General features: G+C 70.7%; 52 protein-coding genes (2 of these 52 running past the window's edge). 30 read left to right on the top strand and 22 right to left on the bottom strand.

Annotated features, from left to right (window positions below; all coding sequences use genetic code 11):
* Together HNR07_RS10015 and HNR07_RS10010 are read right to left on the bottom strand one after the other, a co-directional pair.
* On the bottom strand, positions 1 to 401 hold the 5' end (the start) of the coding sequence (locus HNR07_RS10015) for an SAM-dependent methyltransferase (protein WP_246420225.1). Its footprint begins 412 nt before the window's first position; 401 of the gene's 813 nt are visible here — the first part of the coding sequence; the start codon lies at positions 399 to 401; the stop codon falls past the left edge of the window.
* A gap of 38 nt (positions 402 to 439) precedes the next feature.
* Positions 440 to 946, bottom strand: a complete 507-nt coding sequence (locus HNR07_RS10010; protein ID WP_184364534.1) for an SgcJ/EcaC family oxidoreductase — start codon at positions 944 to 946, stop codon at positions 440 to 442.
* 227 nt (positions 947 to 1,173) lie between these two features.
* Here HNR07_RS10010 and HNR07_RS10005 point away from each other — a divergent pair, with 227 nt between their 5' ends.
* The 5 genes from HNR07_RS10005 to HNR07_RS09985 all read left to right on the top strand — a co-directional run bounded on the left by HNR07_RS10005 (position 1,174) and on the right by HNR07_RS09985 (position 6,676).
* On the top strand, positions 1,174 to 2,556 hold the full coding sequence (locus HNR07_RS10005) for an FAD-dependent oxidoreductase (RefSeq protein WP_184364533.1): 1,383 nt from the start codon (positions 1,174 to 1,176) through the stop codon (positions 2,554 to 2,556).
* Between the two features lie 77 nt (positions 2,557 to 2,633).
* Entirely contained in the window at positions 2,634 to 4,538 is a 1,905-nt protein-coding gene (locus HNR07_RS10000; protein WP_184364532.1) for an FG-GAP repeat domain-containing protein, read from the top strand.
* Positions 4,535 to 5,599 (top strand): enediyne biosynthesis protein UnbU, encoded by a 1,065-nt coding sequence (locus HNR07_RS09995; RefSeq protein WP_246420223.1) that lies wholly within the window; start codon positions 4,535 to 4,537, stop codon positions 5,597 to 5,599. The genes HNR07_RS10000 and HNR07_RS09995 overlap by 4 nt, the downstream gene beginning before the upstream one ends.
* Entirely contained in the window at positions 5,592 to 6,239 is a 648-nt protein-coding gene (locus HNR07_RS09990) for a hypothetical protein (protein WP_246420220.1), read from the top strand. Before HNR07_RS09995 ends, HNR07_RS09990 begins: the two co-directional genes overlap by 8 nt.
* The gene (locus HNR07_RS09985; protein ID WP_184364531.1) at positions 6,236 to 6,676 is read left to right on the top strand and encodes a hypothetical protein; all 441 of its coding nucleotides are present in this window, start codon (positions 6,236 to 6,238) and stop codon (positions 6,674 to 6,676) included. Before HNR07_RS09990 ends, HNR07_RS09985 begins: the two co-directional genes overlap by 4 nt.
* A 351-nt stretch (positions 6,677 to 7,027) precedes the next feature.
* Here the strand turns inward: HNR07_RS09985 and HNR07_RS09980 are convergent, their stop codons facing one another.
* Positions 7,028 to 8,599, bottom strand: coding sequence for a hypothetical protein (locus tag HNR07_RS09980; protein WP_184364530.1), 1,572 nt, complete (start codon positions 8,597 to 8,599; stop codon positions 7,028 to 7,030).
* A gap of 154 nt (positions 8,600 to 8,753) precedes the next feature.
* On the opposite strand from HNR07_RS09980, the gene HNR07_RS09975 reads away from it, so the two are divergent.
* From HNR07_RS09975 to HNR07_RS09965, 3 genes are all read left to right on the top strand, one after another.
* Complete coding sequence (locus tag HNR07_RS09975; protein ID WP_184364529.1) at positions 8,754 to 10,142, top strand: GH1 family beta-glucosidase; 1,389 nt, start codon at positions 8,754 to 8,756, stop codon at positions 10,140 to 10,142.
* Positions 10,143 to 10,337: 195 nt separating this feature from the next.
* Positions 10,338 to 11,162 (top strand): peptidoglycan recognition protein family protein, encoded by an 825-nt coding sequence (locus tag HNR07_RS09970; RefSeq protein ID WP_184364528.1) that lies wholly within the window; start codon positions 10,338 to 10,340, stop codon positions 11,160 to 11,162.
* A gap of 472 nt (positions 11,163 to 11,634) precedes the next feature.
* The gene (locus tag HNR07_RS09965) at positions 11,635 to 12,711 is read left to right on the top strand and encodes a pirin family protein (RefSeq protein ID WP_184364527.1); all 1,077 of its coding nucleotides are present in this window, start codon (positions 11,635 to 11,637) and stop codon (positions 12,709 to 12,711) included.
* A 33-nt stretch (positions 12,712 to 12,744) separates the two neighbouring features.
* Here HNR07_RS09965 and HNR07_RS09960 read toward each other — a convergent pair whose 3' ends face one another.
* Together HNR07_RS09960 and HNR07_RS09955 are read right to left on the bottom strand one after the other, a co-directional pair.
* Entirely contained in the window at positions 12,745 to 14,559 is a 1,815-nt protein-coding gene (locus HNR07_RS09960) for a helix-hairpin-helix domain-containing protein (RefSeq protein WP_184364526.1), read from the bottom strand.
* Positions 14,560 to 14,599: 40 nt separating this feature from the next.
* A complete protein-coding gene (locus tag HNR07_RS09955) occupies positions 14,600 to 15,229 on the bottom strand; it encodes a MarR family winged helix-turn-helix transcriptional regulator (protein ID WP_246420218.1) in 630 nt (209 codons plus the stop codon).
* Positions 15,230 to 15,320: 91 nt separating this feature from the next.
* On the opposite strand from HNR07_RS09955, the gene HNR07_RS09950 reads away from it, so the two are divergent.
* Positions 15,321 to 17,591, top strand: coding sequence for an LLM class flavin-dependent oxidoreductase (locus HNR07_RS09950; protein WP_184364525.1), 2,271 nt, complete (start codon positions 15,321 to 15,323; stop codon positions 17,589 to 17,591).
* A 23-nt stretch (positions 17,592 to 17,614) separates the two neighbouring features.
* Here HNR07_RS09950 and HNR07_RS09945 read toward each other — a convergent pair whose 3' ends face one another.
* A complete protein-coding gene (locus tag HNR07_RS09945; RefSeq protein ID WP_184364524.1) occupies positions 17,615 to 18,568 on the bottom strand; it encodes an aldo/keto reductase in 954 nt (317 codons plus the stop codon).
* Between the two features lie 181 nt (positions 18,569 to 18,749).
* On the opposite strand from HNR07_RS09945, the gene HNR07_RS09940 reads away from it, so the two are divergent.
* The 6 genes from HNR07_RS09940 to HNR07_RS09915 all read left to right on the top strand — a co-directional run bounded on the left by HNR07_RS09940 (position 18,750) and on the right by HNR07_RS09915 (position 23,371).
* Positions 18,750 to 19,589, top strand: coding sequence for an undecaprenyl-diphosphate phosphatase (locus tag HNR07_RS09940; RefSeq protein WP_184364523.1), 840 nt, complete (start codon positions 18,750 to 18,752; stop codon positions 19,587 to 19,589).
* 103 nt (positions 19,590 to 19,692) lie between these two features.
* A complete protein-coding gene (locus HNR07_RS09935) occupies positions 19,693 to 20,502 on the top strand; it encodes an MSMEG_4193 family putative phosphomutase (protein WP_184364521.1) in 810 nt (269 codons plus the stop codon).
* A gap of 157 nt (positions 20,503 to 20,659) precedes the next feature.
* Positions 20,660 to 21,031 (top strand): hypothetical protein, encoded by a 372-nt coding sequence (locus tag HNR07_RS09930; RefSeq protein WP_184364520.1) that lies wholly within the window; start codon positions 20,660 to 20,662, stop codon positions 21,029 to 21,031.
* Positions 21,032 to 21,069: 38 nt separating this feature from the next.
* Positions 21,070 to 21,651, top strand: coding sequence for a DUF3090 domain-containing protein (locus HNR07_RS09925; RefSeq protein ID WP_017581205.1), 582 nt, complete (start codon positions 21,070 to 21,072; stop codon positions 21,649 to 21,651).
* A gap of 11 nt (positions 21,652 to 21,662) precedes the next feature.
* Positions 21,663 to 22,466, top strand: coding sequence for an SCO1664 family protein (locus HNR07_RS09920; protein WP_376769913.1), 804 nt, complete (start codon positions 21,663 to 21,665; stop codon positions 22,464 to 22,466).
* A 101-nt stretch (positions 22,467 to 22,567) separates the two neighbouring features.
* Positions 22,568 to 23,371: an HAD-IIA family hydrolase gene (locus tag HNR07_RS09915; RefSeq protein WP_184364519.1), complete on the top strand. Its 804-nt coding sequence runs from the start codon at positions 22,568 to 22,570 to the stop codon at positions 23,369 to 23,371.
* A gap of 90 nt (positions 23,372 to 23,461) precedes the next feature.
* Here HNR07_RS09915 and HNR07_RS09910 read toward each other — a convergent pair whose 3' ends face one another.
* Positions 23,462 to 23,845 carry an RNA polymerase-binding protein RbpA gene (locus HNR07_RS09910; protein WP_017535724.1) on the bottom strand — a complete coding sequence of 128 codons (384 nt, stop codon included), beginning with the start codon at positions 23,843 to 23,845 and terminating at the stop codon, positions 23,462 to 23,464.
* 600 nt (positions 23,846 to 24,445) lie between these two features.
* Between HNR07_RS09910 and HNR07_RS09905 the strand changes: the two genes are divergently transcribed.
* The 12 genes from HNR07_RS09905 to HNR07_RS09850 all read left to right on the top strand — a co-directional run bounded on the left by HNR07_RS09905 (position 24,446) and on the right by HNR07_RS09850 (position 36,378).
* Positions 24,446 to 25,843 carry an ATP-binding protein gene (locus tag HNR07_RS09905; protein WP_184364518.1) on the top strand — a complete coding sequence of 466 codons (1,398 nt, stop codon included), beginning with the start codon at positions 24,446 to 24,448 and terminating at the stop codon, positions 25,841 to 25,843.
* Complete coding sequence (locus HNR07_RS09900; protein ID WP_184364517.1) at positions 25,843 to 26,247, top strand: roadblock/LC7 domain-containing protein; 405 nt, start codon at positions 25,843 to 25,845, stop codon at positions 26,245 to 26,247. The genes HNR07_RS09905 and HNR07_RS09900 overlap by 1 nt, the downstream gene beginning before the upstream one ends.
* A complete protein-coding gene (locus HNR07_RS09895; protein WP_017581210.1) occupies positions 26,244 to 26,600 on the top strand; it encodes a DUF742 domain-containing protein in 357 nt (118 codons plus the stop codon). The genes HNR07_RS09900 and HNR07_RS09895 overlap by 4 nt, the downstream gene beginning before the upstream one ends.
* Complete coding sequence (locus HNR07_RS09890) at positions 26,581 to 27,195, top strand: GTP-binding protein (RefSeq protein ID WP_184364515.1); 615 nt, start codon at positions 26,581 to 26,583, stop codon at positions 27,193 to 27,195. The genes HNR07_RS09895 and HNR07_RS09890 overlap by 20 nt, the downstream gene beginning before the upstream one ends.
* Entirely contained in the window at positions 27,192 to 28,406 is a 1,215-nt protein-coding gene (locus HNR07_RS09885) for a cytochrome P450 (RefSeq protein ID WP_184364514.1), read from the top strand. Before HNR07_RS09890 ends, HNR07_RS09885 begins: the two co-directional genes overlap by 4 nt.
* Before the next feature lie 105 nt (positions 28,407 to 28,511).
* On the top strand, positions 28,512 to 29,756 hold the full coding sequence (locus tag HNR07_RS09880) for a cytochrome P450 family protein (RefSeq protein ID WP_184364513.1): 1,245 nt from the start codon (positions 28,512 to 28,514) through the stop codon (positions 29,754 to 29,756).
* A 125-nt stretch (positions 29,757 to 29,881) separates the two neighbouring features.
* Positions 29,882 to 31,099 carry a cytochrome P450 gene (locus HNR07_RS09875; RefSeq protein WP_184364512.1) on the top strand — a complete coding sequence of 406 codons (1,218 nt, stop codon included), beginning with the start codon at positions 29,882 to 29,884 and terminating at the stop codon, positions 31,097 to 31,099.
* Positions 31,099 to 32,349: a cytochrome P450 family protein gene (locus tag HNR07_RS09870; RefSeq protein WP_184364511.1), complete on the top strand. Its 1,251-nt coding sequence runs from the start codon at positions 31,099 to 31,101 to the stop codon at positions 32,347 to 32,349. The genes HNR07_RS09875 and HNR07_RS09870 overlap by 1 nt, the downstream gene beginning before the upstream one ends.
* 83 nt (positions 32,350 to 32,432) lie before the next feature.
* Positions 32,433 to 33,653: a cytochrome P450 gene (locus HNR07_RS09865; protein ID WP_184364510.1), complete on the top strand. Its 1,221-nt coding sequence runs from the start codon at positions 32,433 to 32,435 to the stop codon at positions 33,651 to 33,653.
* Complete coding sequence (locus HNR07_RS09860) at positions 33,653 to 34,903, top strand: cytochrome P450 family protein (RefSeq protein WP_184364508.1); 1,251 nt, start codon at positions 33,653 to 33,655, stop codon at positions 34,901 to 34,903. Before HNR07_RS09865 ends, HNR07_RS09860 begins: the two co-directional genes overlap by 1 nt.
* Positions 34,904 to 35,083: 180 nt before the next feature.
* Positions 35,084 to 36,001 (top strand): hypothetical protein, encoded by a 918-nt coding sequence (locus HNR07_RS09855; RefSeq protein ID WP_221318767.1) that lies wholly within the window; start codon positions 35,084 to 35,086, stop codon positions 35,999 to 36,001.
* Positions 36,002 to 36,159: 158 nt separating this feature from the next.
* Positions 36,160 to 36,378, top strand: coding sequence for a hypothetical protein (locus HNR07_RS09850; protein ID WP_184364507.1), 219 nt, complete (start codon positions 36,160 to 36,162; stop codon positions 36,376 to 36,378).
* A 516-nt stretch (positions 36,379 to 36,894) separates the two neighbouring features.
* Here HNR07_RS09850 and HNR07_RS09845 read toward each other — a convergent pair.
* The 12 genes from HNR07_RS09845 to HNR07_RS09790 all read right to left on the bottom strand — a co-directional run bounded on the left by HNR07_RS09845 (position 36,895) and on the right by HNR07_RS09790 (position 48,351).
* Positions 36,895 to 38,568, bottom strand: a complete 1,674-nt coding sequence (locus HNR07_RS09845; protein WP_184364506.1) for a glycoside hydrolase family 13 protein — start codon at positions 38,566 to 38,568, stop codon at positions 36,895 to 36,897.
* A 154-nt stretch (positions 38,569 to 38,722) separates the two neighbouring features.
* Entirely contained in the window at positions 38,723 to 39,961 is a 1,239-nt protein-coding gene (locus tag HNR07_RS09840) for a Dyp-type peroxidase (protein WP_184364505.1), read from the bottom strand.
* On the bottom strand, positions 39,961 to 40,512 hold the full coding sequence (locus tag HNR07_RS09835; RefSeq protein WP_184364504.1) for a copper chaperone PCu(A)C: 552 nt from the start codon (positions 40,510 to 40,512) through the stop codon (positions 39,961 to 39,963). Before HNR07_RS09835 ends, HNR07_RS09840 begins: the two co-directional genes overlap by 1 nt.
* Positions 40,512 to 41,135 (bottom strand): copper resistance CopC family protein, encoded by a 624-nt coding sequence (locus HNR07_RS09830; RefSeq protein WP_184364502.1) that lies wholly within the window; start codon positions 41,133 to 41,135, stop codon positions 40,512 to 40,514. Before HNR07_RS09830 ends, HNR07_RS09835 begins: the two co-directional genes overlap by 1 nt.
* A gap of 144 nt (positions 41,136 to 41,279) precedes the next feature.
* Entirely contained in the window at positions 41,280 to 42,053 is a 774-nt protein-coding gene (locus HNR07_RS09825) for an anti-sigma factor family protein (protein ID WP_184364501.1), read from the bottom strand.
* A complete protein-coding gene (locus HNR07_RS09820) occupies positions 42,050 to 42,586 on the bottom strand; it encodes a sigma-70 family RNA polymerase sigma factor (RefSeq protein ID WP_184364500.1) in 537 nt (178 codons plus the stop codon). The genes HNR07_RS09825 and HNR07_RS09820 overlap by 4 nt, the downstream gene beginning before the upstream one ends.
* Positions 42,583 to 43,263, bottom strand: coding sequence for a YceI family protein (locus HNR07_RS09815; RefSeq protein ID WP_184364498.1), 681 nt, complete (start codon positions 43,261 to 43,263; stop codon positions 42,583 to 42,585). The genes HNR07_RS09820 and HNR07_RS09815 overlap by 4 nt, the downstream gene beginning before the upstream one ends.
* 164 nt (positions 43,264 to 43,427) lie before the next feature.
* Positions 43,428 to 44,828, bottom strand: a complete 1,401-nt coding sequence (locus HNR07_RS09810; RefSeq protein WP_184364497.1) for a nucleobase:cation symporter-2 family protein — start codon at positions 44,826 to 44,828, stop codon at positions 43,428 to 43,430.
* Positions 44,829 to 45,135: 307 nt separating this feature from the next.
* Positions 45,136 to 46,329 (bottom strand): hypothetical protein, encoded by a 1,194-nt coding sequence (locus tag HNR07_RS09805; protein ID WP_184364496.1) that lies wholly within the window; start codon positions 46,327 to 46,329, stop codon positions 45,136 to 45,138.
* A gap of 2 nt (positions 46,330 to 46,331) precedes the next feature.
* Positions 46,332 to 47,639 (bottom strand): hypothetical protein, encoded by a 1,308-nt coding sequence (locus tag HNR07_RS09800; RefSeq protein WP_184364495.1) that lies wholly within the window; start codon positions 47,637 to 47,639, stop codon positions 46,332 to 46,334.
* Positions 47,636 to 47,998 carry a hypothetical protein gene (locus tag HNR07_RS09795; protein ID WP_184364494.1) on the bottom strand — a complete coding sequence of 121 codons (363 nt, stop codon included), beginning with the start codon at positions 47,996 to 47,998 and terminating at the stop codon, positions 47,636 to 47,638. The genes HNR07_RS09800 and HNR07_RS09795 overlap by 4 nt, the downstream gene beginning before the upstream one ends.
* A complete protein-coding gene (locus tag HNR07_RS09790) occupies positions 47,995 to 48,351 on the bottom strand; it encodes a hypothetical protein (protein ID WP_184364493.1) in 357 nt (118 codons plus the stop codon). The genes HNR07_RS09795 and HNR07_RS09790 overlap by 4 nt, the downstream gene beginning before the upstream one ends.
* A gap of 292 nt (positions 48,352 to 48,643) precedes the next feature.
* Here HNR07_RS09790 and HNR07_RS09785 point away from each other — a divergent pair, with 292 nt between their 5' ends.
* Positions 48,644 to 49,447 (top strand): hypothetical protein, encoded by an 804-nt coding sequence (locus tag HNR07_RS09785; RefSeq protein WP_184364492.1) that lies wholly within the window; start codon positions 48,644 to 48,646, stop codon positions 49,445 to 49,447.
* A gap of 24 nt (positions 49,448 to 49,471) precedes the next feature.
* Here the strand turns inward: HNR07_RS09785 and HNR07_RS09780 are convergent, their stop codons facing one another.
* The gene (locus tag HNR07_RS09780) at positions 49,472 to 51,157 is read right to left on the bottom strand and encodes an ABC-F family ATP-binding cassette domain-containing protein (protein ID WP_184364491.1); all 1,686 of its coding nucleotides are present in this window, start codon (positions 51,155 to 51,157) and stop codon (positions 49,472 to 49,474) included.
* A 277-nt stretch (positions 51,158 to 51,434) separates the two neighbouring features.
* Between HNR07_RS09780 and HNR07_RS09775 the strand changes: the two genes are divergently transcribed.
* Entirely contained in the window at positions 51,435 to 53,261 is a 1,827-nt protein-coding gene (locus HNR07_RS09775; RefSeq protein WP_312893713.1) for a glycoside hydrolase family 15 protein, read from the top strand.
* A gap of 541 nt (positions 53,262 to 53,802) precedes the next feature.
* Here the strand turns inward: HNR07_RS09775 and HNR07_RS09770 are convergent.
* A complete protein-coding gene (locus tag HNR07_RS09770; protein ID WP_184364490.1) occupies positions 53,803 to 55,170 on the bottom strand; it encodes a sensor histidine kinase in 1,368 nt (455 codons plus the stop codon).
* Positions 55,167 to 55,862, bottom strand: coding sequence for a response regulator transcription factor (locus HNR07_RS09765; protein ID WP_184364489.1), 696 nt, complete (start codon positions 55,860 to 55,862; stop codon positions 55,167 to 55,169). Before HNR07_RS09765 ends, HNR07_RS09770 begins: the two co-directional genes overlap by 4 nt.
* Positions 55,863 to 56,183: 321 nt before the next feature.
* On the opposite strand from HNR07_RS09765, the gene HNR07_RS09760 reads away from it, so the two are divergent.
* Positions 56,184 to 56,950, top strand: the 5' portion of a protein-coding gene (locus HNR07_RS09760; protein WP_184364488.1) for an ABC transporter ATP-binding protein. 436 nt of this gene lie beyond the right edge of the window; only the first 767 of its 1,203 coding nucleotides appear in the window; the start codon lies at positions 56,184 to 56,186; its stop codon lies off the right edge, out of view.

The raw sequence follows: 56,950 nt of genomic DNA, 5'->3' as shown, positions 1-56,950 counted from the left end.
GCGGTGAGAATCTTGGCCCTGCCCTCAGAACCCTCCAGGAGCCGCTCACCGTGGGCGGCCACGATCGGATCGTTGTCCACGTAGAGGACACGGGCCTTCGGGTCGACCGAATGTGCTGCCTGGTGGGTGTTGTCGACACTGGGCAGTCCCGCACCGACGTCGATGAACTGGCGGATACCGTGCTCGGCGGCCAGGTGGCGGACCACACGGACCAGGAAGTTCCGGTTCTCCCAGACCACCGAGCGGGTCAGGGTGGATCCCAGCTTCTCGATCACCTGGTCGGCCGCGGCCCGGTCGACGGGGAAGTTGTTGGTGCCGTGGAGGAAGTAGTCGTACATGCGGGCCGGGGACGGCCGTTCTGGGGAGAACACACCGTCCTCGGTCGGGCTGTTCATCGTCATCCTGTTTCCCTTCAGCTGATCGGTGTCGGCTCCGGGGCTCATCCCCGGATCGGGCTGCTCTGGTGGGACATCAGGCGCCAGCGCCCCGACCGGCGCACGATCACCCACACCGCCCGGATCTCCCGCTCGGGAGCCACGTCCTCCTCACCGTTGCGGACGATTCCGCCCTGGGTGACGACCAGGGCCGTGTCGGGGCCGAGGAATCGCATTGCGAGCGGCCAGCCCGACACGTGCGCGCCGCGCAGGGGGCCGGCGAAACCGGACGCCATGAACGCGCGGATCTCCTCCCGGTCCGCCAGCTCCTCGTCCTGGATGAGCAGGCTCCCGTCCGGAGTGAAGACGGAGGCGAAGAAGTCCGCGTCGTTCTCCAGCCACGCGCCCTGGATCAACTGCGGGACGGTCAGTACCTCCCGCTCCTCGTCGCTGGGAAAGTCGCGGAAGTACTTCGGGTCCTCCCGGACTCCTGCCTCGGCCAGGATCCGGGCGGACACCGCCTCCCCGTCTCCGGGAAGCTCCCGGTGCCGAGCCGTCGTTTCTCGGGGCATGGTTGTATTCCTCCTGAACCTCGGGCAGAAACCCGAATGTTGATGCGTGCTCATCGTCACTGCCCAGATGTTTGTATTACGTCTTCTCGATTGCCCCGCCCGGATAATTCCCGATCACATCGGTGACCGCAATTTCGAAGATGCGGGATCCGCTGACCGGGTGCGAGATTCGATTGAGCAGAGAAGCGGGGAATACCTGTTCTTCGTTAAAGAAACCTCCTGGGGGGATGGACAAGATGCACGGAACAAGGCAGGGGACCGCGGTGGTGCTCGGCGCGAGCATCGCCGGGCTCTTCGCCGCTCACGTTCTCGCCCGCTCCTATCCGCGGGTCGTCCTGGTGGACCGGGACGAGGTGATCGGAACGAACCTTCCCCGACGCGGGGTTCCCCAGGGGCACCACGTGCACGGACTCCTCGCGAGCGGCCAGCTCATGGCCGAGGACCTGATCCCCGGCCTCACCCAGGACATGCTCGACGCCGGCGTCCCCATGGGGGACCTCGGAGGACAGTTGCGCTGGTTCTTCAACGGGCGTCGGCTGGCGCCGACGCGTACCGGCCTGATGGTGGTCGGCGGTGACCGGGCCGTCCTGGAGAGCCATGTGCGCTCGCGGGTGGAGCGCCTGCCCAACACGGAGTTCCGTCAGGACACCGACATCGTGTCCCTGGAGCACGACGACGCGGGCGCCAGGATCACCGGGGTCCGCGTCCAGTCCAGAGGGGGCGGCCCCGAAGAGGTCCTGCCCGCGGACCTCGTCGTCGACGCCACGGGCCGGGGCTCACGCACCCCCGTGTGGCTGGAGTCGATGGGCTATGGACGGGTCCCCGTGGACAGCGTCAAGATCGGTCTGACCTACACCACCCGCCGGTTCCGGCTGCGCACCGACGCCTTCGGCACGGACGTGTCCGTCAACCCCGTCGCCACGCCCAAGCACCCCCGGGGCGCCTTCCTGACCACTTTGGGAGGTGACCTGTGCGGCGTGTCCTTGACCGGGGTGCTGGGCGAGACCCCGCCCGCGGACCTGTCGGGTTTCCTGGAGTACACCCGTTCCCTGCCCGTGCCGGATGTCCACGAGGCCATCAGGAACGCCGAACCCCTGGGAGAAGCTGTCACCTTCCGCTTCCCGGCCAGCGTCCGACGCAGGTACGAACGGTTGCGGCGCCTGCCCGCTGGACTGGCCGTGGTGGGCGACGCCCTGTGCACCTTCAATCCCGTCTACGGCCAGGGCATGACCATGGCGGCGGTCCAGGCGCGGGTCCTGGGGGAGCAGCTCGCCGGAGGAAACGCGTTCTCGCCCCGCTCCTATTTCCGGGCCGCCTCCCGCGCCTTGGAACCCGCCTGGTCGATCGCGGTCGGCGGGGACCTCGCCTTTCCCGAGGTGCCAGGGCGACGCACACCCCTGGTCCGGTTCGTCAACGCCTATTTGGACCGCCTGCGCTACGCGGCGCACCACGACCCGAGACTCGCCGAGGCCTTCTTGAGAGTGATCGGCCTGGTCGATCCCCCTGAGCGGCTCCTCACCCCCGGGGTCGCCCTACGCGTGATCCGAGGCGCCTACGGCAGCACCGGGGAACGCGCCCCGATCCGGACCGACACCTCAAGGGCCGGATGAACGAGACGGGAAGTGGCCCTGACCCGCTCTCCCCGAAACCGCCGCAAGCAGAACTCCTCCACTCCTATGGGAGAAGCATGGGCTCCATGTACCGCATAGCGACACTGGCGCTGGCACTCGCCCTCATGGGTGCGGTCGGTGTCATGACCATCCGCCCCTCACTGAGCGAGTCAGAACACACCGATCGGGCGGCACCCTTCGCCTTCGAGGCGCTCGACCTCAACTCAGAACCCGACGACGCCCGCTCCGAACGGGACGTGGCGCCCGACCTGGAACACTTCAGGGGATGGATCTCCGCCGTGGGCGCGGGCGGCACCCTTCTCGACCTGCGCGGTCTGGGCAAGTCCGCGGACGTCTGCCTGGTCGACCCCCGGGACGACAGCGTGACCCTGCGCAACGCCCCCGGAAGCGGTGAGGACGACTACCCGGTCGTGGAGCTGCTGCCCGAGGGCCTGCCCTACGACCACACCATGGCCCCCATGGGCTGTGTCCCCGCCGACCTGGACGAGGACGGCGACCTCGACATCATCGTCTACTACTGGGGCCGTTCCCCGGTCCTGTTCATGAACACCGCCGGGCCGGAGGCCGTGCCGGCCTCGGAGAACTTCACCGCGCACGAGCTGGTCGAACCGATGCAGGTCTGGAACACGACCTCGCTGAACGTCGCGGACGTGGACGGCTCCGGCAGCCTCGACATCCTGGTCGGCAACTACTTCCCCGACGGTGCGCGCGTCCTGGACCCCGACGCCCACGACGAGACGCGCATGCAGATGCAGCAGAGCATGGGCCTGGCCACCAACGCCGGACGCAACCGCCTCCTGCTCACCGAGCCGACCGGTGAGGCGGACACGCCTCCCGTTGTCTCCGACGCGAGCACGGCCATCCCGGAGCGGGCCACGACCGCCTGGACACTGGCGATCGGCTTCCAGGACCTGACCGGCACCGGGGTCCCCGACATCTACCTGGGCAACGACTTCGGCAACGACAGCCTCCTGGTCAACCACTCCACCCCGGGCGACGTCCGGCTGGAACTGCTGAAGGGCGACCGGGACATGGCTACACCCAAGTCACAGGTCATGGGAAACGGGTCCTTCAAGGGCATGGGCGTCGCCTTCACCTACGCGGACGGCGCCGAACTGCCGATGATCGTGGTCAGCAACATCACCAGCCCCTACGCACTGCACGAGAGCAACTTCGCCTTCGTCCCCGACGGCGAGGCCTCCGACCTCCTCGACGGAGCCGTCCCCTACAGCGAGAGCAGCGAACAGCTGGGGCTCGCGCGCAGCGGATGGTCCTGGGACGTCAAGGCGGGCGACTTCGACAACAGCGGCACCGACGAGCTGTTCCAGGCCACCGGCTTCCTCAAGGGGGAGACCACGCGCTGGCCGGAGCTCCAGGAGATCGCCATGGGCAACGACCAGTTGCTCCACCACCCCGGTGTGTGGCCCAACTTCGCTGAGGGCGACGACATTTCCGGACACGAGACCAACCCCTTCTGGGTCCGCGGCGACGACGGTTCCTACGCCGACCTCGCCGAAGCGGTGGGGATCGCCGAGTACGACGTCACACGGGCCTTCGCCTTCGGCGACGTCAACGGCAACGGACTGCTGGACGTGGTGGTCGCCAACCAGTGGGAGGACTCCCGGCTCCTGCTGAACAGGGCCCCCGACGCCGCGCCCGGCGTGGTGCTGCGCCTGGTCCGGCCGGGGGCCGCGGGCGGCGACGCCCTCACTCCGGCGATCGGAGCGTCCGTCCGCGTGGACGGTGAGGGGCACCCGCCGCAGACCAGGGAGCTCTTCCACGCCAACGGGCACGTGGGGGTCTCCGACTCCATCGTCCACCTGGCCGCCCCTTCGGGAGACCTGCCGATCACCGTCTCCTGGCGGGACGGCACGGGCGAACGGCACAGCACCGAGATGGTTGTGGAACCGGGTACTCACACGGTCCTCCTCGACGACGACGGAACGGCGGTAGTCCGATGACGGTGACCAGATCCGACAGCGGTGCGGCCCCGGGACCGGGGCCGAGTACCCACGAGGCCCCCGTGGTCCAACCCCCGCAGAGCGCCGCGCCACCCAAGGCGGACCACCGTCTGAAGGCGCTGCGCATGTTCGCCACCTCCATCACCGTGTTCACACTCCTCGGGCACCTGTTCCTCGGCTTCGAGCAGTCACCGATCACGCCCATCGCGGCGATCCTCTTCGGTTACGCGCTCGACCTCGTCCTGGAGACCCTGGACGCGCGGGCCGAGGGCCGCGAACCCGGCTACGTCGGCGGCATCGGGAAGATGGTCGACTACCTGCTGCCCACCCACATCGCAGGCCTGGCCTGTGCGCTGCTCCTGTGGGGCAACGCCTCGCTGTGGCCGTACCTGTTCGCGGTGGCCGTGGCGGTGAGTAGCAAGTACCTGTTCCGGTTGCCGGTCAGGGGCCGCAAGAAGCACTTCCTCAACCCCTCGAACTTCGGGATCGCGGTGACGCTGCTGATCTTCCCGTGGGTGGGGATCGCACCGCCCTACCACTTCACGAACAACACCTTCGGCACCGTGGACTGGCTGATTCCGCTGGGGATCCTCATGGCCGGGACCATGCTCAACGTCAACCTCACCAAACGCTGGCCGCTGATCCTCGCCTGGGTGGGCGGGTTCGCGCTCCAAGCCGTGCTGCGCTGGCTCTTCCTGGACCACATGCTCCTGGCGGCACTGATGCCGATGACCGGTGTCGCGTTCATCCTGTTCACGAACTACATGATCACGGACCCGGGGACCACGCCCTCCAAACCGCGCAACCAGATGGTGTTCGGCTTCACGACGGCGATGGTGTACGGGCTCCTGGTCAGCTTCAACATCGTCTTCGGTCTCTTCTTCGCGCTGGTTATCACCTGTGTGCTCCGCGGCCTCGTCTTGGTCGGCGCCCCCTTCGTGCCTGGAGCGGCGGCCACCGCACCGCCCCCGGTCACCACACCGCCCGGTTCCGGCCGAACGCCGGCCTCCGAGGAACCCTCCACCCCGAACACCCGCGAACCCAGGGAGTCCCATGAGTGACGATTCGCCCACGACCGCATCCGTGAAGGCCTCCGAATCCCCCGAGGCAACCGAAACCGACGCCCCCGCCCGGCGTCCGAACCTGGCGGACCGGTACCACCGGGGTATGGACGTGCTGAACGTCGACCGGCACCGGCTGTGCCTGCAGTTGTACCTGGTCATCGTGATCGCGCACTGGGCCGAGCACATCGCCCAGGCCGTTCAGATCTACGTGTTCGACTGGCCGCTGGCGGAGGCCCGGGGCGTCCTCGGCATCCCGTTCCCGTGGCTGGTCACCTCCGAGTGGATGCACTACGGATACGCCCTGATCATGCTCATCGGGCTCCTGCTCCTGCTGCCCGGGTTCACCGGCAGGGCCAGGACGTGGTGGACGGTCTCGCTCCTGATCCAGGTCTGGCACCACTTCGAGCACCTGATCCTGCTCGTCCAGGTCAGCAACGGGGTCCACCTCGGTGGCGGGGACGCCCCCAGCAGCCTGATCCAGCTGCTGATACCGCGGGTCGAACTGCACCTGTTCTACAACACGCTCGTGTTCGTCCCGATGGCCGTGGCGATGTACCTGCACTCGCGGCCGAACCCGGCGGAACGCGAGGCGATGCGGTGCTCGTGCGCCGGTGATCCGCCCCGGTCGGGCCGGTGAACAGCGGGCGGCGCCGGATCCCGGCGTTCAACGTGGTCCTGTTACTGATCGCCGCCCTCATCGTCTCCATGGGGGCCGCCAACGTCGAGCGGAGTCTGCGCGCGGCCCGCGCGGACGGGACCCCCGGTACCTTCAGCGCCACGATGCTGGACTGCGTCCAGCATCCGGGCCACGAGTCCTGCACCTGTTACGGAACCTACGCACCCGAGTCCGGCGGCCCCGAACGCGCGGACATCTACCTCTACGGCGGGAATCGGCAGACCTGCCGGGTGGGTGAGGAGACCGCCGCTGTGGACGTGGGCTCGGCGAACCGGGTGTACGGGCCGGAGGGCTCGAACGAGTGGGTCATGACCGCCGGACTGATCCTCTTCGGCCTGGGGCTGGGCGGCTGGACCATCCGATCGTGGTGGGTCGGCCGTTCCGGACCCGTGGGCTGAGCACGGCCGGGACACCGGCCCTGGAGGCCGACTGCGGCACACGCCCCCGGGGGGCGTGTGCCCGGGGGCGGGGGCCGCGGTCGGCGTGTTCGCGGGCGGGCGCCGCCCCGCCCGCCGATGCCCCGCCGGGAGTCGCAGCGTAGCCGTTTCAGATCCCGGCCCAGGTAACTGGGGTTGGTCACCTGTCGCACCTGGCCGTCGGGTCAGTGGCCACCGCCAGCGACGTGATGCCCGGGTCCACCCCGGCCACCGCCTCCGGGCGCCGCGGTGTACGCCTCTTCGGAGTCCTCGGATCACCGGTCCAGGCCAAGGGCGGCCTCCCCCCGGTGCGGTTGGCAGGAGGTCAGCTTCTCAGGGATTGAGCAGCTTGTGGACCTCGGCCAGGTCGCTCCGGGCGGCGGCCGCGTGCTCCTCGGCCTCGCTCCGGACCTTGCGCCAGTCCTGCACGGCCTGGTCGACCTGCTGGTCGAGCTTGCGGCTCTGGTTCCGGATCATGGCCTCGATGTCGTCGCGCTCCCGTTCGGCGGCGAAGAAGGTGAAACCGGCGGCCACCGCGGCGCCCAGGGTCAGGAACCACAGGACGCCGTTCATGGTCAGCAGGGACAGCAGGAAGAGCCCCGCCCCGACGGCCACGCATCCCCAGAAGGCGCTCCGCTCGCCCCGGTCGGGGGCGGAGCGGTCGCGCAGGCGCTGGCGGGAGCGCTCGACGTCCCGGCGGTCGGGGCCGGAGGCGGTGATGTTCACCTTCACCCCGTGGAAGTTCGCCTCCGCCTTCTCGGGGAGCGGCGCGCTGGCCCGCCTCATGAGGTCCTCGGCGGTCTCCAGGACGGCGGTGCGCTGGAGTACGAGCGAGAAGGTGCGGCGGTGCGGGGGTGCGCTCTCGCTGATCAGATCCCTGCGCAGGAGGGCGCCGACGCTGTCGACGGTGTCGGTCCAGGCGGGGAGGGCACCCTCCTGGCCGCTGTTCTCGATGACTGCGCGCAGCCGGTTGGCCTGGGCCAGCAGGGGAGCCTCCTCCTGGCTGCCCTCCTCCACGAGCAGGCGCAGGGTGTCCCGGAGGAAGTCGGAGCTGGCCTCGTCGGGGCTCAGCGTCTCCATCGGGGTGTCCTCACCGCCCAGGGCGGTGACCTTGGCGACCCGTTCGCGCAGGTGGGAGAGAGCGGCGGCGGCCTCCCGCTGGGGTGTGGCGTCGGTGCTGAGTTTGCCGGTGCCGAGCGAGGGCTTGCGACCGCCCGAACGGCCGGAGGCGGGGCCGGGGGAGGCGGACCACTCGTCGACCGGGGGGACCCGGACGCTCTCGGCGGACCACAGCCGCAGGGTGGACAGCAGCAGGTGTTCGCGGGCGTCGTCGCCGAAGGAGCCGTCGGCGGTCAGGATCCACAGCGCGCGCTGACCGCGGTTCAGCTGGACCCCGGGCTCGGGCAGATGGGGGAGCAGGTCCGCGGACACGCTCTCGCCCAGGGTGCGCGCGTACTCGGAGCGGGTGAGCGCGCAGGCCAGAGCGGCGAAGTAGCGGGCCCGCTCCAGGTCGATCCCGGCCGCCTCGTCGAAGCGCAGCCGGGCCTGGTTGAGGTCATCGCGCAGCAGGGCGTGCAGGCCGCGGGCGGCGGGCACCAGCCAGTACCCGTGCACGTCCTCCAGGTCCAGGGAGGGCAGGGCGGCACCGTCCAGCATCTGGAGGGTGCGGTGCCGGGCTATCGCGGCGTTGTCGAACATCGCCAGGGTGGCGCGTACGTCACTGAGTTCGATGAAGGCGTCCAGGGTGGCCGAGACCCGGTCCAGCCGCTGCTCCATTGTGCCCCGGATCCGGCCCAGTTCCGAGCGCATGCGGCTGCGGTCACGGGCCATCTGCGAGTATGCGCCGCTCAGGTCCTCCTGGAGTTCCCTGATGCGCACGTTCTGCGAGTAGTCGGTCCAACTCATGCCTGGTTACCCTTCCCTGCGCGCCCGGGGGTGGGACGGGGTGCCGGGGGACGCGCTGGGGATTGGGACGGTCACGGGGACGATCTGGTTCGGGGGGTTGCCTGTCCTGTGCTTTTCGACCATTCTGGGAGCGCTCCCAATCTGAAAGGTCCCCATGCAAGAGCCCCTACTGCCACCCGGCCTGCTGTTCGGCACCGCCACCGCCGCCTACCAGGTCGAGGGTGCGGCCACCGAGGGCGGCCGAGGGCCGTCGATCTGGGACACCTACTGCCGCACCCCCGGCCGCGTGGCCCGCGGCGAGAGCGGCGACGTGGCCTGCGACCACTACCACCGCTACGCCGAGGACGTCGCCCTGCTCGCCGACCTCGGCGTGGACCTGTACCGCTTCTCCGTCTCCTGGCCGCGCGTGCAGCCCGAGGGGAGGGGCAAGGTCAACCCCGAGGGCCTGGCCTTCTACGACCGCTTGGTCGACGCCCTCCTCGGCGCGGGGATCGAACCGGTCCTGACCCTCTACCACTGGGACCTGCCCCAGGCCCTGGAGGACGAGGGAGGCTGGCGGGTGCGCGAGACCGCGCACCGCTTCGGCGACTACACGCGGATCGTCGCCGACCGCCTCGGGGACCGGGTGAACCGCTGGATCACCTTGAACGAACCCTTCTGCTCCGCCTTCGTCGGGCATGCGGTCGGCCGCCACGCCCCCGGAACCCGCGAGGGCACCCCGGCCCTGGCCGCCGCCCACCACCTGCTGCTGGCACACGGCACGGCCGTCGAGGAACTGCGCGCCTGCGGGGCCGGAGAGGTCGGCATCACGCTCAACCCCGACCACCTGCTGCCTGCCACGAACTCCGAGGCCGACCGCGCCGCGGTGGAACGCGCCCGCACCCTGCACAACCGCACCTGGTTCGATCCGCTGTTCACCGGCGCCTACCCGGACAACGAGAAGGAGACCTGGGGCGGGCTGGCCGACGGTTCCTACCGGCGCGAGGGCGACCTGGAGACCATCGGCCGGCCCCTGGACTTCCTCGGCGTCAACTTCTACCGGCCGATCATGCTCCGGGACGCTCCGCACACCGAGCCTGACCCGGCCCTGCGCACGGCCGTGGACATCGGTGCCGAACAGGTCTCCTTCGACGGGGTCCGGCACACCACCATGGGCTGGCCAGTGGTCCCGCGGAGCTTCGAGGATCTGCTGGTGGACCTGGACCGCCGCTACCCGGGGCTGCCGCCGATCCTGATCACCGAGAACGGCTCGGCCGAACCGGACGAGCCCGACCCCGCCGGCCGGGTGCACGACCGGGACCGTGTCGACTACCTGCGCGACCACCTGTCCGCTCTGGCCGGCGCGATCGAAGCCGGAGTGGACGTGCGGGGCTACTTCGTGTGGTCGCTGCTGGACAACTTCGAGTGGGCCTACGGCTACGAGCGCAGGTTCGGCCTGGTCCGGGTGGACTACCGGACCCTGGAACGCCACCCCAAGGACAGCTACCACTGGTATCGGGACCACCTGAAAGTCCACCGGTCCCGCCGGGCCCAGGAGGGATGACCGGAACGGGAGGGCGGTTGATTCAGGCCTGGACCGACTCGCTACATCATTGTGTGGATTTTAGCCAGGATTCCTTTTTGTAATTCTCCGGCCGCATCCGGACAGAGAAAATAACGATTGGCCCCTTTGACGGTGGTGGAATCCGGGGTGATTCTGTCTACTGGCAAGTAACCATCCTGGTGATGAAGGACTTCCATGGCTGAAATCCCCCGTTTCGACCTGGACCGGAGAACTCTTCTGCGCGGCGCCGCCCTCACCTCGGGTGCGGCGCTGCTCGGGGGCTCCCTCGGTGCTTCGCCGGTCTCGGCGGCGACGGACCCCGGCACCGAAACCGGCGCCCAGGCCGCCCCCCAGCTGTACTGGCGGGGCGCCTGGAACGCCCGTCCGCCGAGTGGCGCCATCCAGGTGCTGCCGCATGCGCCGAGCTACGTCGTCGTCCACCACACCGCCACCGCCAACAGCACCAACTACACGCTCGACCACGCCCTCAACCTGTCCAAGTCGATCCAGAACCACCACATGGACAGCAACGGCTGGATCGACACCGGGCAGCAGCTCACCATCAGCCGCGGCGGCTACCTGATGGAGGGCCGGGACCACACCCCCGAATCCATCGCCGCAGGCCGCCACGTGGTCGGCGCGCACGTGGCCAATAACAACAGCACCTGTATCGGGATCGAGAACGAGGGCACCTACATGACCCAGGGCCCGACCCAGGCCCTGACCGACTCGCTGGTGGGCACCCTGGCCTGGCTGTGCGGGGCCTACCGGCTCAACCCCAGCGCCATTGTGGGGCACCGGGACTTCAACGCCACCGCCTGTCCGGGTGACGTGCTGTATGCGATGCTCCCCGAACTCCGCAACCGGGTCGCCCAGACCATGCTGTCCCACGGCATACCCGTCGCCGAAGCCGTCGCGCACGGCGAGGACGGGCCCACCTACCCGCCGGTTCCCGACGACGAGCCCGAGCGCGAGTTCTACCACGGCCCGGCCCGGGGGCCGGACGACATCAGCCGCTGAGAACTGGAGAGGACATCACCCCGCTCGGTGTTCTCTTTCCCCTGTTCACGGTGCCCGCCCCCTTCGGGGCGGGCACCCGCCCGGACCGATCGATTCAATGTTTGGCAAGCCCCTGGGTCAACATCCGGAGAACCAGGGCATAACTCATCCAGTGTCGGATTAACTCATCCAGGGTCGGATTGCAGGGAGTCGTGTGATGTATTCTCGGCTCTCCGTTCCTCGTTCCTCAGGAGGGAACTCAGGGCAGAACCGGGCCATGTCCACGAGGTGAGCTCTGTCGGAACCCTTTTCGGGGACCGGGCCGTGGGGCATGTGCGGGGGCGTGCCCTCGCTGTGGGGGTGCGCCTGGGTACGGTGGTTCCTCCGGGGCGGCCCGAGCATGTATCCCAGGTTTCGAGGACATGGTGGAGCCGCGCTCGCCGTGGGAGGTGCTCCTCCGTGTTCACGCCCCAGGGACGGAAGGGAGCGCGCGATGACCAACCCAGAGGCCGATCCGGACACCCATGTGTGCGTGGATGGCGGACTTCCCGGTCCGCGAGCCGAGTGCGCGGACGGGGTTCCGGTCGAGATCATCACCGCTCGGGCAGTCCCCCTGGGCGGGCCGTGCGCGATGAACGTGCGCCGCACCCTGCCACAGCGGCAGCGTTCGCTGATCGGCGCGTGGTGCTTCGTCGACCACTACGGACCCGACGACGTGGCGGCCACCGGCGGCATGGACGTGGCACCGCATCCGCACACGGGGCTGCAGACGGTGAGTTGGCTGTTCGAAGGGGCCATCGCCCACATCGACTCCGGGGGCAACAGCGCGGACGTCCTGCCCGGCGAGATGAACCTCATGACGGCCGGTGCGGGCATCTGCCACTCCGAGACCTCCTCCGCGGACACCGGCCGACTCCACGGTGTACAGCTCTGGGTCGCTCTGCCGGAGGAGGCCCGGCACAGCCCGGAGCGCGGGTTCGAGCACTTCGTTCCCGAACCCGTCGGGTTCGCGGGCGGCTCCGCGCTGGTCTTCCTCGGTTCGCTGCTGGGTTCGCGGTCGCCGGTGAGCATGTACACGCCGCTGGTGGGGGCCGAGCTCAGGCTCGATCCCGGCGCCGAACTCGCCCTCCCGGTCGATCCCGGATTCGAACACGGCCTCCTGGTGGACACCGGCGGGAGTGTCGCGCTCGAGGGCGTACCTGTGCCCGAGGATGCCATGGGATACACGGGTGTCGGGGCCCGGACGCTGCGGATCACGAACGAAGGCGTCGAACCGGCCAGGCTCGTTCTCCTGGGCGGCGCCCCCTTCGGTGAGGAGGTCGTCATGTGGTGGAACTTCCTGGCCCGCTCCACGGAGGAGATCAGCCGCTACCGCGAGGAGTGGCAGCGGCACGGCGAACGGTTCGGGCGGGTCGAAGGCTACGTGGGACACGGCGGACCGGGCAGGAACCGTGAAGGGATGGCGAGGATCCCCGCCCCGGAACTGCCACGGGTCCGGATGCGGCCGAGGAAGAACCCGCCACCACTCGCGCGGGGACAGATCCGGGATGAGCCGACCACCCGTGGCTGAAGCCCGTCTCCTTGCGGCCGGGCACGCCGGGGGTCAGCCCTCGCGGAGGACGAGGGCCAGCCGGGTGGTGCGGTCCGGGGCGAGGGTCTCGCGTACCCCGGTCTCCAGAGCGCCCTCGGTGGCATCGACCACGGAGACGTGGCGGGTGGTTCTGGTCAGGGCCGTGTAAACCTGGGGGCGGGACACCGGGACCCGGGGCGGGAAGACCGCCACCACGGCGGGCCAGCGGCTGCCGTGGGCCACGGCCACGCTGACCGCCCAGCCGGGGCGCAGCGCGGACGGATCGGTGACGGTCACCCGGGCGCCGCCGGTCAGTTCGATCACCGCCCCCTCGGACACCTCGCGCAGGTAACCGGTGTCGCCCGGGCCGTAGCCGGTGCCCTCGGCGCTCAGGACCACGCGGTCGCCCACGTCGAAACCGCCGTGCGCACCGGGGCCGGGGTTGAGCTTCTCCTTGCAGGCGGTGTTGAGCGAGCGGGCCCCGGCCGGGCCGTCCTCGCGGGCGGTGACGATCTGCACCTGGTCGGCGTCGATCCCCAGCGCTCGGGGGATGGAGTCGGTGACCAGTTGCACCACGCGGTGCGCTGCCTCCTCGGCGGAGGCAGCCGGGACCTGGACGACCTCGCGGCCCGGCGCCTCGACCTGCGGCCAACCGCCCTCGGCGACCGCACCGGCCAGCACGGAAACAGGGGAGGGGGCGGCATCATCGGCCAGGGCCGCCACGTGCGCGGTGCGGGAGGTGGCCACGTCCGCCACGACACGGCCCGGGGTCGCCGACGGGGCCTGGTCCGGATCGGCCAGCAGGACCAGGTGGGCGTCGTCGGCGCAGGAGGACACCAGGTCGGCCGTGCGGGCCACACCCAGGGACATCGACTCGCACAGCACCACGATCCCCGCCGGAGCTGGCTCAGCGGCCAGGAAAGCGGGCAGGGAGACTGCGCGCAGCGGGGAGTGGCGTGCGTCCGGCTCGGCCCCGCCCGCTGACTCCGTCTCACCCGCTTCGCTCTCCTGGCCGGCGCCCCCGCCCGAACCCAGCAGTCGGTCCAGGTCGGCGTTGACGGCGGCGGCCGTCTGCGCGGTGGGGGCGACCACCGCGATGCCCACCTGGCTCTCCGTGGCGATCGCGGCCAGGCACAGCAGCGCTCGGGCGGTCTCGGTCTGGTCGCCGGGGCCGTGGTGCACCACCGTGACCGGGCGCATGGTCGCGGTGAGCAGCGCCTCCCGGGTGGTTTCGGAGATCTCGAAGCCGCCCCCGGAGGTGGCGGCCTCCAAGGTCTCGGCGGCGGTCACCGGGTCCATGATCGGTTCGCTGCCGCCCATCAGCCGGAGCAGCTGTTCGCCCAGGCGCTGTTCGGCGTGGCCGACATCATGGGGGGCGTAGAAGCGTTCGGGGTCGGGCAGGTCCGGTACCTCGGGGGCGCCGCCCTCCTCGAAGTCGAAGTCGTCGTCGGGTTCGTCCGTGCTCTCGAACAGCGCCACCTCCTCGGCGGCGACCGCGGCCTCGATCGCCGCTCCTGGGTCGTTGACCCCGAGCTGGCCGACCACCGTGGCCAGCCGTTTCTCCTCGATCGCGGTGTGCCCGCGGCGGGCGGCGGTGCGCATGGCGTGCCCGACCATCGAACCCAGGCGGCGGGGGTCGTCGGGGCGCGCGGCATCGCCCAGGTGTTTGCGGGCGCAGTAGTCGGCCTGATCCATGGTCACGCCCGGCAGGCGCAGCAGCAGCCAGGGATTGGCGTCCAGTTCGGCAGCGGGTTGGGGGCCCAGCGCGGACACCAGACGCGGCGCGAGGGCGCGCGGGGCGCCCATCCGGTCAAGGACGGCACTGACCTTCTCGACAGCCTCGGACACCGGTTCCCCTCGTCAGGTGGTACGTGCACTCGCTGGGAGCCTATCGACTCCCGGTGACATCCCGACCGTTGTCCACAGGCCCGCTTCCCCGGGGCCCGCGTGGCTGCCCGGCTGCCCGGTGCGGCCGTGCGCCGCTCTTGCCGCTCACCTGGATGACGGCGGCGCAGGGGTCGGTGTCGGGGGAGGACTCCTGGACGGCGGTGGCGGCCCGTGCCGCGGCGGCGTGGAAGAGGGCTCGGGTGGCCGGGTCCAAACCGCCCAGAACGCGCTCCTCGATGTGCTCGACCAGGGTGTTCGCCCTGGCCAGGACCTCGTTGCCGTGCTCGGTGGGGCAGACCCTGCGCACCCGCCGGTCGCCCGGGTCGGGTCGGCGCCGGACCAGGTCGGCCGACTCCAGGTCGTCGATCAGGTAGGTCATCACGCTGCGGTCGATGAGCAGCCGCTCGGCCAGCGCCGCCTGGGTGGGCGCGTCCCCTCTGGCGGCCGCCGCGAGCACGTGGTAGCCGCGGCTGCCGTGCGGGAGGTCGGCCAGGGCCGCCTCGGTGTGCTCGTGCCAGCGGCGGAGCAGTACGGCCAGGGACCAGCCCAGGTTGCTGTCCCCGGTGCCGCCCCCGCCGCCCCTGCCGAGGGTTTCGCCCGGCCCCGGCCGCTCCGGCGTGGTGGGTGTCATGGCCCGAGATTAGCAGGAATAGGTGTTCAGCAAGATAAGTTGTGCAGAACATCATTTGTCTCACAAACGACCTACTCCGGGAGAGCCAGCCATGCCCGACTACGGACACCCCCTGGAGTTCGGCACCTTCCTCACACCGAGCGCCCAGCACCCCGACCGAGTGGTCGGGCTCGCCGAACTCACCGAGGCCGCCGGACTGGACCTGGCCACCTTCCAGGACCACCCCTACAACCCCGACTTCCTCGACACGTGGACCCTGCTGAGCTGGGTCGCCTCCCGCACCGAGCGCCTACGCGTCTCGGGCAACGTGATCAACCTGCCGCTGCGCCCGCCCGCGGTCCTGGCCCGCGCCGCCGCCAGCCTCGACCGACTCTCCAAGGGCCGCTTCGAACTCGGGCTCGGCGCCGGGGGCTTCTGGGACGCCATCAACGCCATGGGCGGCGGCCGCCGCACCCCCGGAGAGTCCGTGACCGCCCTCTCCGAGGCCATCGACGTCATCCGAGCCGCCTGGGACACCGACGCCCGCGGCGGGGTGCGCCTCCAGGGTGAGCACTACTCCGTGAACGGCATGAAACGCGGCCCCGAACCCGCCCACGACATCGGCATCTGGCTGGGCGCCTACAAGCCCCGCATGCTCCGCCTGACCGGCGCCAAGGCCGACGGCTGGCTGCCCAGCCTGGGCTACGCCAAGGCCGAGGACCTGCCCGAGCTCAACGGCATCATCGACGACTCCGCGCTGGAGCACGGCCGCGACCCCCGGCAGATCCGCCGCCTGGTCAACCTCATGGGCGCGTCCTTCTCCCCGGCCGGCGGCGGTTTCCTCCAGGGCCCGCCCGAGCAGTGGGTCGAACAGCTGCTGCCGCTGACCCTGGAACACGGGATCGGTACGTTCATCCTGCCCACCGACGACCCCCGCACCATCCAGACCTTCGGCCAGGAGGTCGCCCCGGCCCTGCGGGAGGCCGTCGAACGCGAACGCGCCAGCTCGGGCACCCCGACCGGGCCGGTCCGCCCCGCCGCCGCCCTGGCCGCTCGCCGCCCTGGCATCGACTACGACGCCGTCCCCCAAGCCCTGCGCGAGGGCGTGGTCGAACCCGGCGACAAGGGCTACGCCAAGGTCCGGCACGGCTACATGCAGCAGGGCCGCCCCGGCCTGGTCCTGCGCCCCGCCGCCCCCGACCAGGTCGCCGAGGCCCTCGCCTACGCCCTCGGGCAGGACGCGCCGCTCAACGTGCGCAGCGGCGGTCACGGCATCAGCGGCCGCTCCACCAACGACGGCGGGATCGTCCTCGACCTCGGCCGGATGAACGGGATCGAGGTCCTGGACGCCCGGACCGGCCTCGTCCGCCTCGGCGCGGGCGCCCGCTGGGGTGACGTCGGCGCCGCCCTGCACCAGCACGGCCTGGCGATCAGCTCGGGCGACCACGGGGGAGTGGGCGTGGGCGGGATCGCCACCACCGGCGGCCTGGGCTACATGTCGCGAGCCCACGGGCTGGCCATCGACCGTCTGACCGCGGTCGAACTGGTCACCGCCGACGGCGCCGTGCGGCGCGTCGACGCCGAGAACGACCCCGACCTGTTCTGGGCGGTGCGCGGCGCGGGAGCCAACTTCGGCGTGGTCACCTCGGTGGAGGCCACGGCCTCCCCGGTGGGCGACATCGTCCTGGGCCGGTTCGTCTACGACGCCTCCGACACCGAGGCCTTCCTCCAGGCCTGGGGGAGCACCGCCGAGGCCGCCCCGCGGGAGGTCACCGCGTTCCTGACCACGGGACCCGGCCGCGGCGGCCAGGGGCCCGTCGCCCAGGCGATGGTGGTCTACGCGGGCGACGACACCGACGCCGCGGTCCAGGCCCTGGAGCCCTTCCTCCAGGTGGGGCCGGTTCTGGACCAGCGCGCCCAGGTCGCCCCCTACCCGGCGATCCTGGTCGGTCACGACGGTCCGCACGGCGGGAACCCGACCCCGGCCGCGCGTTCGGCGCTGCTGGAGCACATCGATCCGGCCTCCGCCAAGGCCATGGCCCGGATGCTCGCCACCGGTGACGCGTACTTCATGCAGCTGCGCCAGGTGGGCGGAACGGTCAACGACGTCGCCGCCGACGCCACCGCCTACGCCCACCGTTCGGCCAACTTCTCCCTGGCCGCCATGGGCAGCCGAGCCGCTCTCCTGGACCGCCGCTGGGCGGAGCTGGGCGACGCGGCGCGGGGGCTCTACCTGAGCTTCGACACCCGCACCGGACCCGAGGTCCTGGCCCAGGCCTTCCCCGAACCCGCGTTGGGTCGCCTGCGCGAGCTCAAGGCCAAGTACGACCCGGACCACGTCTTCGACCAGAACTTCCCGATCGACCCCGCGGCCGGAGCCTGACGGTCAGCTCCCGGGTCCGACGCTCAGCGCTCGGGGCCGGCCGTGGCGTCGTCCAGGGCGTCCCGGATCTTGGGCGGAAGCTCCACACTCTCCACGGACAGGATCTCCTCCAGCTGGGAGAGCGTGCGCGGCCCCACCACGGCGGCCGCCACGCCCTCCTGGTCCCGGGCCCAGCTCAGCGCGACCGCCAGCGGTGACACGCCCAGTCCCTCCGCCGCCGTGCACACCGACTCCACCACCCGGCGGCTGCGCTCGTCCAGGTAGGGCTCCACGTAGGGCGCCATGTGCGCGAAGGCGGCGCGGGAGTCCGCCGGTACCCCGTTGCGGTACTTGGCGCTGAGCACGCCCCGACCCAGCGGCGACCAGGCGATCACGTGCGCGTCGTTGGCCGCCGCGGCGGGCCGCAGCGCGTGGTCGGCGCCCCGGTTGAGCAGCGAGTACTCACTGCCCGCGCTCACCAGCGGTACCCGCCCGGGCTGGGCGCGCTGCCAGGTCGCCAACGTGGCGAACTGCCAGGCCTTGAGGTCCCCGGTCCCCACGTAGCGGGCCTTGCCCGAGCCGATCGCCGCCTCCATCGCGGACAGCACCTCCTCCGGCGGTGTGTGCGGGTCGTACGCGTGCAGCTGCCACAGGTCCACGTAGTCCGTCTGCAGGCGCCGCAGGGACGCGTCCAGCGAGGCCAGCAGGTGGCGCCGGGACCCGTCCACCGGCCGGTAGCCCTCGGGGGTGTGCCCGCTCTTGGTGCCCACCACCACGTCCTCGCGGCGCACCGTCCCGCGCAGCAGCCGCCCCAGGATCCGCTCGCTCTGTCCGCCCGTGTAGATGTCCGCGGTGTCCACGAAAGTGCCGCCGGCGTCCACGAACGCGGTGAGCTGCTGTCCGGCCTCCTCCTCGGAGGTGTCGTTTCCCCAGCTCATCGTGCCGAGGGCGGTACGAGACACCCAGAGCCCTGATCTGCCCACCTGTCGCTGTTCCATGCCGCGGAGATTACCGTGTTCACCGGAAACAGGCCTGGGGTACATCTTCGCCGCGTACAGTCATTGCAGTCCGGACCTGGGCCGACACGCGGTATTCGTCACGCGGGCCTTTCCGTGACCTCACCCCGAATGGTCCATGTCCGTGCCCCTGGCGCGGACCCGTCACGAAAGCCCGTACCGAGTGTCCATCTTCGAGGCGGTCGTTCTCGGCCTCATCCAAGGGCTCACCGAGTTCCTGCCGGTATCCTCCAGCGCCCACCTGCGCGTCTTCGCGGCCTTCTTCGGCTGGCGCGACCCGGGAGCGGCCTTCACCGCCGTCACCCAGATCGGCACCGAACTCGCGGTGGTGATCTACTTCCGCAAACGGATCTGGGCGATCGTCTCCCTGTGGTGCCGTTCCCTCGTGGACCGGGACCTGCGCGGCGACATCAACGCCCGCCTGGGCTGGTACATCATCCTGGCCACCATCCCCATCGGTGTCCTGGGCCTGCTCTTCGAGGACCAGATCGACGGAGCCTTCCGCGACCTGCGGCTCATCGCCATGACGCTCATCGTCTTCGGCATCATCCTCGGCGTGGTCGACTACCTCGCCCGTAAGGAGAGGGAGATCGAGGACCTCACCCTCAGCCGGGGCATGACCTTCGGTCTCTTCCAGACCCTCGCGCTGATCCCCGGCGTCTCCCGCTCGGGCGCCACCATCACCGGTGGCCGCCTGCTCGGTTTCTCCCGACCGGCCGCGGCCGAGTTCGCGTTCCTGCTGGCCATGCCCGCGGTCTTCGCCTCCGGCCTGTACAAGATGCTCGACATCGGCGGCAACGAGTACGCGGGCTGGGGCGCCACCGTCGTCGGCACCCTGGTCGCCTTCGTGGTCGGCTACGTCGTCATCGCCTGGCTGATGAAGTTCATCACCACGCACAGCTTCATGCCGTTCGTGTACTACCGCATCGCCCTGGGCGTCCTCATCATCGTGCTGGTCTCCACCGGCGTCCTCGCCCCGGAGGGCGGAGCCGGGATCGGATAGCCGCACCGACCCGCCTCCCCGCACTCCCTTCCCTGTCCCTCCCCTCCCCGAGTCCGTTCCGAGGCGGCCCGCCTCCACCTCGGCGGCGGCCTACCCTGGTGTCATGGCGACACCTGCTGACATCCCCGCTGACGCTGACGCCCCGGTCGAGTCCCCGGCTGACCCCCCGTCCCCGCCCGAGGCCGTCACGCTCCTGCTGGTCCGGCACGGCATGACCGACGCCACCGGGCCCCGACTGGCCGGTCGCGCGCCCAACGTGCACCTCAACGACAACGGCCGGGGCCAGGCCGCCGACCTGGCCAGCCGGTTGGAGGGCATCGTCCCCGCCGCGCTCGTGTCCAGCCCGCTCGAACGCTGCCAGGAAACCGCCGAGGCGATCTCCGAACGGCTCGGCACGCCCGTGACCACCGACGAACGCTTCGTCGAGTGCGACTACGGTAGCTGGACCGGGCGCTCCCTCACCGACCTCGCCGCCGAACCCCTGTGGCGGGTCGTCCAGGACCACCCCAGCGCCGCCCGGTTCCCCGGCGGCGAGGCACTGGCCGCCACCTCGGCCCGGGCCGTGGAGGCGGTACGGGACTGGAACGGGCGGCTCCTCCAACAGGCCTCCGCCGGCGACCCCCCGCCGCTGTACGTGGTGTGCAGCCACGGAGACGTGATCAAGGCGATCATCGCCGACGCCCTGGGCCTGCACCTGGACCTCTTCCAGCGCCTGCGCGTGGACCCCTGTTCGGTCACCTCCATCACCTACACGCGGACCCGGCCCTTCCTGAACAAGCTCAACGACACCGGCGAGCCCCTCTCCGGTGCCCTGCCCACCGCGGCCGAGGCCAAGGGCGACGCGGCGGTCGGCGGCGGCGCGGGCCAGGGGGACCGAACCGAACGGGCACCGGGTACATCCCACCTTCCGTAACCCGCAGAGCCCCTGCCCGCACCCCATCATCCTTTTTGGCGGGAAAAGCCCCAGTGTCCCCCGCCCATCCGGTTCCGAGTCTGTCCCGCACCAACGCTTCGCCCCCGTCCCCGTGCCCCAGAGCCCGTTCGAAGGCCGACCGAGCGGACGCCGTCGGGTGCCGCGCGGACTCGTCGTGGTCCTGCCCGCGGGCGCCGGGGGCTGGCGTCGGCTGACCGCGAAGGCGGCCTGTCACGACGTGGAGGAACCGCAGCGCAGGGTCGCCATCGTGCTGGGGGAGGAGCTCCTGTCCGCTCCGGCCGTGAACCCCGACGCGGTCTGCGGGGTGTGGGCCAACGGGGACACCACCAGCATCGCCGGGCCCGCCGGGAGCTTCGACCCGCAGGGCACGCGCGGGACGGCGGGCCGGACCCTGCTGGGCGAGCTGCACCTGCCGGTCGAGGCGGTCGAGTCGAGGCGGTCGAGATCTCCCGAACCCGGGCGCTCCCGCACCCCGTGCGCGCCGGTGCGGGTACCGCGGCGCGGGTGAATCGCACCGTGTCACCCACATCCCTTAAGGTTCTAGGCATGCCCGTTTTTCAGTTCAATCCGCCGGAGCGGTTCGTCGCCGGAACCGTGGGCCAGCCTGGGGACCGTACCTTCTTCCTCCAGGCCGTCGGCGAGGGCCGCATCACCAGTGTCGTACTGGAGAAGGCCCAGGTGGAGGCTCTGGCCGCCCGTATCGAGGAGTTGCTGGAAGAGGTGCACCGCCGTTTCGGGGCGCCGCCGGACGACGTGGCCCCGCCCGAGGACGACGGGCCTCTGGAACAGCCCATCGAACAGGACTTCCGTGTGGGCACCCTGGCCCTGGCGTGGGACGCCGAGGCGGCTCGCGTGATCATCGAGGCCCAGGAGATCGACGAGACCGCCACCGAGGAACTGGTCGAGGACGACGAGGAGGAGCTGGAGGTCTTCGCCGAGGAGGCCCCCGCCCACCGCGACGTCCTGCGCGTCTACCTCACCCCCGGTGAGGCGCGCGCCTTCGCGGGGCGCGCCCTGAAGGTCGTCTCCGCGGGCCGCCCCGACTGTCCGCTGTGCGGCCGCCCGCTCGACCCGAACGGCCACATCTGCGCGCGTCAGAACGGCTACCGCCCGGACCGTCTCGTTTGAGGCCCCTTCCCGTGGACGAAGACACCACCAGCCACCCGGGCCCGACCGCCGCGGACCCGCTGCCGTCGGGCACCACGGGCGCCTTCGGCGGGCTCACCCCCGCGGAGGGCCTGGACCTGCTGCGCCGGGGCGAGATCACCGTGGAGGGCCGCTTGACCGCGGCCTCCAACGCCACCCTGTACTGCACGGTCTCCGACGGCGTCCGCTCGGCCGTGTGCGTGTACAAGCCGGTGGCGGGGGAGCGGCCCCTGTGGGACTTCCCCGACGGAACCCTGGCCGGGCGCGAGGTGTCGGCCTACGCCGTCTCCGAGGCGCTGGGCTGGTCCGTGGTACCGCCCACGGTCCACCGCGACGGCCCCTACGGCGAGGGCATGGTCCAGCTGTGGGTGCACGGCGACACCACGGTGGACCTGGTGGCCCTCTCCCGGGAGACCGAGCACCGGGGGCTGCGCCGGATGGCGGTCCTGGACGCGGTCATCAACAACTCCGACCGCAAGATCGGCCACCTGCTCCCCACCCCCGAGGGGCACCTGTACGGCTGCGACCACGGGGTGTCCTTCGCCGAGGACTACAAACTGCGCACGGTCCTGTGGCAGTGGCAGGGCCAGCCCCTCACCGAGGAGGCCCTGACCGCGCTGACCGAGGTACGCACGCGCCTGCGCCGGCCCGAGGACCCGCTCTCCGCGGAACTGACCGCCCACCTGACCGGCCCCGAGGTCTACGCGGTGCGGGCCCGGGTGGATCTGCTCATCCACCACGGCATCCACCCCTACCCGGCCCCCGACTGGCCCTCCGTCCCCTGGCCTCCGGTGTAGACCCCCTGACGGCCGCACCTGGCAGGTGTGAGCAGCGTCAACCCCGCAACACGCGGCTACCGGCTGGTAGGAATAGCGCCCGTGTCCCGAATACCTGCACAATGGGGCATGTGAGCAACGAGTGGAACTACCTTTTCGACATGGACGGCGTGCTCGTACGCGAGGAGCACCTGATCCCCGGAGCGGACACGCTCATCGCGGAGCTGCGCGAGCAGGGGACCCCGTTCATGGTGTTGACGAACAACTCCATCTACACCCCGCGTGACCTGCGAGCGCGGCTGCTCAACACGGGACTGGACATCCCCGAGGAGGCGATCTGGACCTCCGCGCTGGCCACCGCCCAGTTCCTCCAGACCCAGCGCCCCGGCGGCTCGGCCTACGTGGTGGGTGAGTCGGGCCTGACCACCGCCCTGCACAACGTGGGCTACGTGATGACCGAGCGCAATCCGGACTACGTGGTGCTGGGGGAGACCCGCACCTACAGCTTCGAGGCCATCACCCGCGCGATCCGGCTGGTGCGCAACGGTGCCCGGTTCATCGCCACCAACCCCGACGAGACCGGGCCCAGCGCCGAGGGACCGCTGCCCGCGACCGGTGCCGTCGCCGCGCTGATCGAGAAGGCCACCGGCCGCCGCCCCTACTTCGTGGGCAAGCCGAACCCGCTCATGATGCGCTCGGCGCTGCGCCGGATCGGCGCCCACTCGGAGAACACCATCATGGTCGGCGACCGGATGGACACCGACGTGCTCAGCGGCCTGGAGGCCGGTCTGCAGACCCTGCTCGTACTGTCGGGGATCTCCGATCGCCACACCGCCGAGCAGTTCCCCTACCGGCCCACCCGGGTCATCGAGTCGGTCAAGGAACTGGTGGGCAACACCCAGAACCCCTTCGGTGACCAGGACTGAACAGGGCTTGCCCAGGTCCGTCGGGCATGACGACGGGGGCGGTGGACCATGTCCACCGCCCCCGTATCCGTCGTCGGCCGGGTGCCTGAGTCAGGCGCTCTGCCGTTGCTTGGCGATCTCCTCGACCTTCGCCGCCTCCTCGCGGCGGCGGGCGCGGAGCAGCTCCAGCCGTTCGGCCAGGACCTCCTCGAGGTCCTCCATGCTTCGGCGTTCCAGCAGCATGTCCCAGTGGGTGCGCACCGGTTTGGTGTTCTTGGGCTCCTCGCCGCCGCCGTCACGGCGCAGCGCCCGGTCGCCGCAGAATCGGCATTCCCATTCTGCGGGGATCTCGGCCTCGGTCGCGAAGGTGACCGAGAAGCGGTGCCCCCGGGTGCAGTCGTAGGTGACTTCCTGCCGGGGAGCCAGGTCGGTGTTGCGGTCGTTTTCGTAGCTCGTCGCCCCGAGCCGTGTGCCGCGAAGTGCTCGCTCGGCCATCGTGTGGGTGCCTCCAGGCGCTTGTGCGGTCTCGCGGGGTGTAACGCGTCGGTCCACGTCAAGATTCCCCGCTGACCTGAGGTCGAACCACTCCGGCGGGCGCGGGACCCCGGCTGTCCCACGAGAGCCTGCATCACCGAGCCCCCCGGTGCTTGTGACCTGCACCACTCTAGGGGGCCGTCCCCGAAAGTCCCGGCATCGCCCCCGACACACCGGTCCCACGCTGCCTCTCGCGCCTTCGAGGGGATTTTCGGGTTGCGCGACTTTTCTGCGTCGGTGCAGTTCACGATATGAATCCGAGGATTCGGACAAAGTCCTTCACCGCCATTGCGGCTGCTCCTGGCCTTGGTCGGTGCGGCGCCGGATCGCCTGTCCCCGAGGTCCTGCGGTGCAGTCTCGGCGAAGAATCGATTGTTCATTGTTCGGACATGGGCGACAGGTGTACTTGATGGTATGTTGATTCGCTGTGTGAAGAAAAAGGCTGGTTGAGGATAATTTGACCGCCTATTCGACACGCCCTCGCACGTGGATTGCCGGTGCCCGTTCGGCGCGCCCTTCAGCGTGTACAAGGAGTGACGACGTGGCCGGACATGGAGCACCATGACTGACGAAACCCCCCGCCCCCGCGGAGCGCTGCCGCCGGGATCGACCACCTCACGATGGCTGCTCCTTCTGGTTCCGCTCCTTCCGGTCTGGGGCTGGGCGCTCTGGGCCACCTATCCCGACGGGCTGGCGCCGGTCCTGGTCACCGGAGGCGTCGCCCTCCTGCTGATCCTGGTCGCGGCCCTCCTCCTCGGACGCCGGGACCGCCTGCTCGCCGAACACCGGGTCCGGGCCGAGGGGGCCCGGGCCGCCACCGAGGCCTTCGCCGAGGAACACCTGCCCCGCCTGGTCGAACAGCTGCGCGCGGGTGACTCCGCGGACACCGTCCTGCACCGGATGTCCTCCGTGGACGACCCGGCCAACGCCGCCGTCCTGCGCGCCGTCGCCGAGGAGATCTCCGCCGCCGAACGCCGCCGCGCCGCCGCCATGGCCGCCTGCGCCACCGCCGCGGGCCGGGTCCAGGCGCTGACCACCACCATGCTCGCCGACCTGCGCCAGATGCAGGAGCGCTACGGCGACGGCAGCGCCGGATCCGACATCCTCGGCGACCTCATGCAGCTGGACCACACCACCGCCCAGACCGGCCGGATCGCCGACAGCATCGCCATCCTCACCGGGGCCCGTTCGGGCCGCCGCTGGGGCCGCGCCATCCCCATGGAGAGCATCCTGCGCGGGGCCATGAGCCGGATCGGCGCCTACCAGCGGGTGCGCACCCACAACGTCTCCAGCCTCGCAGTCGCCGGTTTCGCGGCCGAGGGCGTCATCCACGCGCTGGCCGAGATCCTCGACAACGCGGCCAAGTTCTCCCCGCCCACCGCCGAGGTCCACGTCCACGTGGAGGAGGTCCAGGCCGGGATCGCCGTCATGGTCGAGGACGGCGGTCTCGTCATGGGCGAGGAGGCGCTGCGCCGGGCCCGCCTCGCGGTGCGCAGCGGTCTCGACATCACCACCATCTCCGGGACGCGCCTGGGTCTGTCGGTCGTCGGTCAGCTCGCCCGCCGCTACGGTCTCGAAGTCTCCTTCCGCTCCTCCTCCAGGGGCGGTACGGCTGTGGTCCTGCTCCTGCCGCAGCGCATCATCAAACCGCTGCCCGCACCCACCGCGCCCCGGCCGACCACCGTCCCCGACAGCTCCGCTCCGGTCCCGGCGGCCTCCCCCAACGGTCCGGCCCCCACCGCTGCGTCCGCCAACACTGTCTCTCCCACCGGCACGGCACCCCTGCCCAGGTCGGAGAACGGCCTGCCGATGCGGCGCCGGGGGCGGACCCTGGCCGCGGCGGAGCGAACCCGGCCCGTCCCCGAGAACACCAGTCCCCCCACCTCGGCGAAGGGGTTCGGCGCGTTCCGCTCCGCGGTGCGCGGCGAGGGGCCCACCGACTCACCGAAGGAAACATGATGGACCTCAAGACGCTGACCTGGCTGCTCGAAGGCCTCCTGGAACGCACACCGGGCACCCGGCACGCGCTGGTGCTCTCCCGCGACGGCCTCAAACTGTGCCACAGCTCGGGACTGGGCGCCGACAGCGCCGACCACCTCGCGGCCATCGCGGCAGGAGTGCAGAGTCTGGCCCACAGCGCGTCGGTGGAGTTCGGGGACGGCCGGGGCGGGGTCCGCCAGGCGATGGCCGAGTTCTACGGCGGTCTGCTGTTCATCGTCGAAGCCGGTCACGGCACCCACCTGGCGGTCATCACCAGCGCGGAGGCCGAGCCGGGGCTGGTCGGCCACAACATGAACGAACTGGTCGAGCAGATGGGTGAGTACCTGACCACGCCGCCCCGAGCCGGGTCCGAGACGGTATGAGCCCACACCGCAGGGAGAGCCCGGACCGGCTCTACGTCATCACCTCGGGCCGCAGCAGCGGAGCCGACGACTCCCTGGACGCCGTGACACTCATCGTCGCGGAGAGCGCGCCCGCCCCCGGGATGCAGTCCGAGCACGCCGACATCCTGCGCCTGTGCGTGAGCCCCATGGCGGTGGTGGAGATCGCCGCCCACCTGCGTCTGCCGGTGACGGTCGTGCGCATCCTGCTCACCGACCTCATCGACACCGGTCGGGTGACCGCGCGTCATCCGGCCCCCGCGCCCTCGCCGGCGCATCCGCTCGCCTCACCGGACGTGTTGGAGAAGGTGCTCGTTGCACTCCACAAGCTCTGAACCCGCTCAAGCCCCCGCGCCGGTCACCCCGCTGGCCGCCAGCACCGAACAGGCCCTGAAGATCGCCGTCGTCGGCGGTTTCGGGGTCGGCAAGACCACCATGGTCCGCTCGGTCAGCGAGATCCGCCCGCTGAACACCGAGGAGACCATGACCCGGGCCGGTGCGGGCGTCGACGACCTCCACGGGGTCGAGGGAAAGCGCACCACCACCGTCGCCTTCGACTTCGGCCGCATCACCCTGGACGAGAGCTCCGTGCTCTACCTCTTCGGGGCACCGGGCCAGGAACGCTTCTGGTTCCTGTGGGACCGGCTGTTCACCGGGGCCCTGGGCGCCGTCGTGCTCGTCGACACCCGCCGCCTGGAGGACTCCTTCTACGCCATCGACCGCCTGGAGGCACAGGGGACCCCCTTCGTGGTGGCGCACAACGACTTCGGCGAGACCACGCACTCACTGGACGAGGTGCGCGCCGCCCTCGACCTGGACCCGGCCATCCCGCTGCAGCGCTGCGACGCCCGCGAGCGCGGCTCCGCCAAACAGGTCCTCATCGCGCTCGTCCACCACGTCCGTTCCCTGATCACGAAAGGCGCCCGATGAGCGGTTGCCCGGTCCGGCTGCACGGCCCGGACTTCCAAGCCGATCCAGGGAGCCTCTACGAGAAGATGCGGGCCGAGCACGGTCCGGTCGTCCCGGTCACCATGGAGGGCGACGTCCCCGCGTGGCTGGTGATCGGTTACCGGGAACTGCACCACGTCCTGAACACCCCCGGCGTGTTCGCGCGCAGCTCCAGCCGCTGGAACGCCTGGCACCTGGTCCCCCAGGACTGGCCGATGCTGCCCATGGTCATCCAGCTGCCCACGGTGCTCTACTCCGAGGGAGCCGACCACCGCCGCCGCGCCGGTGCGGTGAGCGACGCCCTGTCCGGGACCGACCTCCACGAGCTGCGCACGACCACCGCGCGGATGGCCGACCGGCTCATCGACTCCTTCTGCGCCACCACCGGCACGGACCTGCGCACCTCCTACACCGCACGGCTCCCCGCCCTCGTGCTCAGCTGGCTGTACGGATTGGACGACGTGCGCGGCGACCACCTCGCCGACAACATGAACACGATGATCGACGGCGGCCCCGACGCCATGGCGGCCCAGCAGGCCCTGATGGCCGCCATGGCCGAGCTCGTCGCCGAACGCCGCCTCAGACCCGGACCCGACGTCGTCTCCCGCCTGCTCGGCCACCCGGCCGGGTACACCGACGAGGAGGCGGTGCCCGAACTCATCGTGCTGCTGGGCGGCGGGAACCAGCCGACCGCCGAGTGGCTGGGCAACGCGCTGCGGCTGATGTTCACCGACGAACGGTTCGGCGCCTCCATCGCCGGGGCCCGCAGCAGTGTGCAGGAGGCCCTCAACGAGGTTCTGTGGGAGGACACCCCCACCCAGATCCACGCCGGACGCTACGCCGCGCACGACGTGGAGCTGGGCGGACAGTTCATCCGCCAGGGAGATCTGCTGCTCCTCGGGCTCTCCGGCGCCAACCGGGACCCCCTCGTGCGCTCCGCCGCCGCCCGGGGCGGCCACGGCAGCCAGGCCCACCTCTCCTTCTCACACGGTGCCCACCAGTGCCCTTACCCCGCCAGGGAGATCGCCGAGATCATCGCCGTCACCGGGGTGGAGGTCCTGGTGGACCGGCTCCCCGACATCGAACTGGCCATCCCCGAGTCCGAACTCCACTGGCGCCCCTCCCCGTGGGTGCGCGGGGTGGCCTCCCTGCCCGTCACGTTCACCCCGGCCGAGCCGTACGGAGCCCGTTGATCACCAGACCGGGCGCACCGGACCGGACACCGGTGGCCGTCCCCTCCGGCCTCCCCCGCATCCCCGCACCCCGCATCTCTATCCCGACCCCCGAGGAGTTCACTGATGCCCTGCCCCGTTGAGCACGGTTCCGGCGGAACCGTCACTCTGGACCCCTACGTCAAGAACCTGCGCGCCGAACGCGAGGCCCTGTACGCGGCCGGCCCGATCACCCGCGTCGAACTCCCCGGCGGCGTGACCGCCTGGGCCGCCACCCGCCACGAGGTCGCCCGCGCCACCCTCACCGACCCCCGCCTGGTCAAGGACGTCGCTCACTGGGACGACCTCCAGCAGGGGCGCATCCCTGAGGGCTGGCCGCTGCTCAGCACCATCCCGCCCACCCCCACCAACCTCCTGGGCACCGACGGCGCCGAGCACAAGCGCCTGCGCCTGCTCACCGCCAAGGCCTTCTCCGCGCGCAGCGTCGAGCGCCTGCGGCCGCGTATCCACGACCTCACCAACGACCTCCTGGACTCCCTGGAGCCCAAGGCCGGCGAGCCCCTGGACCTCAAGGGCGAGTTCGCCTTCAAGCTGCCGATGAGCGTGATCGGTGAGCTCTACGGCGTGGACGAGGCCGAACACGGCTACCTGCGCGACATGTACGTGAAGTTCTTCAGCGCGGTCACCTCGCCCGAGGAGTTCATGGAGACGTACGCGGTCCTGGAGCGCTACTACGAGGACATGATCGCGGCCAAGCGCGCCAACCCGGGCGATGACCTGACCACCGAGCTCCTCAACGCCGGGGAGGACGGGGACGCCCTCACCGACCTCGAGGTGCGTGGCACCCTCCAGGTCGTCGTGGCCGCCGGGCACGAGACCACCGTCAACCTGCTGTGCAACGCGGTGCGTGCCCTGCTGGCCCACCCCGAGCAGTTCGACCTGGTCAAGCAGGGCAAGGTCGGTTGGGACGTCGTGGTCGAGGAGACCCTGCGCTTCGACCCGCCCACCTCCAACATGGTCTTCCGCTTCGCCACCGAGGACATCGAGGTCGGCGGGCAGACCATCCGCAAGGGTGAGGCGCTGATGACCTCCTACGGCGCGATCAGCCGCGACCGCGACGAACACGGCGAGGAGCCGCACCCGGACACCTTCGACCTCACCCGTCAGAAGGGACGCCACATCTCCTTCGGCTACGGCCCGCACGTGTGCCCCGGCTCCCACCTGGCCCGCATGGAGGGACAGATCGCCCTGCCCCTGCTGTTCGAGCGCTTCCCGGACCTGAAGCTGGCCGTTCCGGACGACGAGTTGGAGAACCACCCCTCCATCGTGGTCAACAGCCTCAAGGATCTGCCGGTCCTCCTGCGCCCGTAGGCGTCGCCGGACACCCCTGGAGACGCCGGGCCCCGCATCCCCGGCATCTGCTGACCGGGCCCCGACTCGTCGAAACGAGCGGGGCCCTCACCTGACCCGACCCCCAGGCGACGGAGAAGCTACTCATGCCCAACGAACCGGTCCGGTTGCACGATCCGCGGTTCAGCACCGACCGCGGCGGTTTCCACGAGCGGATGCGCGCCGAGCACGGCCCGGTCGTCCCGATCCTGTTGGAGGGGGACATCGCCGCCTGGCTGGTGATCGGCTACACAGAGCTGCACTACGTGCTCAGCTCGCCGGAGCTGTTCGCGCGCAGCTCCTCGCGGTGGAACGGCTGGGACTGTCTACCACCGGAATCACCGCTGCAGACGGTCCTGGCTCCGCTGCCCAACATCCTCTTCGCCGAGGGGGAGGACCACCGGCGCCGCTCCAAGGCGGTCAACGACGCGCTCGACGCCGTCGACCCGCACGAGCTCAGGCGAGTGACCGCCCGGTTCGCGGACCGGCTCGTCGACGCGTTCTGCGGCGACGGCCGGGCCGAACTGCGCACCCAGTACGCCGACCCGCTGCCCAGCCTGGTCCTGGGCTGGCTCTACGGCTTCGACGACGAGGAGATCGACGTCCTTGCCAAGGCGATGAGCGTACTCTTCGACTCCTCCGGCGCGGGGGTGTTCGAGGCCTACACCGAGCTCGTCAGCCGTTTCGGTGCCGCGATCACCGAACGCCGCTCCCGACCCGGAGCGGACGTGATCTCCCGGCTGGTGAGCGACCCGATCGGATACACCGACGAACAGCTCACAGCCGAGCTCATCGCGATCCTGGGCGGCGGTGACCAGCCCACCACCGAATGGCTCGGGAACGCGCTGCGGTTGACGCTGACCGACGAGCGCTTCTCCGCCTCGATGTCCGGCGCCCGCAGCAGTGTGCGCGACGCCCTCACCGAGGTGCTCTGGGAGGACTCGCCGTCCCAGGTCAACGCGGGCCGCTTCGCCGCCCTGGACCTGGAACTGGCCGGAAAAATCATCTGCAAGGGCGACCTGGTGATGCTCGCCTACGGCGCCGCCAACCACGACCCCCGGGTCCGGGGTGCCGGACCCGGCCAGGTGGGCGCCAACCACGCCCACATGTCCTTCTCCCACGGAAAACACGCCTGCCCGCACGCGGCCCAGGGCATCGCCGAACTCATCGCGACCACCGGCATCGAGGTCCTGCTCGACCGGTTGCCCGACCTCGAACTGGCGATTCCCCCGGAGGACCTGCGCTGGCGCCCGTCCCCCTGGGCGCGGGGAGTCGTCTGCCTGCCCGTCACCTTTTCCCCAGCGACGCTTCTCGGAGAGTTCTGATGCCCTGCCCCGTGACCGGAGCCAACGACGCCGAAGTCCCCTTCCTCGACCCCTACCCGGACGACCTCCAGGCCCACCGCGAGGAGCTCTATCAGCAGGGCCCGGTCACCCCGGTCGAGCTGCCGGGCGGAGTGCGGGCCTGGGCCACCACCCACCACGCCGCGGCCAAGGCCACCCTCAACGACCCGCGCTTCGTCAAGGACCCCCACCAATGGGCCGACTTCCAGAACGGGAAGGTCTCCCAGGACTGGCCGTACATGGGTGTGCTCACCTTCGACGGCATCAACATGCTCGGCCTGGACGGCGCCCCGCACCGGCGGATGCGCCGACTCACCGCCCACCCCTTCTCGGCCCGCCGGGTGGAGCGGCTGCGCCCGCACATCGAGCGGATCACCGACGAGTACCTGGACGCCCTCGACAAGCGCGCACACGAGCCCCTGGACCTGAAGAAGGAGTTCTCCTTCCGGGTGCCGATCACCGTCATCGGCGAGCTCTACGGGGTGCCGGAGGAGGAGTACGACAAGCTCGGCGACCTGTACGCCCCGTTGTTCTTCGTCGACACCGACCCGGGGGAGCACCTCGACCTCTACGCGCAGATCTACCAGTACTTCACCGAGCTGGTCGCGCGCAAGAAGGCCGATCTGGACGCGCACGACGACTTCACCACCGACCTGCTCAGGTCCACGGGGGAGGGCGAGGAGCCGCTCACCGAGGGGGAGGTCATCGTGACCCTGCTGATGGTGGTGGCCGCCGGGCACGAGACCACGGTCAACCTCATCAACAACGTTGTCCGGGCCCTGCTCAACCACCCTGAGGAGCACGCCCGGCTCCGCGCGGGCGAGCTCACCTGGGAGCAGGTGATCGAGGAGACCCTCCGCTACAACCCGCCCAACAACGCGATCCTCTTCCGGTTCGCCACCGAGGACGTGCCCATGGGCGAGGTGACCATCAGCAAGGGCGACGCCCTGGTCACGCACTACGGCGCCATCACCAAGGACCGCGAGGAGTACGGCGAGGACGTGCACGTCTTCGACCCGAGCCGTACCAAGGGCCGTCACATCAGCTTCGGCTACGGCCCGCACATGTGCCCGGGGGCTCCGCTGGCACGCCTGGAGGCGGGCATCGTGCTCCGCAAGCTCTTCGCCCGCTTCCCCGACCTGCGACTGGCCGTCCCGGACCGGGAACTGGAGAACGAGGCGGCGCTCATCGTCAACAGCCTCAAGGAGTTCCCGGTCCTCCTGCGCCCGTAGACATCCACCGGCCGCGGCCGCCCCGGGGCGTGCTCCGAGCGACCGTCCAAAGCCCTGGCCCCCAGTTGACGGAGAAGCCACCGATGCCCAACGAACCGGTCCGGCTGTACGGTCCGGACTTCCAGTCCGACCCCGCCGGACTCTTCGAGAGCATGCGCTCGGCCCATGGCCCGGTCGTGCGCGTGTTCCTGGACGGAGACGTCCCCGCCTGGCTGGTGCTGGGCTACCGGGAGCTCCACCGCGTACTGAGCGCTCCGGAGACCTTCGGCAACGACTCCCGGAGGTGGAACGGCTGGGAGGCGGTGCCTCAGGACTGGCCGCTCATGCCCCTGGTCTTTCCGGTCCCCAACATCCAGCAGGCGGAGGGGGAGCAGCACCGGCGGCACGCCCGGGTGGTCGACGACGCCCTGAACGGGGTGGAACCCTACGAGCTGCGCCGGGTGATCACCCGGATCGCGGACCGGCTGATCGACTCCTTCTGCGCCTCGGGCCGGGCGGACCTGAGACCGATGTACGCCCACCGGCTCCCGGCCCTGGTCCTGTGCTGGACGTGTGGTGTGGACGATGACGACCGGGGCGACGAGTTCACCGCCATGATCACCGCCATGCTCGACGCCGGGGCCGACTCCCAGCAGGCCTACACGGACCTGAGCGCGGCTCTGCACGGGCTGGCGCTGGAGCGCCGGGCCAAACCCGGGGCGGACGTGGTGTCCCGGATGCTCGCGCACCCGGCCGGGTACAGCGACGAGGAGCTCGTCGTCGACCTGCTGGCCATCATCGCCGCCGGTCAGCAGACCACCGCCGACTGGATCGGCAACGCGCTTCGGCTGATGCTCACCGACAGCCGCTTCTCCGCTTCCATGACCGGGGCCCGCAGCAGTGCCGGAGAGGCGCTGTCCCAGGTCCTCTGGGAGGACAGCCCCTGCCAGATCCACGCGGGCCGGTACGCCGTGCACGACGTTGAGCTGGGCGGTCAGCTCCTGCGCAAGGGCGACCTGGTGCTCCTGAGCCTGGCAGCCGGCAACCGCGACCCGCGGATGCGCCCGGACGGCAGTACCACCGGCGAACGCGGAAACAAGGCCCACCTTTCCTTCTCCCACGGCGAGCACCGGTGCCCCTACCCGGCCCAGGACATCGGGGAGACCATCGCCACCACGGGGATCGAGGTCCTGCTGGACCGGCTCCCCGACGTCGAACTGGCCATCCCGGCGCAGGATCTGCGCTGGCGCCCCTCCCCGTGGGTCCGGGGCGTCGCCTCCCTACCGGTCACCTTCACCCCCACCCTCCCCCCAGGAGCGCTCTGATGCCCTGCCCCGTCACGCACGCCGACAACCCCGACGACGTCACGGTCATCCACCCCGTGATCGATGACCTGCCCGCCGAGCGCGAACGCCTCTACCGGGCCGGACCCGTCGCCCGGGTCGAACTGCCCGGAGGGGTGAGGGCCTGGGCCACCACCCACCACGACGTCACCCGGGCCAGCCTCAACGACCCCCGCCTGGTCAAGGACGCCGCACACTGGGCCGACTTCCAGGCCGGGCGGATCCCGGAGGGCTGGCCGATGCTACTGACCATCCCCATGGGCACCGACGACATGCTCGGCCTGGACGGCGCACCGCACAAGAGGCTGCGCGACCATATCGCCAAGCCGTTCTCGGCGCGCCGGGTGGAACGGCTGCGCCCGAGAGTCGAGGAGCTCACCGCCGAGGCGCTCGACCGCCTGGAGGCCAAGGCCGACCAGCCCCTCGACTTGAAGGCGGAGTTCACCTTCCCCATCCCGATCGGGGTCGTCGGCGAACTCTACGGGGTCGACCCGAGCCATTTCCCCTACCTCGGCGATTTGTGCACCGCGCTCTTCGACTCCACCAACACCGCGCAGCAATTCGGTGAGACCTACGGGGCCCTCCAGGGCTTCTTCGCCGACGTGGTCGCCGCCAAGAAGGCCGCACCGGGCGATGACATGACCACCGACCTGTTCGGTGAGGGGCCGGACGGTGACCGCCTCACCGACGGCGAGGTCCAGAGGATTCTCCTGAGCGTCATCGTGGCCGGGCACGAGACCACCGTGAACCTGCTCAACAGCGCGGTGCGCGCCCTGCTCAAGCACCCCGAGGTGCTCGATGGGGTCAAGAGGGGCGAGATCGGCTGGGACGCGGTGGTCGAGGAGACCCTGCGCTACGACCCGCCCAACATCTCGATGCTGTTCCGCTTCGCCACCGAGGACATCGAGATCGGCGGGACGACCCTCCGCAAGGGAGAGGCACTCATGACCCACTACGCCGCGGCGACCCTGGACCGGGACCAGTACGGCGAGGACGTGCACGTCTTCGACCCGACGCGGACCAAGGGCCGCCACATCTCCTTCGGCTACGGTCCGCACGTGTGCCCGGGCGCGCCCCTGTCCCGACTGGAGGCGGGCGTCATCCTGCCGATGCTCTTCGAACGCTTCCCGGACATGACCCTGGCGGTCGACGACGGGGACCTGGAGCTCAACCCCTCGCTCCTGGTCAACAGCCTCAAGGACTTCCCGGTCACCCTGCTCCCGCAGAACTAGCCGTGGAACTTCCGGGCCGCTTCCGAAACCCCGGTTTCGGAAGCGGCCCCGGACTGTGTGCGGGTCATGTGGTGACAAGGGGGCCCAAGGAAATGTTCAAAACCATCTGAAATAGGATTATCCGCCCAATTCCACCCTAAAATCGACAGCCTGGGTGTCGTGTCGAGGGGGTGTGGGGGCATGTCGAAACCGACCGCGATCGCCGCCGCCGTCCTGTTGTTCCTCGTGAGCGCCTGCGGCCTGCCCGAGCCGGGCGAGATCCTGCCGACCGCCGACGACCAGCAGACCTCCTCCGAGCGGCAGGACCAGGCCGAGGAGAGCCCCGTCCCCGGCGCGGAGGAACCCGTCAGCAGCCCGGCCCCGGACCCGGCCTCGCCCCCAACGGAACCGGAACCGACCGGCCCACCCGAGGAACCCGAAGCACCGGAGCCCGCCGCCGAAGAGGAGGTGCCCGGCGAGGCAGCCGAGTACATGGCCGCCCTCGCCGCCGCCGACGACCCCGAGCGGATGCGCGAAGGGCTGAGCCTGACCGCCGAGGACTCCACCGCCCACACCTACCTGCGCCACTTCGTCCAGGTGTTCAGTGCCTGGGACAGCGCCGGGCACACCTACCCCGGCTCCTCACTGACCCCCACCGAAGAGGGCTTCGAACTCTGCCAGGAGGAAGCCGAAGGACCGGCCTGCGCCGACTTCACCCGTTTCACCGCCGAGGACGGCCTGATCACCGGCTTCCTGGTCAACGGCGCGGACCCGGGCAAACGCCTGGTCTCCGGAAGCGGGGTCGCGGCCAGCTCCGAGGGCGTGGACGTCCACCTGCTCACTGCCTACCAGGGCGTCACCGACGACGTCCTGGTCGTCACCGCCGAGTTCACCACGGTCGACAGCGTCGACCTCGACCTGTTCGGCGCCACCTACACCGCCCCGGACGGCCGTGAGTACCGGGCCGAGGAGGCTGTGGGGGAGTACGACCTGGACGCCGGAGCCGCCACCCAGACCGCACTGTTCTTCACCGGCCCCGAGATCGGTGGGGACCTGTCCGTGACCGGCTGCCTCGAGGAGTGCTTCGCCCTGGTCGACCTGGACTTCCCCGTGAAGTAGGGCGGATCCACTCTCAGGAGGTACGAATCTGAGCATTCCAAAGATTGTGGTCGGATCCCGCGTCATGCCCCGGGCACGGGCCCGTATCCCAGCTGAAAGGCCTGGTCCCGCCCCTGAGGGCGGACGCCGAGCCCCCTCGTAGACAAGGAGATCCGGACATGATGGCACCCGCTTCCGAGGCTTTCGAGCAGAGCCCCGCCTCCGCCAGCGGTTCGGCGACCGGACCAGCGCGGCCCGCGGGCACCGCGAAGAACCCGGCCACGCAGCCCTTCGCCCGCACCGACCACGCACGGCTCAGACTCACCTTCTCCCACCTGCGCCGCCTGACCGACCTCAGAGGCGAGACCACCCGCGACCGCTCCGAACAGTCCGAATAGCGCGTGCCGCGGCGGGCCGCCCCACTCACCGGCGGCCAGCCCCCTGTGCCGCGATCCGGGTGGGTGGAAACGTGCCTGCCCGTCCAGCAGCGCGATGTGAACGAACTGGGTTTCCACAACGCGCTGCCCGGCCCTGGGGCGCAGGGCCGCTGCGCCATCCCTGGCCGGGATCGGGGCGTCCGGCCCGCTGACCCGAGAACAGATCGAGGCCGCCCACCGTTCCTGAAGGAGACCCTCCGCTACTACGAACGCCGGGGGCTCCTGGACGAACCCGAACGCGGCCCCGGCGGGCCTCGTCTCTACGACGGCGGGGCGGTGCGGACCCCGCGGGTAGTCAAGGCGGTGCAGCGCCTGCTGCCCGTCGCCCTTCGCCGAGATCGCTTCCAGGAGGACCGAGACATGAGCGGCCTCCATGGCCCGCGTGACTTCGGACTCGTTCGCGGTGACACAAGACCGGCCTCAGACAGGAGAGGGGAGGGGCGCCTGCGGGCACCCCTCCGTGTGTCTTCCCGGTCCCTAGGGCCGCAGCCACACCGTGGTGTCACCGGGTAGGCGCCCACCCGTCAGCGGCGCGCTCGACAGCAGGACCTCGCCCTCCGGCAGATCGACCGGCAGGTCACCGAAGTTGGTCACGCACAGCCACCCGCCCGGCCGGCGGAACGCCAGCACCCGCCCGGCCCCGGTCTCCACCCACTCCAGGGAACCCTCGCTCCGAAGACCGCGCCGCAGCTCCAGCGCCCTTCGGTACAGGTTCAGCGTGGACCCCTGGTCCTCCTCCTGCACCGAAACCGCGTAGTGGGCGAACCACGAGGGCTGGGGCAGGTGCGCCTGCCCCGGCCCGAACCCCAAGGACGGTCCCTGCGCGGTCCACGGAATCGGCACCCGGCAGCCGTCCCGGCCCACCGAGACCTCGCGGCCGCGGAAGAAGGCGGGATCCTGCCGGGCCCCGTCCGGGATCTCGGCCACCTCGTGCAGGCCCAGCTCCTCACCCTGGTACAGATAGGCGCTGCCGGGCAGGGCGAGCTTGAACAGCGTGGCCGCGCGTGCCCGCCGCAGCCCCGCCGCGGCGTCCAGTACCGGCTCACGCCCGCCGTTCAGCAGCCACCGGACCCCGATCCGGCCCTCGCCCCTCACCGAGTGCGGAAGCCCGTAGCGCGTGGCGTGGCGCACGACGTCGTGGTTGGACAGCACCCAGGTGCAGGAGGACCCGGCCTTTCGAGCCGACTCGAGGTTGAAGGTGACGATCTCCCTGAACTCCCCGGCGTCGAAGTTCGCCTCCAGCAGGTCGAAGTTGAACGCCTGCCCCAGACCACGCGGGCTGGCGTAGCGCGCCCGCCGCTCCGGTGCCATCCACGCCTCGGCGACACCGAAACGCGGCGGGTCGTACTCGTCGAAGACCCCGCGCCAGGCCTCGTAGACCTCGTGCACCTCGTCCCGGTCCAGGAGGGGATGGTGTCCGTCCTGGGGTGTCGCGTCCAGTTCGGCCTGGCTGGGCAGCTTCTCCGGCAGATTCTTGACGAGCCCGTTGGCGACGTCGACCCGGAAACCGTGCACCCCGCGGTCGGACCAGAACCGCAGCGTCCGCAGGAAGTCCTCGCGCACCTGCGGATGGTCCCAGTTCAGATCAGGTTGCTCCCTGGCGAAGGTGTGCAGGTACCACTGACCGTCGGGGACCCGCGTCCAGGCAGGCCCCCCGAAGGCCGACGTCCAGTCCGCCGGAGGCAGGGAACCGTCGGGCCCGTCGCCCTCCCGGAAGATGTAGCGGTCCCGCGCGGGGGAGCCCGGTGGCGCGGCCAACGCCTCCCGGAACCACGCGTGCCGGTCCGAGGAGTGGTTGGGCACGATGTCCACGACGAGCTTGATCCCGGCGGCGGAGAGCGCCGCCGCCATGGCGTCGAAGTCGTCCAGGCTGCCGATCCTGGGGTCCACGTCACGGTAGTCGTCCACGTCATAGCCCCCGTCGGCCAGCGCCGAGGGGTAGAACGGGCTCAGCCAGACGGCGTCCACACCCAGGTCCCGCAGATAGGGCCCCCGCGAGGTGATCCCCCGCAGGTCCCCGATCCCGTTGCCGTCGGCGTCGGCGAACGAGCGCGGGTAGATCTGGTAGACGGCGGCCTGGCGCCACCAGTCGGGGTCGACGGCGAGCTCCGCTGGCAGACCGCTCTCACCGGGGGCGGTACGGAAGGTCAACGGGGTCCCCTTCGGGTCGGTGTTCGGAAGACCTGATGGTCCCTGCCGGAGTTGTTCCATCCGGCGCGCCGCCGAACACCTGAACCCGTTGGTCGATCAGGGAGGCGAGAGGACCGTCGCGACGGTTGCGTGCTCCCGTCAGGGGCCCAGGGCCTCAGCGGTCGAACAACGTCTCGCCCACGAACCCCCCCTCGGCGCACCCCGGCGGAACGGCGAAGACCGCCGAGCCGATGTGGGTGATCCACTCGTTGAGCAGGTCGAGCTGGTCCAGGCGGCGCTGGATCGGCACGAACTGGCGGTCCGGGTCTCGCTGGTAGCAGACGAACAGCAGCCCCGCGTCATCTCCGTGCGCGCCCCCGCCCACCGACTCGTAGTTGTAGGCGCGGCGGAAGATCCGTTCGTCGGGGTCCTCCGAACGCGCGCGGCGGATGTGGGCGTACTCGGCGATCACCGGGAAGCCGAGCGGGGTCACCGCGTCCAGATCAGGTTCGTCGTGCTCCTCCGCACCGGTGAGCGGGGCGCCGTTGTCCAGGCGGCGCCCCACCGAGTCCTCCCGGCCCGGCCGGTCCAGCCGGTCCCACCCGTCCAGGTCCATGGAGATCCGGCGCAGCACCACGGCGGTGCCGCCCCGGAGCCAGCCGGGGCCTTCAGCGCCACACCACACCAGCGGATCGAAGTCCGGATCGTTCGCCTCCGGGTTGACGGTGCCGTCGACCTGGCCCATGAGGTTGCGCATGGTGGTCCCCGCCGGCTCCGTGCCGTGGGAGCGCCGGAAGCCCTCCTGGGACCAGCGCACGGAACCGAAGGCCCGCACGTCCTTGAGCAGCATGCGCGCCGCGTGCGAGAGCGTCAGCGTGTCGTCGCAGCACACCTGGAGCAGGAGGTCGCCGTGGGACCAGCGGTCCTCCAACCGGTCGGTGTCGAAGGCGGGCAGTGGACCCAGCCACGCGGGCACCGCGTCCGGGTCCACCCGTTCGACCAGGCCGGGGCCGAACCCCAGGGTGACGGTCAGCCCGGCGGGGGCGAGGGCGAGCTCGGGTTCGGTGTCGGCCAGCGCCGCCCTGCCCTGGGTCAGCCGGGCGGCGTCGTCGGAGAGCAGGGACAGCAGCCGCCGCACCCCGTCGGCGTCGACCTCCTCGCGCAGGTCGACGCCGATGAACCGGGCGTTGGCCTGGGGCGGGGTCGCGATCCCCGCCTGGTGCGCACCGTGGAAGGGGTGGGTGCGTCCGCCGTGCACCGGGTCCGCCTCCGCTGCTTCCCCGGATGCGGAACGCAGCGACCGGACCAGGGCGTCGGTACCGGTCAGGGCCACCGCACCGGCCCCGGCGGCGGCCGCCCCGCCCAGGAGCACGCGCCTACGGGAGGGCCCGGGGCCCTGTTCGTCGGTGCTCATCAGTGGTCCCCGTGGTAGCTCTCGTTGGCCCCCTCGAAGTCCTTCACCGGGGCGGTGAACTCGTGCGTGGAGCCGTCGTCGAACTCCAGGGTCACGGTCACCTCCGCGCCGGGTTCCAGGTCCTGGTCGAGCCCCATGAACATGATGTGGTCGGCACCCGGGGAGAGTTCGTGCTCGCTTCCCGCGGGCACGGTGAACCCGCCGTCCTTCTCCCGCATGAGCATGTTGCCGTCGTCGCCGCTGACCACCTCGTGGAGTTCGATCAGTTCGCAGACCCCGTCGGCCCGGGCAGCGACCAGGACGGCGTCCTGGTCGCCCTCGTTGCCGAGGACGCCGAATGCGGCGGTCATCCCGTCGTCGGCGTCGGCGGCCTTGACCCAGGGGTCGGTGACGGTGACCAGGTCGGCCTGGAGCGCGGCCTGTTCGATCCCGGTGTCGTCGCCGTCCGCCGCGGGCCCGGTCGAAGCACAGCCGCTGAGGGCCAGGGCGGCAGCAGTGGCCAGAGGAAGAAGGCGCAGCGGAAGAAGGTACGAACGCGCGGAGGTGGTCATCAGTGGGAGTCCTTGTCGGTAGTGGTGGAGACTGTGCGGGTACTGCCAGCCGTGTGTTGTCGACGCCGCAGGCGCAGCGCGGCGAGGTAGAGGAGGAGGCCACCCAGGGCCCCGACCAGGGCCAGAACAGCGGTCCGCGGAACAAGGTCCGCGACCGGCCCGGAAGCGACCGGTTCCGGTGCGGGGGAGCTCTCTCCAGGGTCCCCTTCGGGGACCGCGTCCAGGGGCGGAGGCGGCGGCCCGCCCTCGCCCACCTCGAACGTGAACGTTCCGCTGATCGGGTGGCCGTCACTGGAGACCACCCGCCAGCGCACCGCGTAGCCGCCCTCGGCGATCTCCCCGGGCAGCCCGACGCTGACGTCATGGCCCCGCACCAGCGGTTCGGTGGTGTGCACGGACTCGGCCCGGGAGTCCAGGACCAGCACGGCCGTGGACATGTCCATCACCTCGCCGCTGAAGGTGAGCACGACCTCCTCGGGCGCGGACCGCAGGCTCTGGCCGTCCTCGGGGGCCGAGGCGACCAGGGCGTCGTGGGCCCGGGCCGGTGCCGGGACCAGGGCCGCTGCCAGCGCCGGAACCAGGATCGCGGCGGTGGCTGACAGGGCGCGGGCGAACACACCCATGAACCCCCTCCTTGCTGTGGTGACGCAACGGTGGTCACCACGAGAAGTCGTTCGCCGGGCCCTGGGGGTTCCCACGGGTTCTGGATTTTCTCCCTACTGAGGAGGGGGCCGCCGACCCGTGTCGGCGGCCCCCTCCAACGCGGTTCACACCTGACCCGAGGCCAGCGTGTAGTCCGCACCCTCCAACCCGATCTCGACGCTGTCGATCCGCTCCAAGGGCAGGGCGGAGGAGGCACCCAACCCGGTGGAGGTCTCGCTGTCGGTCCACGACCACGTCGCGGCGACCGACCGCTGCCCGTCATCGTCGATGAGCACGAGTGTGTAGACGTCCTCCTCCTGCCAACCCCGCCCGTTCCCGTGCTCTTCGGCCACGGGGTAGTCACAGGTCCAGTCGAACCGGGTGCCCCAGGCCGTGGGAGTGATGACCAACGACGCCCGGATCTCGGTCTGGCCGGTCGGCAGCAGTTCGACGGAGGCCGGGGCGCTGATCGCCTGCGGGGCGTCGGCACCCCCTGGACCGGCCGGGGAGGCGGCCCGACCCACCGCCCATCCGCCCGCTCCGGCCACGAGAACGACCCCGGCGGCCACGGTGGCGAACAGGGCGCGAACGCGGGACCGGCGGCGCCGCGCCGCGTCGGCGACCCGCGAGAGCGGTGGCGCCGATGTACCGGGAGCGCCGTGCTGTCCGCCCGGTTCGGTGTCCTCGGGCCCAGTGCCCCTGCTCTCCCCGGTGATGGATACGGCCTGGTCGAACGGGACCGTGCCCAGCAGGCCGGGCATTCCGGCCATCTCGGTCACCGCGCTCCGGCACTCGGCGCAGACCGCCAGGTGTCGCTCGAACTCACGTCGCTCCTCCGGGTCCAGCACCCCCAGCACATAGGCGGCGTCCCACTCGCGGTACCGGTCCTCGGAGGTCATGACGTGACTCCCTTCTCCTGTAGGGCCAGCCGCATGGCTCGCAGCGCGTAGTGCAGCCGGGATTTCACCGTTCCGGCGGGTACCCCCAGCTCCGCGGCGAGTTCGCGCACCGACCGGCCGCGGTAGTAGGCACCCACCACCACGGCCCGGTGTTCGTCGGACAGACCCGTGAGCGCGTCCGCGACCAGCCACGAGTCCAGTACCGACCGGCTGCCGTCGGCCTGCGCGCCCTCGGGCGGATCCCCGGTCGTGAGTTCACGGGACCGGCGGGCGCTGCGCATCTCGTCGATGACGAGGTTGCGGGCGACCGTGTACAGCCACGGGCGGACCTGGTCCTCGCCTCGCGCCATGACCTCAGGGTGGCGCCAGGCGCGCAGCAGGGTCTCCTGGACCACGTCCTGGGCCAGGGGGAGGTCGCCGGACAGCCGCAGCACGAAACGGTACAGCCGGTCGGCGTACCTCGCGTGCAGGGCGCGCAGCAGGTCGTCGGAGGGGGCGGCGCCCAGACCTCGGAGGCGGTGGTCGTCGGTCATTGTTCTCGGACGAGGTCGAGGAGGAACTCGACCGCGCCCTCGTCCTCGACGGTCACGAAACCGAGGTCGGGGGCATCGACACCGAAGTCCGCGAAGGCGATGGGGATGCTTCCGGCGACCTGGGCCCCGGTGTCGGTGACGCCTACCCGCGCTTCGAGCGTCACCGGCTGGGCGACGCCACGGATCGTGAGGTCCCCGGACAGCGCCACACTGTCGTCCCCGGGCGTGAGCTCCACCGGATCGGTCAGAGCGAACTCCGAGGTCGGGTACGTCCCGACGTCCAACGCGCTGTCGCGGAAGTACCCGTCCCTGGCCGACTCGTCCGTGGTGACACTCGCCATGTCCACGGTGACCGTGGCCGCGGTGATCGAGCCTTCGGCCACGGTCACTGTGCCCTGGACCTCGGGGGTGCGTCCGGTCACGGTCACCTCCTGGCCGTTCAGGATCTCGTCCACGCGGTACCCGGCGTAGGAGGCGCCTTCCGCCACCGTCCACGTGCCCTCGAAGTCCGCCGCGTCGAGGTCTGCGGTGTCCCCCGAACCCTCGATGACGGGCGCGTCCTGAACCCGTTGTTCGGCGCGCTCCGCGTACAGGCGCGGGCCCAGGGCGAAGGCGGCCCCCGCCAGAACCACCACCGCCGCGCCCGATCCCAGCGCGATCTTCGCTCCTGTTCGCATGTGTCCCTCACCTCGGTCGTCCACCGGCCGCCGCGGAACCGGGCGGCCTCTTCACCCCAGGGAACGGGACAGGGGGCCGAGCGGTTCAACGGTTTGGGCAGACAAAAAAGGGGCGCCCCCGGCCGGGTGATCGGCCAGGGGCGCCCCCGGGACTCCGCGGTCTCCTACCTCCGGTCGGCCGGTTCGTCCTGCGCGGGTACCGATCCCTCGCCACCGAAGCCCAGGACGTTGAAGAACACGTTGAGCAGCAGCGCCGAGGCGGTCGCGGTGACCACGCCCGAGTGCAGGATCATCGCGGCCCAGTCCGGGAAGGGAGCGAAGAAGTCGGGGGAGGCGATCGACAGGACGCCGAACCCGAGCGAGACCGCGACGATCACGATGTTCTGGTTGCCCTCGTAGTCCACCCTGCCCAGGGTCTGGATTCCGGCGGCCGCCACCGAGCCGAACAGCACCAGCCCGGCACCGCCCAGGACGGGGGAGGGGATCATCGCCACGACCCGGCCCAGAATCGGGAACAGGCCCATGGCGACCAGGAAGACCGCACCGGCCGCCACCACGTAGCGGCTCTTCACCTTGTTCAGGGCGATCAACCCGATGTTCTGGCTGAACGTGCTCCCGGGGAAGGAGTTCAGCAGCGGACCGATGACCGCGGTGGCGGCGTCGGCGCGCAGGCCGTCGGCCAGACGGCGCCCGTCCACCTTGCTGCCCACGACCGCGCCCACGGCCAGGATGTCGGCCATGCCCTCGGCCAGGATCACGATCATCATGATGCACATCGTGATGATCGCGGCGATCTGGAACTCCGGCGGACCGAAGTAGAAGGGCGTGGGCAGGGAGAAGACCGGACCCTCGCCGACCGCACCGAAGTCGACCTCGCCCAGGGCGGCGGCGAGCAGGGTCCCCAGCAGCAGGCCGAGGAGGATGGCGGAGCGGCCCCAGACCCCGCGCAGGACCTTGGACAGCACCAGGATGATCACCAGCGTGGCTCCGCCGAGCAGCAGCCCGGTGTCGCTGGGGACGCCGGTCTCGCTGTTCCCGGTGATCCAGCCGACCGCGACCGGGATCAGTACGAGACCGAGCACGGTGATCACGCTGCCGGTGACGACCGGAGGGAAGAACCGGATCAGGCCGGCCATCACCGGCGCGATGAGGATGCCGAAGAGCCCGGCGACGATGGAGGCGCCGAAGACGGCGGGCAGGCCGCTGGACTCGCTGATGGAGGTCATCGCGGTGATCGGGATGAACGAGGCGCCGATGACCAGCGGCATGCGCATGCCGAACCGCCACACGCCGAGCGTCTGCAGCAGCGTCATCAGGCCGCTGACCAGTAGCGCCGCGCTGATGATGAGGCCGGTCTCCACCGGATCCAGGCCCACCGCCGCGGCCATGATCAGCGGCGGGGTGATGACCCCGGCGTACAGCGCGAGGATGTGCTGGATGCCGTAGGTGGCCATGAGCCGCAGGGGCGGTCGTTCGTCCTCGGGGCGCTCGCCGACGGCGGGGCCCGGGTCCTGCGGGCCGGTGCCCTCGGAAGCGGGGTCCGAACCGCCCTTGGGGAACTTCATCGTGGTGGGGCCTTCCGGAGTCGTTCGAGCAAGCCCACAAATCATCGGATGATCCGAATCCACACGCAAACTCAGGGCATTCACTTGGAGGAACGCACCAATGCGCATGGGGGTGTCTTGGTCACTCCCCGAGATCGCACGAGGGTGTGAGCGGTTTCGGAGGTGAATCTTGAACCGCCGCCCCGTGGGGCGTTCCGGGGCCCGGCGGGGCTCCCGGACACACCGTAGGGCCCGGCCGCGCAATGATCCGCGCGCGGGCCCTACGTGACGAACAACGCTCTCCGGCGAGAGCTCCGGGCCATGCCGACTACCCCCGGAGCTCACCTCGCAGGATCCGGGCGGCCAGGTCCGGGGCCAGCGTTCCGTACCCGGTCGCCGCCCACACGCTCCGCTCCGCGGGCACCGCGAAGTACGGCATCGGCCGCGGCCCGGAGGAGTCCATGACCGCCTCCGGGTTCCGGTGCTCACGGATCGCACGCCGACAGGTGCGGCAGGCCAGGAGCCTGACCGAGGCGAACGAGGCGGGCGCCCGCCAGCGCACGTGGGCCGTGCCCTCGACGTGCCGTGGGTCGAAGAAGCAGTGGCCGGGGCTGGCCTTCCCGTCCAGGGCGGCCTCACACCGGTCCAACAGCACCTTCACCCCCACCAGGTCGGACATGTCGTCGACGCTGTCCATGACCCTGGCGGCGGCCTCATAGGCCTCCAACGCGACCCGAACCCGTTCGCCACCGCCCTGTTGTTCCGCCACCCGCCGCCCGCAGTCGGTGAGGCGCACGGTCAGCTCGTCGCGCTTGACCTCGCGCTGCGTGGTGTCGACGGTGTCGAGCACCGCCTCACTGAGCGGCACGACCCGGATCGGTCGCCGCGACCGGCGGCGTACCCCCCACACGACCAGTGCGGTCAGAGCCACGACCCCGGCGATCCCCGCACCCCAGAGCACGACCGTGACCGCGGCCGCTGACGGCCCCGAGGAGGCTTCCGGCATGGCTCGGTAGGCCTCGGCGGTCGCCCCGTCCTCCTTGAGCAGGTCGATGGCGAAGCGCAGGCGTTCGGAAAGGGCGGACCGGGCCAGTCCGGGGTGGTCGTTGGCTACCGCGGCGGCCATCCGGGCGACGCCCAGACCGTCCACCGTCTCGGGGTCCATACCGCTCTGGGCGCCGTGGACGGTGGACATGTCGGTGCCCACCACCAGGTAGTAGCCCTCCTGGTCCCGGTGGTCGGCCAGACCCTGAGCCTTGGCCTGGATGCCCTCCTCCCAGGGCTCGATGACCAGGAAGACGGGGACCCTGGGGCGTTTGAGGGTCATGCCCAGGTCGCGCTCCTCCCTGATGGAGAACTCGCTCCGGAGTTCGGGGCTGACATAGGTCGGCCCCGTGGCCAGGACGTGCACGATCCGCTCGGACTGTTCCCCGTTCCAGGCGTTGCCGGCCGCGGCGGGTGCGGTCCAGGACATCAGGGCGAGGAGTGTCAGCGTCACCGCCGCCACCAGGGTGCGTGTCATGCTCAGACTCCGATCTCGCGGCGGGCCCGTTCGAAGGGCTCACTGATGCTGAAGGTGTGCTTGGCCCAAACGCCGTCGTAGTCGCGGAAGTAGGTGGAGCGCGGGGCGAAGAAGTCGAGGGTGAACCGCGGGCCGACACGGACCATGAGGATCTCGCCCATCACCGACTCCCGCCGTTCACAGCGGTCGCACAGCTCCCAGGCCCTGAAGCGCCCGCTCAGAGCGAGGCGGGTGCGGTGCGTGGCCGTCCCGTGCAGCGGGTTGACCTGGCAGGGGCGAAGGCGGGGCTGGTCGGGGTGTTCCAGGGCCCGCTCCCCGTGCCGGGCCAGAACGACCGCGCACACCAGCGCGCTGGGCGGCAGCGCAGGGGAGAGGGCGATCAGCCCGGCCGCGTCGTAGGCCTCGCGCGCCGGGCCCAGCCCGGGGTGGTCGGAGGGGGCGCTCTCGATCCGGTGCCGGAGGATTCTCAGCTCGCGCGCCAGGAGCGGACGCAGCCGCCACCGCCGCAGCCGGTTGGGGACCCGCGCCGCGGTTCCGCTGGAGCTGGAGTGGGTCTGCGCGCCGAACCTCCCGCGCAGGGATTCGACGGGTCGGGGAACATACCTTGCCCACAGCCGGGCGATCGTCTTGCGCGCCTCGCGCGGGACGCAGAGGAAGATCAGCGCGGTGACCAGTCCCAGCACCAGCCCGAAGGCGGCATCGCTCCACCATCGGTCCCCCGGCCGAGGAGGCGTGACCGTCGTGAAGCGGTGGCCGGGTTCTGGATCGCGGACGAGTTCGGTGGCGCCCACGTGGACCCGCGGTGACTCCCCCAGCTGTTCGACGAGGGTCTCCACCGCGCGCTCGGGTCCCAGGCGTATGAAGGGAACCGCCTGATCCATGTCGATCCGCGGGGTGAGGGCGCTGTCGAAGGCCGCCGTGGCCACGCGGTGGTCGTCGGTGACCGCGACGTAGACCCCGTCGGAGCCGGACAGCTCGTGGAGGGCGTGCAGGAAGAGGGTGGGCTGACCCCCCGTTTCGTCGGAGGCCACCGAAGGCTGGAAGACCACGTACAGGGGCGTGTCCTCGGGTAGCCCCTCGGCGACCAGGGCGCTCAGCTCCTCGTGTTCGTCCGGGTGCGGCCGCCCGGGGGTGGCGGGGTGGATGTACAACGGGTCGTCCGCGAGGGACTCGGCCACCCGTGCCACCCGGGACAGGTCGTCGATGTCCTGGACGCGCTCGGGGGCATCGGCCGGCGCCGGGGCGGCGGAGGAGCACAGGATCGCGGCGGCCGCCAGCAGGATGACCGGCGTGCGCTTGGGAGCCCTCACGAGTCCGCCCTCCCCGCGCGGGCGCGTCGGCTTCGCACGAACCCCGCGGTGAGGGCCACCGCCGCCCATGCCGTCAGGGCACCCGCGGCCATCGCCGCGGTGGACGTCCAGCTCACGGCCAGCCAGCGCTGGGTGGGCAAGCCCGGGGCGGCGTCGTTGCGCGGATCTGCCCGGTACCGGCCCTCCGTGATCACCTCGTATTCGACCTCGGCGACCGCCGTGCGCTTCTCCAGGTTCTGGTACTGGGCGGCACGCAGTACGCGGGCGAGCTGGTCGCGCGGGTCCGCTGGGAGAGAGCCGGTGTAGTAGGCGTACCGAACGGCGTCCTCGGGGATCTCGCCGAGCCTTCCGCGGCTCATCCCCACGTGGTTGCTGTCGGGGGAGAGGACCAGGACCGGTGCCTGGAGGTGGTTGGCGACCGCGTGGGCCAACACGTCCAGGTGCACTTCGTGGGCGGGTCACCGACCACCAGGACGTTGTTCCGGTACTCGTGTTCGGCCAGCTGGGCGCGCAGGTCCTCGGCGACCTCGTGCCGGTCGAGAACACCGGCGAGCTCCTCCTCGATGAACACGCCCTCGTGTTCTTCCAGCATGCGGGCGTAGAAGTCTTCCAGCGCACCGCTTTCGTCGCGCGGCGCGCTGGCCTGGGCGGCCGTGGGCGACAGCAACGGGCAGACCAGCAGCGCCCCGGCCAGCAGAACCAGCAGAGTCACGGCGCCCAGGACAGTTGGGGGATGTCGCATAGGGGGGCTTCCAAGGTCCTTTGTGATTTTTGTGGTTACCAACCTAAGCCCAGGTCCGGGCGTCGCCTTCGAGGGACGGGGCCGCACTGGCCTGAACCGGCCACCGGTTCTTACCGCCCAAACCCCGTGGGAGCGGGGGATCCGGTCCGGTTTCTGCTAAGAATGACGCGACTCCGTCCCGCGCCCGCGGAGTCCCTTCAGTGGTGTTCGGGGGTGTGTTCCCTCGCGGCATCTCCATTCCCCCGAAGTAGAAGATCTGTTGATGACCTGTTCCAGACTGACCCTCGGAGCCCTGGCCCTGGCGCTCCTCATCCCCCTCACCTCCTGCGGACTCGTGCGTGACGCCGGAGACTCCGCACAGACCCGGACGGATACCGCGGACGTGGCGGAGGAGACCCCCGAGAGCGCGGACGAACCCGATGTGGAGGACCTGCTCCCGTTCATGGAGGCCGCGATGGTCTCCGACACGCCCGAAGGAATCGAGTCCGGGCTCCAGTACGCCCAGCCGGGATCACCCGCCCACGAGTACCTCCTGTTCCAGGCGGACCACCTGCGCGCCAACATCTACGAAGGCGGTGACCGGTCCGGCAACGACGTGGAACTGAGCGGCGACGACTTCCGGGTCTGCGGCAGCCAGGGCTGCTCGACCTTCGGCGGTTTCGTCTTCGAGGGCGACCTGGTCAGCGACTTCGAGGTCAACAGCAACGCCGTCAGCGACCACATCTACCCCGGTGGCAGCGAGTTCTCGCAGGACGGAGCGACCATCACGGTTGCCAGGAGCTACTACTCGGTGGAGAGCAACCTGCTGGCCGTCATCCTGCACGGGGAGGCGGATCCCGGTGTCTCGTTCGAGGTGATGCTGCCCAACTACTACGCCCCGGACGGTGAGCGTGCGCTCACCTTCTACCCCGAGCAGACCAGGGGCCAGGAGAACTACGGTTCCGGTGAGTCAGGGGTGCTGGTCTACAGGTACCCCGACGTCGAACCCGGAGGCCACATGTCCATGTATGTGAGCTGCGACGAGGGCTGTGACTTCCTTGAGGACATCGAACTCCAGCTGAGCTGAGCCCGGTGCCGGGTCCCGCGCGCCTCAGCGGGCGCGCTGGACCCGGCCCTCGTCCCACACCGGCTCGTCCGCCTCATACACACGACCGTCCGCGCCGAACACCACGAACCGGTCGAAGCCCCGGGCGAACCAGCGGTCGTGGGTGACCGCCAAAATCGTGCCCTGGTAGGCGTCCAGCGCCGACTCCAGGGCCTCGGCCGAGACCACGTCCAGGTTGTCTGTTGGCTCGTCGAGCAGCAGCATCGTGGTCCCCGACAACTCCAGCAACAACACCTGGAACCGGGCCTGCTGGCCCCCGGAGAGGGTGTCGAACGTCTGCTCGGCGCAGAGCGCGAGCTCGTAGCGGTCCAGCGCCCGGCCGGACTCGTCCCGGGGCAGCCCCCTGCGGGTTCCCTGCCCGTTGTGCAGGATGTCCAGCAGGGTCCGGCCGGTGAACTCCGGGTGCTCGTGCGTCTGCGCGAACCACCCCGGCAGCACCCGGGCGCCCAGGCGGGCCCGCCCGGTGTGCGGTACGGGTTCGACGTTGGCGCGTTCCTCCCCCGGCACCAGGGAGGACGCGGGATCGTCACCGCCGCCGGCCAACAGCCGCAGGAAGTGCGACTTGCCCGAACCGTTGGAGCCCAGCACCGCGACCCGATCGCCGTACCAGACCTCCAGGTCGAAGGGGCGCATCAACCCGGTCAGCTCCAGGTCCCGGCAGACCAGGGCCCGTTTGCCGGTGCGGCCGCCGCGCAACCGCATCCGCAGGTTCTGCTCCCGGGGCTGCTGCTGGGGCGGGCCGGCCTCCTCGAACCGGCGCAGCCGGGTCTGCGCGGACTGGTACCGCGTGGCCATGTCCGAGTTGTAGGCCGCCTTCTGCTTGTACATGGCCACGAGCGCCTTGAGTTTGGCGTGTTCCTCGTCCCAGCGTCTGCGCAGCTCGTCCAGGCGGGCGAACCGCTCCCGCCGGGCCTCGTGGTAGGTGTCGAAGGCACCCCCGTGCACCCACAGGCTGTTGCCCGCCGCGCCCAGCTCCACCGTGACGATCCGGTCCGGAGCCCGGCGCAGGAGCTCGCGGTCGTGTGAGACGAACAGGACCGTCTTCGGGCTGGCCAGCAGCGCCTCCTCCAACCAGCGTTTGCCGGGCACGTCCAGGTAGTTGTCCGGCTCGTCCAACAACAGCACCGGCGCGGGTCCGCGCAGCAGCGCCTCGATGACCAGCCGTTTCTGCTCACCGCCGGAGAGCGTGCGCACCTCGCGCCACCGACAGCGCTCGTAGGGCGTACCCAGGGCCGCCATACAGCACTGGTCCCACACCACTTCGGCCTCGTAACCGCCCGCGTCCGCGTACCGCGAGATCGCCTCGGCGTAGCGCATCTGGGTCTTCTCGTCATCGGAGAGCATCATGGCCGCCTCGGCCGCCTCCAGGTCCGCGTTGGCTTCGCGCACCGGGCCGGGGGAGACCGAGACCAGCAGCTCGTGCACCGTGGTGGCGTCCCGCACGTGTCCCACGAACTGCGGCATCACGCCCAGCTCGCCGTCCACGGTGACCGCACCCGACTGGGGTGGGAACTCACCGCGCACCAGGCGCAGCAGTGTGCTCTTGCCCGCGCCGTTGGCACCCACCAGTGCGGCCTTGGACCCTTCACCGACCCGGAACGACACCCCGTCCAGCAGCACCCTCCCGTCGGGCAGGGTGTGTGTGACCTGGTTGACGTCGACGTAACCCACGACCGCTCTTCTCTGCTACTCAGAACCTCCGCACGGGCCCGCACGGCACGTCGGTGCAGGCTTCCACAAGATCTTTCGACCGGGCAACGGGTTTTCCGGCCCCTGTCACGTCGTCACCCTTAAGACTTCCTTAGCTGACACCTAAGGTCCGATGAAGCGCGATGTGCTCTGGTTCACCCCTGTTCTACCGTTTTCACGCTGGTCACAGACCACGCACTTCGGGGCACCGGGGTCGACACGGCCCCCGGTCCCGCCGGAATCGGAGAAAGGTGGCGGGGTGACTCTCACACAGGGGGTAGCGGGGTTCGACGCGAAGCGGGGGACCTGTTGCTCCGACGCCGTGGGCCAGGGCGAGCGCCCGGTCCCCATCGAGCGCATGTCCATGCTGTCCAACCAGGCCTCCGTGGCGCTGGTCGGCCCGGACGCGCGGCTGCTGTGGTTCTGCCATCCCGAGCCGGACTCCAACGCCCTGTTCGCCGAGGTCCTGGGCGGCCGCCAGGCGGGTGTCTTCGCGATCGCCCCCGCCCACGGCAAGATGCCGTTGGGCCAGCGCTACCTGCCGGGCACCATGACCGTGCGCACTCGCTGGTCCCGCCTGGAGGTCACCGACTACCTCGCCCACGACACCGCCCCGGGCCGCACCGACCTGGTCCGGGTGATCGGCGGCGTCACCCCCGCGACCATCGAGTTCGCCCCGCGCCCGGACTTCGGCCGCGCCCCGGTCCGGATCACCGCCGAGGACGACGGGATCCGGATCCGCGGCGCCGACTTCCCGATGGTGCTGCGCTCCCCGGGCGTGGAGTGGCGCATCGAGACCGAGAACGGCCAGGACACCGCCCGCGCCACCGTCCACCCGGCCGAGGGTGAGCCGGTGGTCCTGGAGCTGCGTTGCGGAGCGGACTCGCTGAACTCACACCCCGCACCGGAGAGCGACCGCCGCGAGCACGCCGAAAGCGGCTGGACCACCTGGGCCGACACCCTGGAGCTGCCCCGCACCCAACGGGAACTGGTCGCCCGTTCGGCGTTGACGTTGCGGGGTCTGTGCACCCCCACCGGGGGTGTGATGGCCGCGGCCACCACCTCCCTGCCCGAGGAGATCGGCGGGGTCCGCAACTGGGACTACCGGTACTGCTGGCTGCGCGACGGCGCCCTGACCGTCCAGGCCCTGGTCACCCTGGGCTCCACCGCCGAGGCCGAGGCCTTCCTGGACTGGGTCCACCAAGTGGTCGCCTCCCTGCCCTCACCCGAACTCCTGCGCCCCCTCTACAGCCTGCGCGGCACCGACCTGGGCCCCGAGGAGGTCATCGAGTCCCTGTCCGGCTACGCCGGATCACGCCCGGTCCGCATCGGCAACCTCGCCGACCACCAGGTCCAGCTGGACGTGTTCGGGCCCGTGGTCGAGCTCATCACCCACCTGGCCCAGGCCAAGGGGGCCCTGTCCGACCGCGACTGGGACCTGGTGCGCTCCATGGCCCAGGCCGTGGCAAGGCGCTGGCACGAGGCCGACCACGGCATCTGGGAGGAGCGCGACGAACCCCGCCAGCGGGTGTACTCCAAGGTGATGTGCTGGCTCACCCTGGACCGCGCCCTGACCCTGGCCCAGCGCTACCGGCGCGAGGCCGACCCCGGCTGGGCCGCCCTGCGCGCCCGGATCGCCGAGGAGGTCCTGGAGAAGGGCTGGAACGACCAGGCCCAGGCCTACGCCACGGCCTATGACGGCACCGACCTGGACGCGGCCTCGCTGCACATCGGCCTGTCCGGGCTGATCGACCCGGCCGACGAGCGCTTCCAGGCCACCGTGACCGCGGTGGAGGCCGAGCTGCGCAGCGGGCCGACCGTGTACCGCTACCACCGTGACGACGGCCTGCCCGGCGGTGAGGGCGGCTTCCACCTGTGCACCACCTGGCTGATCGAGGCCTACCTGCTCACCGGACGGCGCGCCGAGGCCGAGGAGCTGTTCAAGCACCTGGTGGACTGCGCCGGGCCCACCGGGTTGATCCCCGAGGAGTTCGACCCGGTCACCGAGCGGGCCCTGGGCAACCACCCGCAGGCCTACTCCCACCTGGGGCTGATCCGCTGCGCCCAGCTCCTGGACCAGCACTGAGGTTCCTAGGAGCATCCTGACCCCGTTGGGCCGACACCGAGGGGCGCCCCGCCCAGACCAGGGGTGCCCCTCACCCGTTCCCCACCCCCGCGGGGAGCGGTACGCGTGTCACGGCCGGTCACGCGTCCCAGCGCAACAGCGGCAGCGGCGATGGCCCGGTGCCTGTTTCAGCCCTCTGTTTGAAGATGATCTTGCTACCAGGGGCGAGTTCGGCGCCGAACTCGCCCCTGGTAGCAAGATCATCGGGGATACAGGGGTTTCGGAAGCAGCGGACACCCTGGCCTCTCCAGACACAACACCACAGCGCTGAACCCGGTCCTCACTGCCGCTTTTCGTTGCCCGACATGACCCGCCGCGACACGCCCCGCCAGTGCGCACAGAGCGGAGGAGCCGGACACCCTCGTTGCTGCTTTTTCGTCGCTGTAGTTGACCGGCTGTGACACGGGCACCGATCCCCGCAGGCCTGGGGGCGCTCCTTCCTTCGCTGCCGCGCCGAGTGTCCGTTCGGGGAGTGACCGGCAGTGACAGCACTTCCCAGGGTTCAGCCTGAGCGGCGCAGCCGCCAGGCGCGGGGTTGTTCCTCCTCGTGGGGGACGTCCAGTTGTGCGAACCTTGCCCGCACCCTCGCGCCGCCCAGTTTCCCGCGTTCCAGGTGAACTGTGCCGCCGGTCGCCTCCACCGCGTGCCGGACGATGTCCAACCCGAGCCCGGTCGATCCGCCCCCGCTCGTGCCGCGTCGCAGTGCGGCCGCGGGATCGGCGAACTCCGGGCCCGCGTCCTCCACGATCAGTGTCACCCAACCCGCGTGCTCCACCACGGCGACCGCGAAGGGCCCGTCCGCTGGGGTGTAGCGGAAGACGTTTCCCACGAGTGAATCCAGGACCGCGACGCACTCGTCCCGGTTCAGGGCCACCAGGCACGGGGCCTCGGGCAGGTCCAGCGTCACCTCCCGCCCCTGGTCGGCGGCGAGCATCGACCAGAATCCCATCCGGTCGAGCACTGCCTCGGACAGGTCACAGCTCCGCTCGGCCTCTCCCCGGCCCGGGGCCGGTTCCTGCGGGCGTACGTCGCGGATGATGGCGTCCACGTCCCGCTCCAGCGCCGCGATCGCGTCCCTGATCCGTTCGCCCTCAGCTCCGGGCAGGGTTTCGGTGTCCAGCCGCAGGGCTGTCAGCGGGGTGCGCAGCCGGTGCGAGACGTCGGCGGCCATCTCCCGCTCCTTGGTGAGCAGTCCTTGGACGCGCTCACCGATGGCGTTGATCGACTCACCGAGGACGACCAGGTCCCGCGGACCGTGTACGCGTATCCGGGCGTTCAACCGGCCCTCGCCGATCGCCACGGCCGTGTCCGCCAGAGCACGCAGCGCACGTCGCGCGGGCCGGCTCAGCCGGTCGGTGATCAGCACCGCGCCCAGCACCACCAGTACCGCGACCACCACCAGCCCGCCCAGGGCCCGGCCCAACCCGGTGGTGGCCTCCCATCGGGGCTGGTACACCTCCACCACGGAAACGTCGCCCCCGTCGGCGGTACCGCCTTCGGGTGCGGCGACCGCCAGCAGGTACACCGTGCCGTCCACGATCTCGCGCGCACCCTCGAACCCAGCGCCGTCGTCCCGCGCGGCCGCCACGTCATCCCCTTCGGCCCGGCTGGCCCCCACGGTCGTCCCGTCGGGCAGGTGCACCGAGAGGTGGCCGCGCGCGCCCGCCGAGGTCGAGGCCACCACGCGCCGCAACAGCGCGGGGTCGGGGTCCGCCTCCGCTACCGAAGCCACCATGTGCGCCTGCGAACGCACCTCGGCCTCGGCCCGCTCACGCGCCTCCCACCAGGCCCACAGCCCCGTCACACCGATCATCACCACCGCGACCAGCACCGTGGCCAGGGTGACGGCGCGGGCCAGCAGCCGCCTCAAGCCGGTTCCACCAGCTTCAACCCCACGCCTCGCACCGTGTGCAGGTACCGGGGGCGGCTCGCGCTCTCGCCGAGCTTGCGGCGCAGCCAAGACATGTGCACGTCGATGGTCTGGTCGTGGCCCACGAACGGGTGCTGGTGCCAGACCGCCTCCACCAGCTCCTTACGGCTCACCACACGACCCGCGTGCTCGGCCAGGTAGGCCAACAGGTCGAACTCACGGCGGGACAGCTCCAACGGGCGCCCCGCCAGTGTCGCCTGCCGGCGGGTCAGGCTGATGGACAGCTCGCCCACGGTCAGCTCACCGAGGTCCGGGGCACTGGCGGAGGACCGGCCGGACCTGCGCAGCAGCGCGTTCATCCGGGCCGCCAACTGGGTGCTGGAGAAGGGCTTGACCACGTAGTCGTCGGCCCCGTCGTTGAGCAGGCGCACGATCGACTGCTCGTCGCCGCGCGCCGTCGCCACGATCACCGGGACGTCGCTGTGCCCGCGCAGCATCCGCAGCGCCGCGGCGCCGTCCAGGTCGGGCAGGCCCAGGTCCAGGATGACCAGGTCGGGTTCGTGTTTGGCGGCCTCGCGCAGCGCGTCCAGCGCGGTGCCCACGGGCAGCACCACGTGCCCCAGACCGCTCAGCGCCCGCATCAGAGCGCCCCGCACCATCTGGTCGTCCTCGACCAGCAAGACCGTTGCCATGCGCACACGTTAACCAACGATGAACGCGAGCACGAGCCCGGGAACCCCGGGTGATCAGGCGCAACGAAGCTGTGACCGCCCGCGGTCACCGCCCGCGGGGTTTAAGTCGAACGAGACGCTTCGTTAAGGCTTCCTTAGGGAGCGTGACACTACTGTCGTCACACATCACCGGTGGTGGCGCGCATCACAGGACGTGCGTCACAGGGGACGCGCCACTCGTGGCGGAGGGCTCCGACCCACCGGTCTGACTTCCTCGATCCGTCAGCGGATCCACTACCGGCTACTACCGGGCACCACCCGTGCCCGTTCCACGGAGGTGTCGTGGCAGAAATCGTGATCGACGGCCTGGGCAAGGTCTACCCGGACGGAACCCGCGCGGTCAACGACCTCTCGCTCGACATCCAGGACGGCGAGTTCCTCGTCTTGGTCGGCCCCTCCGGTTGCGGCAAGACCACCGCCCTGCGGATGGTCGCGGGCCTGGAACAGATCAGCGAGGGCACCGTCCGCATCGGTGACCAGGTGGTCAACGACGTCCCCGCCCGGGACCGGGACGTGGCGATGGTCTTCCAGTCCTACGCCCTGTACCCGCACCTGAACATCTTCGAGAACATCGCGTTCGGGCTGCGCCTGCGCAAGGTCCCCAAGGCCGAGATCGACAAGCGCGTCCGCGAGGTCGCGCGCGTCCTCGAACTCGAGGAGCACCTCACCCGCAAGCCCGGCAACCTCTCCGGCGGTCAGCGCCAGCGGGTGGCCATGGGCCGGGCGATCGTCCGCGAGCCACGCGCCTTCCTGATGGACGAGCCGCTCTCCAACCTGGACGCCAAACTCCGGGTGCAGATGCGCGCCCAGATCGCCCGCATCCAGCGCGACCTCGGCGTCACCACGGTCTACGTCACCCACGACCAGACCGAGGCGATGACCCTCGGCGACCGGGTGGCCGTGATGAAGCGGGGCGTCCTGCAGCAGGTCGGCCCGCCCCAGGAGCTGTACGACCACCCGTGCAACCTGTTCGTCGCCGGGTTCGTCGGCTCGCCCGGCATGAACCTCATCTGCGTGGAACTCCACGAGGACGGGGAGACCGGCCGGTT

The sequence above is a fragment of the Nocardiopsis metallicus genome (genome assembly GCF_014201115.1).
In the GTDB taxonomy this organism is placed as follows: Bacteria; Actinomycetota; Actinomycetes; order Streptosporangiales; family Streptosporangiaceae; genus Nocardiopsis; species Nocardiopsis metallicus.
Note: the sequence above shows the minus strand (reverse complement) of the source record. Positions and strands in the feature narration are given on the sequence as shown.

Coding starts and splice junctions, on each gene's coding strand:
- HNR07_RS09910 (WP_017535724.1), bottom strand. CDS start 23,845: ATGGCCGAGCGAGCACTTCGCGGCACACGGCTCGGGGCGACGAGCTAC.
- HNR07_RS09900 (WP_184364517.1), top strand. CDS start 25,843: ATGGACCTCAAGACGCTGACCTGGCTGCTCGAAGGCCTCCTGGAACGC.
- HNR07_RS09905 (WP_184364518.1), top strand. CDS start 24,446: ATGACTGACGAAACCCCCCGCCCCCGCGGAGCGCTGCCGCCGGGATCG.
- HNR07_RS09860 (WP_184364508.1), top strand. CDS start 33,653: ATGCCCTGCCCCGTCACGCACGCCGACAACCCCGACGACGTCACGGTC.
- HNR07_RS09875 (WP_184364512.1), top strand. CDS start 29,882: ATGCCCAACGAACCGGTCCGGTTGCACGATCCGCGGTTCAGCACCGAC.
- HNR07_RS09840 (WP_184364505.1), bottom strand. CDS start 39,961: ATGAGCACCGACGAACAGGGCCCCGGGCCCTCCCGTAGGCGCGTGCTC.
- HNR07_RS09855 (WP_221318767.1), top strand. CDS start 35,084: ATGTCGAAACCGACCGCGATCGCCGCCGCCGTCCTGTTGTTCCTCGTG.
- HNR07_RS09865 (WP_184364510.1), top strand. CDS start 32,433: ATGCCCAACGAACCGGTCCGGCTGTACGGTCCGGACTTCCAGTCCGAC.
- HNR07_RS09950 (WP_184364525.1), top strand. CDS start 15,321: ATGCCCGACTACGGACACCCCCTGGAGTTCGGCACCTTCCTCACACCG.
- HNR07_RS09820 (WP_184364500.1), bottom strand. CDS start 42,586: ATGACCGACGACCACCGCCTCCGAGGTCTGGGCGCCGCCCCCTCCGAC.
- HNR07_RS09995 (WP_246420223.1), top strand. CDS start 4,535: ATGACGGTGACCAGATCCGACAGCGGTGCGGCCCCGGGACCGGGGCCG.
- HNR07_RS09880 (WP_184364513.1), top strand. CDS start 28,512: ATGCCCTGCCCCGTTGAGCACGGTTCCGGCGGAACCGTCACTCTGGAC.
- HNR07_RS10005 (WP_184364533.1), top strand. CDS start 1,174: ATGGACAAGATGCACGGAACAAGGCAGGGGACCGCGGTGGTGCTCGGC.
- HNR07_RS09990 (WP_246420220.1), top strand. CDS start 5,592: ATGAGTGACGATTCGCCCACGACCGCATCCGTGAAGGCCTCCGAATCC.
- HNR07_RS09915 (WP_184364519.1), top strand. CDS start 22,568: ATGGGGCATGTGAGCAACGAGTGGAACTACCTTTTCGACATGGACGGC.
- HNR07_RS10000 (WP_184364532.1), top strand. CDS start 2,634: ATGGGCTCCATGTACCGCATAGCGACACTGGCGCTGGCACTCGCCCTC.
- HNR07_RS09955 (WP_246420218.1), bottom strand. CDS start 15,229: ATGACACCCACCACGCCGGAGCGGCCGGGGCCGGGCGAAACCCTCGGC.
- HNR07_RS09835 (WP_184364504.1), bottom strand. CDS start 40,512: ATGACCACCTCCGCGCGTTCGTACCTTCTTCCGCTGCGCCTTCTTCCT.
- HNR07_RS09795 (WP_184364494.1), bottom strand. CDS start 47,998: ATGAGCCGCGGAAGGCTCGGCGAGATCCCCGAGGACGCCGTTCGGTAC.
- HNR07_RS09945 (WP_184364524.1), bottom strand. CDS start 18,568: ATGGAACAGCGACAGGTGGGCAGATCAGGGCTCTGGGTGTCTCGTACC.
- HNR07_RS09810 (WP_184364497.1), bottom strand. CDS start 44,828: ATGAAGTTCCCCAAGGGCGGTTCGGACCCCGCTTCCGAGGGCACCGGC.
- HNR07_RS09805 (WP_184364496.1), bottom strand. CDS start 46,329: ATGACACGCACCCTGGTGGCGGCGGTGACGCTGACACTCCTCGCCCTG.
- HNR07_RS09830 (WP_184364502.1), bottom strand. CDS start 41,135: ATGGGTGTGTTCGCCCGCGCCCTGTCAGCCACCGCCGCGATCCTGGTT.
- HNR07_RS10010 (WP_184364534.1), bottom strand. CDS start 946: ATGCCCCGAGAAACGACGGCTCGGCACCGGGAGCTTCCCGGAGACGGG.
- HNR07_RS09935 (WP_184364521.1), top strand. CDS start 19,693: ATGGCGACACCTGCTGACATCCCCGCTGACGCTGACGCCCCGGTCGAG.
- HNR07_RS09785 (WP_184364492.1), top strand. CDS start 48,644: ATGACCTGTTCCAGACTGACCCTCGGAGCCCTGGCCCTGGCGCTCCTC.
- HNR07_RS09870 (WP_184364511.1), top strand. CDS start 31,099: ATGCCCTGCCCCGTGACCGGAGCCAACGACGCCGAAGTCCCCTTCCTC.
- HNR07_RS09885 (WP_184364514.1), top strand. CDS start 27,192: ATGAGCGGTTGCCCGGTCCGGCTGCACGGCCCGGACTTCCAAGCCGAT.
- HNR07_RS09765 (WP_184364489.1), bottom strand. CDS start 55,862: ATGGCAACGGTCTTGCTGGTCGAGGACGACCAGATGGTGCGGGGCGCT.
- HNR07_RS09850 (WP_184364507.1), top strand. CDS start 36,160: ATGATGGCACCCGCTTCCGAGGCTTTCGAGCAGAGCCCCGCCTCCGCC.
- HNR07_RS09815 (WP_184364498.1), bottom strand. CDS start 43,263: ATGCGAACAGGAGCGAAGATCGCGCTGGGATCGGGCGCGGCGGTGGTG.
- HNR07_RS09925 (WP_017581205.1), top strand. CDS start 21,070: ATGCCCGTTTTTCAGTTCAATCCGCCGGAGCGGTTCGTCGCCGGAACC.
- HNR07_RS09980 (WP_184364530.1), bottom strand. CDS start 8,599: ATGAGTTGGACCGACTACTCGCAGAACGTGCGCATCAGGGAACTCCAG.
- HNR07_RS09970 (WP_184364528.1), top strand. CDS start 10,338: ATGGCTGAAATCCCCCGTTTCGACCTGGACCGGAGAACTCTTCTGCGC.
- HNR07_RS09895 (WP_017581210.1), top strand. CDS start 26,244: ATGAGCCCACACCGCAGGGAGAGCCCGGACCGGCTCTACGTCATCACC.
- HNR07_RS09975 (WP_184364529.1), top strand. CDS start 8,754: ATGCAAGAGCCCCTACTGCCACCCGGCCTGCTGTTCGGCACCGCCACC.
- HNR07_RS09825 (WP_184364501.1), bottom strand. CDS start 42,053: ATGACCTCCGAGGACCGGTACCGCGAGTGGGACGCCGCCTATGTGCTG.
- HNR07_RS09965 (WP_184364527.1), top strand. CDS start 11,635: ATGACCAACCCAGAGGCCGATCCGGACACCCATGTGTGCGTGGATGGC.